63 protein-coding genes and 1 pseudogene (2 of these 64 only partly in view) are annotated in these 54555 nt (G+C 65.1%); 18 read left to right on the plus strand and 46 right to left on the minus strand.

Annotated elements, in window-relative coordinates; translation table 11 throughout:
• The 22 genes and pseudogenes from ACTTAI_RS17845 to ACTTAI_RS17950 form a co-directional block, all read right to left on the minus strand.
• A protein-coding gene (locus ACTTAI_RS17845) for a 4Fe4S-binding leucine-rich repeat protein (protein ID WP_444452842.1) crosses the window boundary here: on the minus strand, positions 1–563 show its 5' portion. Its footprint begins 175 nt before the window's first position; the window shows 563 of its 738 coding nt (coding positions 1–563); the start codon lies at positions 561–563; its stop codon lies beyond the left edge, outside the window.
• Positions 564–570: 7 nt separating this feature from the next.
• Complete coding sequence (gene nifB / locus ACTTAI_RS17850; protein WP_444452843.1) at positions 571–2064, minus strand: nitrogenase cofactor biosynthesis protein NifB; 1494 nt, start codon at positions 2062–2064, stop codon at positions 571–573.
• Between the two features lie 182 nt (positions 2065–2246).
• Entirely contained in the window at positions 2247–4007 is a 1761-nt protein-coding gene (nifA, locus tag ACTTAI_RS17855; protein ID WP_444452844.1) for a nif-specific transcriptional activator NifA, read from the minus strand.
• 243 nt (positions 4008–4250) lie between these two features.
• Positions 4251–4589: a nitrogenase stabilizing/protective protein NifW gene (nifW, locus tag ACTTAI_RS17860; RefSeq protein ID WP_444452845.1), complete on the minus strand. Its 339-nt coding sequence runs from the start codon at positions 4587–4589 to the stop codon at positions 4251–4253.
• Between the two features lie 16 nt (positions 4590–4605).
• A complete protein-coding gene (gene nifV, locus ACTTAI_RS17865) occupies positions 4606–5763 on the minus strand; it encodes a homocitrate synthase (RefSeq protein WP_444452846.1) in 1158 nt (385 codons plus the stop codon).
• Positions 5764–5775: 12 nt separating this feature from the next.
• Entirely contained in the window at positions 5776–6948 is a 1173-nt protein-coding gene (locus ACTTAI_RS17870; protein WP_444452847.1) for an aminotransferase class V-fold PLP-dependent enzyme, read from the minus strand.
• Positions 6949–6950: 2 nt separating this feature from the next.
• The gene (locus tag ACTTAI_RS17875) at positions 6951–7349 is read right to left on the minus strand and encodes a NifU family protein (RefSeq protein WP_444452848.1); all 399 of its coding nucleotides are present in this window, start codon (positions 7347–7349) and stop codon (positions 6951–6953) included.
• Between the two features lie 10 nt (positions 7350–7359).
• Complete coding sequence (locus tag ACTTAI_RS17880) at positions 7360–7680, minus strand: iron-sulfur cluster assembly accessory protein (protein WP_444452849.1); 321 nt, start codon at positions 7678–7680, stop codon at positions 7360–7362.
• A 153-nt stretch (positions 7681–7833) separates the two neighbouring features.
• Entirely contained in the window at positions 7834–8289 is a 456-nt protein-coding gene (locus tag ACTTAI_RS17885; protein WP_444452850.1) for a hypothetical protein, read from the minus strand.
• A complete protein-coding gene (locus ACTTAI_RS17890; RefSeq protein WP_444452851.1) occupies positions 8276–8827 on the minus strand; it encodes a nitrogen fixation protein NifQ in 552 nt (183 codons plus the stop codon). Before ACTTAI_RS17890 ends, ACTTAI_RS17885 begins: the two co-directional genes overlap by 14 nt.
• Positions 8811–9116: a ferredoxin III, nif-specific gene (fdxB, locus tag ACTTAI_RS17895; RefSeq protein ID WP_110806763.1), complete on the minus strand. Its 306-nt coding sequence runs from the start codon at positions 9114–9116 to the stop codon at positions 8811–8813. Before fdxB ends, ACTTAI_RS17890 begins: the two co-directional genes overlap by 17 nt.
• A gap of 13 nt (positions 9117–9129) precedes the next feature.
• Positions 9130–9327 (minus strand): CCE_0567 family metalloprotein, encoded by a 198-nt coding sequence (locus ACTTAI_RS17900; protein WP_110806764.1) that lies wholly within the window; start codon positions 9325–9327, stop codon positions 9130–9132.
• 1 nt (position 9328) lies between these two features.
• Positions 9329–9799 carry a NifX-associated nitrogen fixation protein gene (locus ACTTAI_RS17905; protein WP_444452852.1) on the minus strand — a complete coding sequence of 157 codons (471 nt, stop codon included), beginning with the start codon at positions 9797–9799 and terminating at the stop codon, positions 9329–9331.
• Positions 9799–10278: a nitrogen fixation protein NifX gene (nifX, locus tag ACTTAI_RS17910; protein WP_444452853.1), complete on the minus strand. Its 480-nt coding sequence runs from the start codon at positions 10276–10278 to the stop codon at positions 9799–9801. Before nifX ends, ACTTAI_RS17905 begins: the two co-directional genes overlap by 1 nt.
• Positions 10253–11639 (minus strand): annotated as a pseudogene (nifN, locus tag ACTTAI_RS17915) (nitrogenase iron-molybdenum cofactor biosynthesis protein NifN). The gene nifX and the pseudogene nifN overlap by 26 nt, the downstream one beginning before the upstream one ends.
• Position 11640: 1 nt before the next feature.
• Entirely contained in the window at positions 11641–13209 is a 1569-nt protein-coding gene (gene nifE, locus ACTTAI_RS17920) for a nitrogenase iron-molybdenum cofactor biosynthesis protein NifE (RefSeq protein ID WP_444452854.1), read from the minus strand.
• 174 nt (positions 13210–13383) lie between these two features.
• Positions 13384–13923: a peroxiredoxin gene (locus tag ACTTAI_RS17925; protein WP_444452855.1), complete on the minus strand. Its 540-nt coding sequence runs from the start codon at positions 13921–13923 to the stop codon at positions 13384–13386.
• Between the two features lie 153 nt (positions 13924–14076).
• Positions 14077–15180: an FAD:protein FMN transferase gene (locus tag ACTTAI_RS17930; protein WP_444452856.1), complete on the minus strand. Its 1104-nt coding sequence runs from the start codon at positions 15178–15180 to the stop codon at positions 14077–14079.
• Positions 15177–15656, minus strand: a complete 480-nt coding sequence (locus tag ACTTAI_RS17935) for a SoxR reducing system RseC family protein (RefSeq protein ID WP_444452857.1) — start codon at positions 15654–15656, stop codon at positions 15177–15179. The genes ACTTAI_RS17930 and ACTTAI_RS17935 overlap by 4 nt, the downstream gene beginning before the upstream one ends.
• Before the next feature lies 1 nt (position 15657).
• A complete protein-coding gene (fdxN, locus tag ACTTAI_RS17940; RefSeq protein ID WP_444455801.1) occupies positions 15658–15879 on the minus strand; it encodes a ferredoxin FdxN in 222 nt (73 codons plus the stop codon).
• Between the two features lie 21 nt (positions 15880–15900).
• The gene (fdxC, locus tag ACTTAI_RS17945; RefSeq protein WP_110806773.1) at positions 15901–16188 is read right to left on the minus strand and encodes a ferredoxin FdxC; all 288 of its coding nucleotides are present in this window, start codon (positions 16186–16188) and stop codon (positions 15901–15903) included.
• Positions 16189–16208: 20 nt separating this feature from the next.
• A complete protein-coding gene (locus ACTTAI_RS17950) occupies positions 16209–17516 on the minus strand; it encodes an FprA family A-type flavoprotein (RefSeq protein ID WP_444452858.1) in 1308 nt (435 codons plus the stop codon).
• A 421-nt stretch (positions 17517–17937) separates the two neighbouring features.
• Between ACTTAI_RS17950 and rsxA the strand changes: the two genes are divergently transcribed.
• From rsxA to ACTTAI_RS17995, 9 genes are all read left to right on the plus strand, one after another.
• Positions 17938–18519 carry an electron transport complex subunit RsxA gene (gene rsxA / locus ACTTAI_RS17955; RefSeq protein ID WP_444452859.1) on the plus strand — a complete coding sequence of 194 codons (582 nt, stop codon included), beginning with the start codon at positions 17938–17940 and terminating at the stop codon, positions 18517–18519.
• Between the two features lie 20 nt (positions 18520–18539).
• Positions 18540–19103: an RnfABCDGE type electron transport complex subunit B gene (locus ACTTAI_RS17960; RefSeq protein WP_444452860.1), complete on the plus strand. Its 564-nt coding sequence runs from the start codon at positions 18540–18542 to the stop codon at positions 19101–19103.
• Positions 19100–20662 (plus strand): electron transport complex subunit RsxC, encoded by a 1563-nt coding sequence (rsxC, locus tag ACTTAI_RS17965; protein ID WP_444452861.1) that lies wholly within the window; start codon positions 19100–19102, stop codon positions 20660–20662. The genes ACTTAI_RS17960 and rsxC overlap by 4 nt, the downstream gene beginning before the upstream one ends.
• A 2-nt stretch (positions 20663–20664) precedes the next feature.
• Positions 20665–21744 (plus strand): RnfABCDGE type electron transport complex subunit D, encoded by a 1080-nt coding sequence (locus ACTTAI_RS17970; RefSeq protein ID WP_444455802.1) that lies wholly within the window; start codon positions 20665–20667, stop codon positions 21742–21744.
• The gene (gene rsxG / locus ACTTAI_RS17975; RefSeq protein ID WP_444452862.1) at positions 21741–22394 is read left to right on the plus strand and encodes an electron transport complex subunit RsxG; all 654 of its coding nucleotides are present in this window, start codon (positions 21741–21743) and stop codon (positions 22392–22394) included. Before ACTTAI_RS17970 ends, rsxG begins: the two co-directional genes overlap by 4 nt.
• A 10-nt stretch (positions 22395–22404) precedes the next feature.
• A complete protein-coding gene (locus tag ACTTAI_RS17980) occupies positions 22405–23136 on the plus strand; it encodes an electron transport complex subunit E (protein ID WP_444452863.1) in 732 nt (243 codons plus the stop codon).
• A complete protein-coding gene (locus tag ACTTAI_RS17985; RefSeq protein WP_444452864.1) occupies positions 23133–23390 on the plus strand; it encodes an RnfH family protein in 258 nt (85 codons plus the stop codon). Before ACTTAI_RS17980 ends, ACTTAI_RS17985 begins: the two co-directional genes overlap by 4 nt.
• Before the next feature lie 34 nt (positions 23391–23424).
• Positions 23425–24450 carry an FAD-dependent oxidoreductase gene (locus tag ACTTAI_RS17990; RefSeq protein ID WP_444452865.1) on the plus strand — a complete coding sequence of 342 codons (1026 nt, stop codon included), beginning with the start codon at positions 23425–23427 and terminating at the stop codon, positions 24448–24450.
• A 72-nt stretch (positions 24451–24522) separates the two neighbouring features.
• Positions 24523–24801 carry a hypothetical protein gene (locus tag ACTTAI_RS17995; RefSeq protein WP_444452866.1) on the plus strand — a complete coding sequence of 93 codons (279 nt, stop codon included), beginning with the start codon at positions 24523–24525 and terminating at the stop codon, positions 24799–24801.
• Between the two features lie 29 nt (positions 24802–24830).
• Here ACTTAI_RS17995 and betC read toward each other — a convergent pair whose 3' ends face one another.
• Together betC and ACTTAI_RS18005 are read right to left on the minus strand one after the other, a co-directional pair.
• Positions 24831–26345 carry a choline-sulfatase gene (betC, locus tag ACTTAI_RS18000; protein ID WP_444452867.1) on the minus strand — a complete coding sequence of 505 codons (1515 nt, stop codon included), beginning with the start codon at positions 26343–26345 and terminating at the stop codon, positions 24831–24833.
• A 14-nt stretch (positions 26346–26359) separates the two neighbouring features.
• Entirely contained in the window at positions 26360–27304 is a 945-nt protein-coding gene (locus tag ACTTAI_RS18005; protein ID WP_444452868.1) for a choline ABC transporter substrate-binding protein, read from the minus strand.
• Between the two features lie 103 nt (positions 27305–27407).
• Between ACTTAI_RS18005 and ACTTAI_RS18010 the strand changes: the two genes are divergently transcribed.
• On the plus strand, positions 27408–28292 hold the full coding sequence (locus ACTTAI_RS18010; protein WP_444452869.1) for a choline sulfate utilization transcriptional regulator: 885 nt from the start codon (positions 27408–27410) through the stop codon (positions 28290–28292).
• Here ACTTAI_RS18010 and ACTTAI_RS18015 read toward each other — a convergent pair.
• The 5 genes from ACTTAI_RS18015 to dapE all read right to left on the minus strand — a co-directional run bounded on the left by ACTTAI_RS18015 (position 28284) and on the right by dapE (position 36205).
• Positions 28284–28874: a hypothetical protein gene (locus ACTTAI_RS18015; protein ID WP_444452870.1), complete on the minus strand. Its 591-nt coding sequence runs from the start codon at positions 28872–28874 to the stop codon at positions 28284–28286. The two genes, ACTTAI_RS18010 and ACTTAI_RS18015, sit on opposite strands and share 9 nt — an antisense overlap.
• Before the next feature lie 95 nt (positions 28875–28969).
• Positions 28970–30199: an anaerobic sulfatase maturase gene (locus tag ACTTAI_RS18020; protein ID WP_444452871.1), complete on the minus strand. Its 1230-nt coding sequence runs from the start codon at positions 30197–30199 to the stop codon at positions 28970–28972.
• A 42-nt stretch (positions 30200–30241) separates the two neighbouring features.
• The gene (locus ACTTAI_RS18025; RefSeq protein WP_444452872.1) at positions 30242–34537 is read right to left on the minus strand and encodes a PAS domain-containing protein; all 4296 of its coding nucleotides are present in this window, start codon (positions 34535–34537) and stop codon (positions 30242–30244) included.
• A gap of 112 nt (positions 34538–34649) precedes the next feature.
• Positions 34650–35069, minus strand: coding sequence for a GNAT family N-acetyltransferase (locus ACTTAI_RS18030; protein ID WP_444452873.1), 420 nt, complete (start codon positions 35067–35069; stop codon positions 34650–34652).
• Complete coding sequence (gene dapE, locus ACTTAI_RS18035) at positions 35066–36205, minus strand: succinyl-diaminopimelate desuccinylase (protein ID WP_444452874.1); 1140 nt, start codon at positions 36203–36205, stop codon at positions 35066–35068. The genes ACTTAI_RS18030 and dapE overlap by 4 nt, the downstream gene beginning before the upstream one ends.
• Before the next feature lie 297 nt (positions 36206–36502).
• Between dapE and ACTTAI_RS18040 the strand changes: the two genes are divergently transcribed.
• From ACTTAI_RS18040 to ACTTAI_RS18055, 4 genes are all read left to right on the plus strand, one after another.
• Complete coding sequence (locus ACTTAI_RS18040) at positions 36503–37159, plus strand: Hint domain-containing protein (protein ID WP_444452875.1); 657 nt, start codon at positions 36503–36505, stop codon at positions 37157–37159.
• 10 nt (positions 37160–37169) lie between these two features.
• On the plus strand, positions 37170–38267 hold the full coding sequence (locus tag ACTTAI_RS18045; RefSeq protein WP_444452876.1) for a Hint domain-containing protein: 1098 nt from the start codon (positions 37170–37172) through the stop codon (positions 38265–38267).
• 135 nt (positions 38268–38402) lie between these two features.
• The gene (locus tag ACTTAI_RS18050) at positions 38403–40046 is read left to right on the plus strand and encodes an acyl-CoA dehydrogenase family protein (RefSeq protein ID WP_444452877.1); all 1644 of its coding nucleotides are present in this window, start codon (positions 38403–38405) and stop codon (positions 40044–40046) included.
• 58 nt (positions 40047–40104) lie between these two features.
• The gene (locus ACTTAI_RS18055; RefSeq protein ID WP_110806795.1) at positions 40105–40608 is read left to right on the plus strand and encodes a GNAT family N-acetyltransferase; all 504 of its coding nucleotides are present in this window, start codon (positions 40105–40107) and stop codon (positions 40606–40608) included.
• Here the strand turns inward: ACTTAI_RS18055 and recO are convergent.
• The 12 genes from recO to folK all read right to left on the minus strand — a co-directional run bounded on the left by recO (position 40599) and on the right by folK (position 49691).
• On the minus strand, positions 40599–41321 hold the full coding sequence (recO, locus tag ACTTAI_RS18060; RefSeq protein WP_444452878.1) for a DNA repair protein RecO: 723 nt from the start codon (positions 41319–41321) through the stop codon (positions 40599–40601). The two genes, ACTTAI_RS18055 and recO, sit on opposite strands and share 10 nt — an antisense overlap.
• An 85-nt stretch (positions 41322–41406) precedes the next feature.
• Positions 41407–41742, minus strand: coding sequence for a DUF1491 family protein (locus ACTTAI_RS18065; protein ID WP_444452879.1), 336 nt, complete (start codon positions 41740–41742; stop codon positions 41407–41409).
• 2 nt (positions 41743–41744) lie between these two features.
• Complete coding sequence (gene era, locus ACTTAI_RS18070) at positions 41745–42656, minus strand: GTPase Era (protein WP_110806798.1); 912 nt, start codon at positions 42654–42656, stop codon at positions 41745–41747.
• On the minus strand, positions 42653–43339 hold the full coding sequence (gene rnc / locus ACTTAI_RS18075) for a ribonuclease III (protein ID WP_444452880.1): 687 nt from the start codon (positions 43337–43339) through the stop codon (positions 42653–42655). The genes era and rnc overlap by 4 nt, the downstream gene beginning before the upstream one ends.
• Positions 43336–44133 carry a signal peptidase I gene (gene lepB / locus ACTTAI_RS18080; RefSeq protein WP_444452881.1) on the minus strand — a complete coding sequence of 266 codons (798 nt, stop codon included), beginning with the start codon at positions 44131–44133 and terminating at the stop codon, positions 43336–43338. The genes rnc and lepB overlap by 4 nt, the downstream gene beginning before the upstream one ends.
• 52 nt (positions 44134–44185) lie before the next feature.
• Positions 44186–44599 carry a holo-ACP synthase gene (gene acpS / locus ACTTAI_RS18085; RefSeq protein ID WP_444452882.1) on the minus strand — a complete coding sequence of 138 codons (414 nt, stop codon included), beginning with the start codon at positions 44597–44599 and terminating at the stop codon, positions 44186–44188.
• Entirely contained in the window at positions 44596–45042 is a 447-nt protein-coding gene (locus ACTTAI_RS18090) for an ABZJ_00895 family protein (protein WP_444452883.1), read from the minus strand. Before ACTTAI_RS18090 ends, acpS begins: the two co-directional genes overlap by 4 nt.
• A gap of 16 nt (positions 45043–45058) precedes the next feature.
• Complete coding sequence (locus tag ACTTAI_RS18095) at positions 45059–45802, minus strand: pyridoxine 5'-phosphate synthase (protein ID WP_444452884.1); 744 nt, start codon at positions 45800–45802, stop codon at positions 45059–45061.
• A 61-nt stretch (positions 45803–45863) separates the two neighbouring features.
• Complete coding sequence (locus tag ACTTAI_RS18100; protein WP_444452885.1) at positions 45864–46529, minus strand: DUF2062 domain-containing protein; 666 nt, start codon at positions 46527–46529, stop codon at positions 45864–45866.
• 18 nt (positions 46530–46547) lie between these two features.
• Positions 46548–48665, minus strand: coding sequence for a RelA/SpoT family protein (locus ACTTAI_RS18105; RefSeq protein ID WP_444452886.1), 2118 nt, complete (start codon positions 48663–48665; stop codon positions 46548–46550).
• A gap of 19 nt (positions 48666–48684) precedes the next feature.
• On the minus strand, positions 48685–49038 hold the full coding sequence (rpoZ, locus tag ACTTAI_RS18110) for a DNA-directed RNA polymerase subunit omega (RefSeq protein WP_055209224.1): 354 nt from the start codon (positions 49036–49038) through the stop codon (positions 48685–48687).
• A gap of 59 nt (positions 49039–49097) precedes the next feature.
• Entirely contained in the window at positions 49098–49691 is a 594-nt protein-coding gene (folK, locus tag ACTTAI_RS18115; protein ID WP_444452887.1) for a 2-amino-4-hydroxy-6-hydroxymethyldihydropteridine diphosphokinase, read from the minus strand.
• A gap of 137 nt (positions 49692–49828) precedes the next feature.
• Between folK and ACTTAI_RS18120 the strand changes: the two genes are divergently transcribed.
• A complete protein-coding gene (locus tag ACTTAI_RS18120) occupies positions 49829–50404 on the plus strand; it encodes a LabA-like NYN domain-containing protein (RefSeq protein ID WP_444452888.1) in 576 nt (191 codons plus the stop codon).
• Positions 50405–50466: 62 nt separating this feature from the next.
• Here the strand turns inward: ACTTAI_RS18120 and ACTTAI_RS18125 are convergent, their stop codons facing one another.
• Positions 50467–51120 (minus strand): pseudouridine synthase, encoded by a 654-nt coding sequence (locus tag ACTTAI_RS18125; RefSeq protein WP_444452889.1) that lies wholly within the window; start codon positions 51118–51120, stop codon positions 50467–50469.
• A 38-nt stretch (positions 51121–51158) separates the two neighbouring features.
• On the minus strand, positions 51159–51614 hold the full coding sequence (locus ACTTAI_RS18130; RefSeq protein ID WP_444452890.1) for a GAF domain-containing protein: 456 nt from the start codon (positions 51612–51614) through the stop codon (positions 51159–51161).
• Positions 51615–51702: 88 nt separating this feature from the next.
• On the opposite strand from ACTTAI_RS18130, the gene ACTTAI_RS18135 reads away from it, so the two are divergent.
• Entirely contained in the window at positions 51703–52050 is a 348-nt protein-coding gene (locus tag ACTTAI_RS18135; RefSeq protein WP_444452891.1) for an STAS domain-containing protein, read from the plus strand.
• Positions 52040–52531 carry an ATP-binding protein gene (locus ACTTAI_RS18140; RefSeq protein ID WP_444452892.1) on the plus strand — a complete coding sequence of 164 codons (492 nt, stop codon included), beginning with the start codon at positions 52040–52042 and terminating at the stop codon, positions 52529–52531. The genes ACTTAI_RS18135 and ACTTAI_RS18140 overlap by 11 nt, the downstream gene beginning before the upstream one ends.
• Here the strand turns inward: ACTTAI_RS18140 and hspQ are convergent.
• On the minus strand, positions 52524–52850 hold the full coding sequence (gene hspQ, locus ACTTAI_RS18145) for a heat shock protein HspQ (RefSeq protein WP_444452893.1): 327 nt from the start codon (positions 52848–52850) through the stop codon (positions 52524–52526). The two genes, ACTTAI_RS18140 and hspQ, sit on opposite strands and share 8 nt — an antisense overlap.
• A 188-nt stretch (positions 52851–53038) precedes the next feature.
• On the opposite strand from hspQ, the gene ACTTAI_RS18150 reads away from it, so the two are divergent.
• On the plus strand, positions 53039–53614 hold the full coding sequence (locus ACTTAI_RS18150; protein WP_444452894.1) for a transglycosylase SLT domain-containing protein: 576 nt from the start codon (positions 53039–53041) through the stop codon (positions 53612–53614).
• Positions 53615–53621: 7 nt separating this feature from the next.
• Here the strand turns inward: ACTTAI_RS18150 and ACTTAI_RS18155 are convergent, their stop codons facing one another.
• Both ACTTAI_RS18155 and ACTTAI_RS18160 read right to left on the minus strand, forming a co-directional pair.
• A complete protein-coding gene (locus tag ACTTAI_RS18155) occupies positions 53622–54221 on the minus strand; it encodes a LolA family protein (RefSeq protein WP_444452895.1) in 600 nt (199 codons plus the stop codon).
• A gap of 83 nt (positions 54222–54304) precedes the next feature.
• On the minus strand, positions 54305–54555 hold the final stretch of the coding sequence (locus ACTTAI_RS18160; protein WP_444452896.1) for a DNA translocase FtsK. The gene runs 2860 nt beyond the window's last position; the window shows 251 of its 3111 coding nt (coding positions 2861–3111); the start codon falls outside the window, past its right edge; the stop codon is at positions 54305–54307.

A 54555-nucleotide genomic window follows, 5' to 3' on the forward strand; every position in this document is an offset into this window, starting at 1 on the left:
ACCAGCGGCTCGGGATCAGTGCGAAAGCGGTCGAGAAAGGCGGGCGCGATGCGGCGGGCGACCTCGGCGCGCACTTCGGGATCGGGGTCGGCACTCAGCATCGGCAACATCCCCGGCTCGGCGCGGCGGGCAACGATCAGACGAACGTAACCGTCCTTGTCCTGCGCCATCGGCATCAGCTTTCCGGGCGGCAGCCGATGCGCGACCGCGATCCGCACCGCGCGCTCGGGGTCCTTGATCAGCCGCTCGGCATGCGAGGCGGGCAGGCGCAGCACTGCCATGCCGCGCACCGCCGGGTCTTCGTCGTTCATCAGCCGCGGCAGCCGGAAGACCGAGGCCGTCCGCGCCGCATTCACCCGGGTTTCGAAATAGGGATGGCTCAGATTCTCGTCGGCCAGTTCCGGGTTGAGCAGAAAGAACCGCTCGATCCGCTTGGCGTAGCGGTCATTCAGGCAGGACCAGCCGAGCCCGCATTGCCCGCTCTCCAGCCGGTCATGGAACCGGCAGGCGCTACAATCGAGCGCCTCGCCAGTCCAATCAAGGGGTTCGGGGCCTTCGGGCATCGGATCCTCAGGCGCTCTGTGCTTGTTTCTGGGCCATTTTTTCGCGGTAAAGCGCAAGGACGGCGGGCTCGATGTAGTCGTGCGCCCAATCGTCTCTGGCGGTGATGCCTGCCGCGGCGAGGCCCTCGCGCGGGCAGTCGCCGATCTTTGCCACCAGCACCGTGTCGATGCCGTCGAGCGTCGCGATCACGCGCTCAAGCCGGTCCTCCTCGCCGCCGCCATCGACGCAGTAGTTGTCGCAGCGGCGATGGAAGGCGAAGCGCACCCCCGTCGCGTCGACCTCGAAGACCTGGAATTCGGTCGCATGGCCGAAGTGCTGGTTGATCCGCCCGCCGCCCTGCGTCGTCACCGCGACGAGGAGTTTCGGCGAGCTCGCCGCCACCGCGGCTTCGGTCGCGGCTTGCGCCGCCTCGGCCGCGGCGCGGCGGTCTTCGCGTTCGGCGACGACCCAGTCGCGATAGGTTTCGCGCGCGGCACCGTCATAGACCGGGGCCTCGGGCACCAGATCGAGGGTGAATTCCTGACCGCGGTCCTCGCCAAGCAAGCCCACCGCATCGGCGCGGCATTGGCGGCAATGCTTCATCAGATTGGCCCCGCCCGCGCAGGCCTCCTGCACCGCCAGAAGCTCGGCCGCGGTGGGCCCGCGCTGCCCGGTCAGGCCGAAATGCGTGCCATGTTCGGGCGCCGAAATCAGCGGCATGATGTTGTGCAAAAACGCCCCGCGGCGTTTGACTTCCTTGTTCACCTCCAAGAGATGCGCGTCGTTGATCCCCGGGATCAGCACCGAGTTCACCTTGACGAGGATGCCGCGCGCAACGAGGCCATCCAGCGCCTCCATCTGCCGTTCATGCAGGATCCGGCTCGCCTCGACGCCATAGATCCGTTTGCGGTTATAGAAGATCCAGGGGTAGATCTGCGCCCCCACCTCGGGGTCGATCATGTTGATGGTGATCGTGACGTGATCGACATTCATCTCGACCAGTTCATCCAGATGATCGGGCAGCGCGAGACCGTTCGACGACAGACACAGCTTGATGTCGGGGATCTGCTCGGTCACCAGCCGGAAGGTCTCTTTCGTCTTCAGCCAATCATAGGCGCTGTCGCCCGGCCCGGCGATGCCCAGAACCGAAAGCTGCGGCACCTCGTTCGCCACCGCAATCACCTTGCGCGCGGCCTCGACCGGCGTCAGGCGCTCCGACACGACGCCGGGGCGGCTTTCGTTCGAGCAGTCGTATTTGCGGTTGCAGTAATTGCACTGGATGTTGCAGGCGGGCGCCACCGACACATGCATGCGCGCGAAATAGTGGTGCGCCTCTTCGGAATAGCAGGGGTGATCCTTCACCTTGGCCCAGGTCGCCGGGTCCATGTCTTCGGGTTTTTCCTTGGAGCCACAACCGGTTGCCGATGTGGTCGAGGAACAGCCGCCCGAGGCCAGCGCGGCCGAGAGGCTCTCCTTCGAGCCGATCGAAAGGGTGCCAAGGGCCACGACATTGTCCGACATGCTGCTCTCCATGCTCTGCCCGTTCGGGGGTCATGGGGGATGCAGCAAGAACCGTGCCAGCCCGGCGGCGGGGCGATTGGCACAAACCCTGCGCTTTTGTCGGGAATGCGACACGGGTCGACAGGGGGGCCAAAACAAAGACCCCGGCCGAGGCCGGGGCCAGTCTCCGCGTCCAACCGCCGTCAGATCTTGCGCACCTCGATCTCGAATTTCTGCAAGGCATAGGCGATCTGGCGCGGCGTCATGCCCAAAAGCCGCGCCGCTTTCGCCTGCACCCAGCCTGCACTTTCCATCACCCGCACCAGTTCCTCGCGGCTCAGCTGCGCGGTCTTGGTGCGCAGCTGCACCTCGTCCTTGGCAACCGGCTCGGGCTCCGGCATCGGCTCGGGCGCCACCGCCGCGGGCGGCTCGACCGGCGGCGCAGAAACGCGCACGGTGGGGGTGATCATCCGCCCGACGGCCAGGCCACCGATCGGCGAGGCCCCGTCCTGCAGCCGGAAAAGCTCGGCCGAAAGGCACGCGCCCTGCCGACAGGCGAGTTCCTCGCCCAGCACCACCTCGCCATCCGAGAGCGCGGCGGCCCGGTTCACGCAATTCTCCAGCTCGCGCACATTGCCCGGAAACTGGCAGCGGCAGATCTGGTCAAAAGCATCGCCGGCGAATTTGACATTGGTGCCGTTCTGCTTGTTGAACCGGTCAAGGAAAAGCTGCGCCAGAGGCTTGATGTCGCTTTTGCGGTTGCGCAAGGGCGGCAGGACGATCGGCACGACGCAGATGCGGAAATAAAGATCGGCGCGGAACTGCCCCCGCGCGACGGCATCCTCCAGATCGCGGTTCGTCGCGGCGACGATGCGGGTATCGACCTTGATCGTCTTCGCGCCGCCGACGCGTTCGAACTCGCCCTCCTGCAGCACGCGCAGCAGTTTCGATTGAAACGCCGGGCTGATCTCGCCGATTTCGTCGAGGAAGAGCGTGCCGCCATCGGCCAGCTCGAACCGGCCCTTCTTCAGCGCATTGGCGCCGGTGAAGGCGCCTTTCTCATGGCCGAAAAGTTCCGATTCCAGAAGGGTTTCCGAGAGCGCCGCGCAGTTGACGCGGATGAACGGGCCCTTGGCGCGGGGCGACTGGGCGTGGACCGCACGGGCGAACAATTCCTTGCCGGTGCCGCTTTCGCCGCGCAGCAAAACCGGCATCCGCGTGCTGGCGACGCGCTTGATCTGGGCGATCACCTCGGCGATGGCGGGGCTGGAGCCGACGATGCCATCCAGGCTGACCGGGATCGCCGGGCCGCGGCTTTCCGCGACGGTTTGCAGCATGCGCCGTGTGTCTTCGAGCGCGCGTTCGCGGTCGCGCGCGATGCGGCGGCGGAAGCGCAGCGCCTGTTCGAGGAGCGAGGCGACCATGGTCAGCACCCGCACATCGGCATCGGAAAAGCCGGAGCGGTTGTGGTCGTGGCTGCGATAGGCGGCCAGAACGCCGAGCACGAAATGGCTGCGCTCGGGGTCGCGCAGCGGCACGGCGATGAGGGTCTGGCCCGCATCGCGCAACCTTTTCGGCACGGCGGTCTCGCCGAATTCGGCGGCAAGATCGAAGCTGACAAAGGGCACACCGGAGCGAAACACGATCCGCGCCACGGCATCGGGGATGACCTCCGACGCGGGCGCCTCGGGCGAGCGCTGAAAGGCGGTGGCGGCGATGACGTAGGGATTGACGCCGACCCCCTCGCCCGGTTCGGCGAGCAGGGCAAGCACGCCATGGCGCAGGTCGAGAAACGACGACAGCACGTTGAAAATCTGCGGAACCTCCGCCACAGGATCGGGCGCCGACGCAAACGTCTTCGCAATCTCGTAAAGCGCGTCCAAAGCCAGACGGTCGGCAATCGACTGGGTCGAGCGGCGGCGGGGATGGTCGGGCGAGCCGGGGCGGGATTGTTGATCGGTCATGCAGTCACCCCCTCACAGGAAGGAATATCCTGCAGCGGACGACCCGAATCCTCGGAACGCACGCGCCAGCCGCCGCAGTCGGGACTTCTGCGGGTCATACTAGGACGCGGACGACAAAAGGCACATCCCAAGGACATGCCCGGCAGGCAATTTCGGTTCATTTTTGCGTAGGCACCGGGTCGATTGCGCAATTATGCGGCATTGCCGACCCGGGGGCCGGAAAATCTGGCAGGTTGCAGGCAGTCAGGATTTGATCACTTTCAGGGTTTCAAGACCGACGAAGCGGGCCTTCTGTTTCGCGGCCTGAGTCTCGAAGACCTTGAAGACCTTTTCCTTGAGCGGGCTTGAGGTGACGAAATCCCCCTGCGCGCGGATCAGCGCATCGCGGGCATGGGTCAGGATCGCCTCTTCCTCAAGGCCGGTCATGTCGGTTTCGCGCAGATAGGCGCCGAAGCGTTTCATGATGTGCAGCCGCGAAGAGTTCAGCACCTCACGGATCGGCTCGATGCCGAGGAAGGCGAAGATATCCTCGGCCGAGGAGAGTTTGGCGAGGGCGGCAAGGGTTGGGCTTTCGGTGGTCATCGGTGTCTCCCGGGGGTCAGGCTTGGGGCGGCAGGCGGTCGAGCCGCGCCACCATGCGGCGCAGGTCATCGGTACTGGCGGGGCGTTTGACCCGCACGGCATGGGCGCGCAGAAGCGGTTTCAACCGGTCCAGCACGGTGTCGGTCGCAGGCAGGCCCGCTTCAAGCAGCGCGGCGCGCAGACCGGCGGCCCCCGAATGCTTGCCGATCACGATCTGGCGTTCGCGGCCGAAGCGGGCGGGGGCGCAGCGGGGGTCTTCATAGGTATCGGCGCGCTTCAGGATCGCATCGACATGGATGCCGGATTCATGCGCAAAGACCATCTCGCCGGTGATCGGCTTTTGCGGCGGCAGCGCCCGGCCCGAGGCCTTGGCGACGACGGCAGAGAGTTCTGGCAAGGCGCAGAGATCAAGGCTGGTGTCGATCCCCCCGGCCTCAAGTGCGGCGCCGACTTCTTCGAGCGCGGCATTGCCCGCGCGCTCGCCGAGCCCGTTCACCGTGACGGACAGATGCGTCGCCCCGGCATGAGCGGCCATGATCGTGTTCGCCGTCGCCATGCCGAAATCGTTATGGGCATGCATCTCGATCGGCAGGGAAATCCGCGCCGAAAGCTGCGCGACCAGCCGGAAGGCACCAAGCGGATCGAGCAGGCCGAGCGTATCGGCGATGCGGAACCGGATGGCGCCCGCGGCGGCGGCGACCTCGGCCAGACGGATCAGGAAGTCGGGCTCGGTGCGGCTGGCATCCTCGGCCCCGACCGAGACCTGCAAGCCGCGATCGGTGGCACAGAAGACCAGCGCCGCGGTCTCGCGCAGGATCCAGTCGCGATCGACGCGCAGCTTGCCCTCTAGCTGCACGGTCGAGGTCGGCACGGCGAAATGTACCCGCTTCACCCCGGTCTTTTGCGCCATGTCGAGGTCATGCATCCGCAACCGGCACCAGACGACGGGCGTCGCGTGGTGGATTTCGGCGACGACGGCGCGGATCTCGGCCACTTCGGCCCAGCCCATCGCGGCGATGCCGACTTCGATTTCCGCCACCCCGGCGCGGTCGAGCGCGCGGGCGATGGCCTTTTTCTCGGCAAGCGAAAAGGCCACGCCAGCGGTCTGTTCACCGTCGCGCAGGGTGGTGTCGCAAAGCGCAAGGCTGCGGGTGGTTTCGGGAAAGCGGAGCATGATCTTTTCCCTTCAGGCAGTTACGGGGTCAGCGACGGGGACGGGGCGCAGCTCGGCCAGGATCTCGGGCAGGACGGCCAGAACACGGGAAATTTCCGCCGCCGTCGTTTCGGAGGAAAGCGAGAACCGCACCACCCCATGCGCCGAGGTGAAGGGCACAGCCATCGCCCTTGTGACATGACTCGGTTCGATCGCACCCGAGGTACAGGCCGAGCCGGTCGAGACTGCGATGCCCAGACGGGCGAGTTTCGTCAGCACCGCCTCGCCGTCGATGCGGTCGAAGGCAACGGTGCAGGTGTTGGCAAGCCGATGCGCGGGATCGCCCAGCACCATGACGCCCCCGAGTTTCAGCAGGCCCGCCTCCAGCCAGTCGCGCAGCGTCGCGATGCGGGAGAGATCGGCCTCCATCCGCGCCGCGGTGATCTCGGCCGCGACGCCCATGCCGACCAGCGAGGGCACGTTTTCGGTGCCCGCCCGACGGCTGCGTTCCTGCTTGCCGCCTCGGAACAGCGGGCAGAAGGGCACGCCCTTGCGCAGGTAAAGCGCCCCTACCCCCTTCGGCCCGTGAAATTTGTGACCGGAGAGCGAGAGCATGTCGATCACGGTGTCCTGCACCGAGATCGGCAGCTTACCCACCACCTGCACGGCATCGGTGTGAAACAGCGCGCCGACCGCATGGGCCTCGGCCGCCAATTGCGCCACCGGAAAGATCGTGCCGGTCTCGTTGTTCGCCCAAAGGATCGAGACGACGGCAACCCGGTGCGACAGCGCTGCCGCATAGGCATCGCGATCGAGCCGCCCGAGGGAGTCGACCGGGATGCGATGCACGGTGATGCCTTCGGTCTTTTCCAGATCGGCCGCGAGCATCAGCACTGCCGGATGTTCGACCGCGGAAATGATGATCTCGCGCCGGCCGTCCTGCACCGCCAGGGCCGAGCGAATGGCCGTCATGTTCGCCTCGGTCCCGCCGGAGGTGAAGATGATTTCCTGCTCCGAGGCGGCATCGATCAACCCCGCCACCGCGATCCGGGCCTTGCGCAGCCCCACCCCCGCCTGCGCCCCGAAGCCATGGCCCGAGGACGCATTGCCGTAATGTTCGGTGAAATAGGGCAGCATCGCCGCCACCGCCTCGGGGTAGACCCGGGTGGTGGCATTGTTGTCGAGGTAGATCGCGGGTTGGGTCATGATCAATGCCGGATGTCGGGGATGACGCGGAAGGGGCGGCCAAGGACGTCGGTGATGCGTTTTTGCACGCCAAACAGGGTCTGGCCCGCCAGCATGCAGCCCGCGCAGGCGCCGGACAGATGCACGATGACCTTGGCGCCCTCGACCCGCACCAATTCGATGTCGCCACCGTCGCGGCGGAAGGTCGGGCGCATCTCGTCGATCAGGGCGCGGATGCGGGTCACCTCGTCGGCGGCGGGGTCGGCGGCCGCTTCGGGGGTTTCGACCTGCGCGACCTTGGTGAAGCGCTCGCGCAGCGCGGTGGCATCGGGGGCGGCCTGTCCGGCGGCCCGACGCGCGGCGGCCGCGGCAGCAGGCGGCGGTGCGGGAGACTTGGTGTCGTCGTCTTGCATGTCGCGCATCGCTTTCCCCTCAGCAGAAGGATTTGCCACAGCCGCAGGCGTTCTTGGCGTTCGGGTTTTCGAAGGTGAACCCCGCGCCTTCGAGATTGCTGACGAAGTCGATCTTCGTGCCCTCGATATGCTCGCGCGTCAGCGGGTCGATCAGCACGGTGACCTCGCCGAAGGTCAGGCTGGCATCGTCGGGCTGGGCTTCCAGCTCCAGCGCCATGCCATATTTCAGCCCGGCGCAGCCGCCCGACTGCACCATCAGGCGCAGCCCGGCAACGGGTTGACCGGCGCCGTCGATGGCGGCCTTGATCGCTTCCTGGGCGGGTTGGGTGATCTCGATCATGACGCTCTCCCGTGTGATGAGTTCATCAGGGATGCAGCAAGAAGCGTGCCAACCGGCCGGGGCGAAATCAGCAAGCTTCGGGCCGGGATCGGTGACGCGGATGCAAGTTTCGGGCCGACATTGAGGGATTCCCGACAGAGATTGTCGCATCCCCTAGTCGGCCTCCTCCTCGCCCGCCTCGACGCGGGCCAGAAGCCAGGCGCCGCCGAAGCGGTCGGTCGGGTCAAGCTCGGCGGCCTTGGCCAGCACCTGCCGGGCCAGATCGCGCTGGCCCGAGCGCGCGGCCGAATAGCCCAGCCCGATCAGCGCCTGCAGATAGAGCCCCGGCGCGAAGTCATGTGCGGTGAAATCAGCGTCGTCCCGGCGCACCAGCGCCGGATCGGGCGGCAGGTTCAATCGCAATGCCGCCAGCCGCAGCACCGCCTCGGCCTGCGGTACGGCGGCGGCGTAATCGTGGGTGAAGAAGTAGAAGCGATAGGCCGCCAACCGCACCTCAAGATCCTCGGGCGCGGTGTCGAGTGCGCGCAAGATCACCTCGGCGCTGGCGGCGGTGTCGGACCGGGCGCCCTCGGCCCCGGCCAGAAGCCGCGCCGGATCAATCGGGGGCAAAGCAGGCGGCCCGTTCGTCGCACGCGTCGCAAGAGGGCGAGAGGCACAGCGAAAACGCCGCATCGGAACAGATCTGCCGGTAGAAGAATTTCTTCCAGCGCATGTTCTGCGCATTGGCGGCGGCAAGGCCGGGCAGGAAATGCCGGATCATCGCACTCAGCGCCGGGCGCGAGGGCAGACCGAGGTCTTCCCACAGATGCCGGTTTTCCATCGACCGCCGCGCCAGGATCGCGGCAAGCCACTGCGCCTCGGGCGTGGCAACCCCGGCCCGCCACAGGATCAGCGTCTCGATCGCCTGCTGATCCGGCCCGGCTTCGGGTCGGGGCAGGTCAAGATCGGGCAGTTCCATCCCGGGCGCGTAATGATCGCGCAGCCGCGCCAGATCGGCCCCCGAGAGGCCGAGCCGCTCGGGAAGTGACCCGAACCCGGCCCGACACTCGCGCAGCGCATGGGCGAGGAGAAACCCGAATTCCTCGCCCGGAAGCATTGGCGCGGGATCAACCGTCCCGGCGGTGAAGCTGTCAGGAAAGTGCAGCATGGGTCTGACATTCAGACGGGCAGACCCGGGCACAGGCGCCGCAGCCGATGCAATTGTCGGCCCCGGTCAGCGCCATGACTTTCTTGACGATTTCGTCCTCGACCTCATCCCACTCGTCGGTGCCGGGGGCGACGACCTGACCATCTTCGGTCAGCCCGTGCAGGCTCATCACGTCGCGGCCGCAGACCTTGAAGCAGCGGCCGCAGCCGATGCATTTCTGCTCGTCGATCTTCATCAGGTAAACGGGCGTATATTCCGCGCCTCCGCGGGTATAGGCAACAGTGGGCATCGCTTTGTCCTTGTTATGCTTGCTTGGCGGCTTTGAGCGCCTTGCGGGCTTCGTCCAGGTCCTTGAAAATCTGATAGGTCGCCTCGGCCACTTCGGGGATCTTCTGCCAGTCGGTCGGCAGTTCCTCGGACAGGTCGTGCAGGTTCATCTTGGCGTCGGTCGCACGCAGCGACAGTTTCTTGACCTTGGCTTCCAGTTCTTCGAGCGTCATCTCAGGCCCTCGCGGCTTCGGGGAATTCTTCGATTGTCGCGACAGCGCTTTCGACCAGCTTCTCGCCCGCCTCGGCAAGTTTCGCCCAGGTCTCGAAGCCGAAACGGTGCACGTCGCGCAGGTGTTTCGACACGACGACGAGTTTGCCCGCGATCAGCACGACGCGGCCGAAGCCCTCGTGGTGCATCTTTTGCATCTGGCTGGCCATGCAGCCGGTGCGCTTTTCGACCAGCAGGCCAATGGCGTCGTAGAATTTCGTCATCCGCCAGATCAGTTCCGGGTCGGGATCGCCGATGATCGGCATCGACCGACGTTCCTCGGCGGTGACGATGAACTCGCTCAGGATTTCCGAATTCGTCTTGTCGTCCCACAACCCGTGGCTGTCCTCGGCGCGGATCACCGCGACGAGTTGCGCCAGAAACGGGCTGTCCACCATCTCGCCGCCACGGGCAGCATCAAGCGTCATCGTCATCAGACCTCTTCCTCTTCGAAATCGGCGGTGAAATCCGGCTTTTCATAGGTGCCCAGCACCTTGCGCAGGAAGGGCGGCGGATTGCCGTTCAGCATCACCTGCACCTGCTCGATCACGGCCGAAATCGGCTCGGGTTCCTTGCGCTTGATCGGATGCATGCCCGCCCGCACCATCCGCGCGGCGGACGGGCCACCGACGGCCAGCGCAAAGACCAGCGTGCAGCCCGAAAGCGCCTCGAGCTTCGGCCCGATCCGGTCCTCCAGATCGTCATGGCGGCCCTTCTGGTCGGTCGAATTGGAGAACTGATGCACCTCGACGAAGCGGGCGCCGGTCTTCCAGACCTCATAGACGGCGATCTGCCGCGCCGAGCCGAAATGGGCGTCGAGCCTTTCAAGATCATTCGAGGCGATGGCCACGCGCAGCGGCTTTTCGCCCGGCGCGGGGCCTGCCGGTTCAACAAGGCGCAGGGTGCGGGACATGGTCAAACTCCTCTGGGATGGGGGCAGCCCCGAAATCCTCGGGGCGGGGGCTGTGATGGATCGCCTGCATCGCATTGGCGATTTCGAAGAAGAAGGCACGGGTGCCGCGATAGCCGACGCGGCAGGTATCCTGCGCGCCGATGCGGTCGAAGATCGGGAAGCCAGCGCGGATCAGCGGCAGATGCAGCGCCTCGGCGGCGTGGCGGCCGTGGCTGTGGGTGATCAGGATCTGCGCCTCGGCCTGTTTTGCGGCGCGTTCGAAATCACCCAGATCGCCCAGGATCACCTCGGCGCAGGGCATCTTCTCGATCAGCGCCGAATGCTGGGTCGTCGTCACCGCAGTGACGATCTCCGCCCCCATCGAGACAAGCGCGGTGGAGAGCGAAAACATCAGATCGGGATCGGCGGCGATGGCGACGCGAAGCCCGCCGGTGAAGAAATGCGCGTCGAGCGCCGCATCCATCATCCGCGACCGGTCGCGCTTGATCGAGGGCGGCGGGTCCTGCATGCCCGAGAGTTCCATCAGCACGCGGACAAAGGCATCGACCGCCTTCAGCCCCGTCAGGCTGGGGAAGACGTGATAGGGCACCAGCGCCCGATCCTCGATGATCTGCGCGGCGCCGCGCATCTGCTCGCCCAGCGCGAGCGTGCAGGCGGAGCGGGGAATGCGGGCGATATCGGCCAGCGACGTTCCGCCAAGCGAATGCCCCGACCAGTCGTTCGACAGATGCCCGTCGAGCGAGGTGGAGAGATCGGGCAGCACGATCGGATCGAGGCCAAAGGAGCGGATCATCCGCACCGCCTCGTCAATCTCCGAGGTGGTGAAGGAACTCGGCACCAGCACGGTCACAAGCCGCAGGTCGGGGTCGCGCTCGGTCGTGGCGGGGACAAGCGCCGAGACGATCGCCTCGACTGCTTTCGCCCAGCCATCCTGCTGACCGCCGTCGAAATCCGGGGTGGCGGCATAGACGACCTCGGTGCCGGCCCAATCCGGGCGGCGGGCCTTCATCGCGCGGAGTTCCCCCGGCGATATCCTCGCCCCGGGTTTCGGTCAGCGCGGTCGAGGCGATGCCGATGAAGCGCGGCTTTGCCCGCTTGCGGATGTTGTCGATCGCTTCCTCGATCTGCTCGCCGCCGCCAAGGATCGTCGAGACCTCGTTCATCGCGGTGGTTTGCAGCGGCACGGCTTCCTTGAAATGGCGGACAAGGTGGACCATGCCGAAGGCGGTGCAGCCCTGTGCACCGTGGAAAAGCGGCACGGCGCCTTCGATGCCCAGATAGGCCATTGCCGCGCCCAGAGGGGCCGAGGTCTTCAGCGGATTGGTCGAGAGCGCGCGGCGGGGGTGGATCAGCACGGCCATCTCAGCAATCCTCGAAATCGGTGTTGGAATTGGTCATCGCCGCCAGATCCGGGCTTGGCGCAGGCGTCGCAGCGGTGGGGGCGACCTGTTGCGGCACCAGCACCGGCGCCCGGCCCATCGGCGCGGCAATCCCCGTCACCGGGCAGGCGCCCGAGGGCGCGGGCAGCACCGATCCGGTCAGCGGCGTGTCCCAAGGCGCCGGGGCGCGCAGATCCGCCCACATCGGGTTGTTCACCGAGCGATCGATGGCGCGGACCAGATCGACCATGCCCATGTAACCGGCATATGGTTCGTGCTTTTCCTGGTTCACATCGACCCAGGGCACGAGCGCCTTCAGCGCGACGAATTGCGACCGGCCCCCGGACAGAAGCACATCGGCCTTCGCGTCCTTCAGCATCTGATACATCTCGCGCGGGGCCATGTTTTCATACATGTGCTTGTCGTCGCCCATGATCTCGACCACCCGGTCGCGGTCATTGTCGGTGGCCTTGCGCATCGAGGTGCCGACGACCTCCATCCCCAGTTCCTGCAGCGCCGAGACGACCGACCACGACTTGTGCCCGCCGGTGTAAAGCAGCACCCGCCGCCCCGCGACCTTGGGACGGAAGGGTTTCAGCGCCGCCCAGGCTTTCGCCTCTTCCTTGGCGATCAGCACCTCGCAGCGGTTCAGCAGCTCTTTCGGCGCGCCCTGCTCCACCAGCATCCGGCACATCGTGCGCAGCGATTGCGAGGTGTCGGAAATGCCGTAGAACGAGCCCTCGAAATAGGGGATGCCGTAGCGGTCCTGCATCTTGCGCGCGACATTGATCAGCGCCTGCGAGCAGACAAGCATCGTCACCTTGGCCCGATGCGCCATCGCGACCTGCTTGTAGCGCGCATCCCCGGCGATCGAGCCCAGAATGCGGATGCCGAGCTTGTCGAGGAGCGGCTTCACCTGCCACAGCTCGCCCGACAGGTTGTAATCGCCGATGATGTTGACGTCATAGGGCGTCGTCGTTTCCGGCTCCATCGTGCCGATGACATGGTCGAGCAGCGCCTCGCCGCCCAGCTTGTTACCAAGGTTCTTCGAGCCCGCGAAACCCGGCACGTTCACCGGAATGCAGGGCGTGCCCCATTTCGCCGTCGCCGCCTTGCAGACGGCATCGAGATCGTCACCGATCAGCGCCGTCACGCAGGTCGCATAGACGAAGACCGCGGCGGGGGTCTGCGCCTCGATCACCTCGCGGATGGCGCGGTAGAGCTTTTTCTCGCCGTGGCCCATGACGATGTCGAGTTCGGTCAGATCGGTGGTGAAGCCCTTGCGGAACAGTTCCGATCCCGAGGAGGCCGAGGAGCGGTTGTCCCAGCCGTTCGACCAGCAGGCGGCGGGCGCATGGACGACATGGGCGACGTCGACGATCGGTTGCAGCGCGATCATCGCCCCGTCAAAGGCGCAACCACCGGCCGCCGCCCCCGGGGTCAGCTGCTTGGTGCAGCCCTTCTTGCGCAGAACATCGGTCTTGGTCGAGTTGGTGGCGCAGCCCGGCTCGTTCAGGACATCGGCGATTTTCGACTTCAAGGCTTCGGACATGGTGCATCCCCCTGTTACGAGGGATGAAGCAAGCAACGTGCCAAGCGAAACGGCCCGGTTCTTGCACCCGTGCGGGACCGGTTTGGAGCATATCCGACAAATTGTCGGAGCCTGACCGCGCAAAACAAAAGCCCCGCCGGAGGGGCCGGGCTTTCGGGAAATCTGTCGGACGGCTCAGGCGGCTTTCGCGGTCTTCAGCCAGGCCAGAACGTTTTCCGGGCTCGAGACGCCATAGGGATCCTCGGGGCAGTTGTCCATCAGGCCGGGCTCTTCGAACCACGCCTCGATGACGCCATTATCGACGATCGCCGCATAGCGCCACGAGCGCAGGCCGAAGCCGAGGTTGTCCTTGCGCACGAGCATGCCCATGCGGCGGGTAAACTCGCCCGAGCCATCCGGGATGACCTTGACGTTGCTCAGGCCCTGCGCCTTGGCCCATTGGTTCATCACGAAGCTGTCGTTGACCGAGAGGCAATAGATCTCGTCGATGCCATTCGCGGCGAATTCCGGGAAGCCCTTCTCGAAGCCCGGCAGCTGGTAGGTCGAGCAGGTGGGGGTGAAGGCGCCCGGCAGCGAGAACAGGATCACCCGCTTGCCCGCGAAGTAATCGGCGGTGGTGACATCCTGCCAGCGGTAGGGGTTCGGGCCGCCCACGCTTTCGTCGCGCACGCGGGTGTGGAAGGTGACTTCGGGCAGTTTGCTGTTGGTCTTCATCTCTCACTCCTGTCTTCGGTCAAGCGGGGACGTGACCCCGCAGAAATCTCGGTCCGAGGGGGTAGCGTGATCGTCGCTGCACTGCAATATGGAATCGTTCCAAGTCCAGATTGGAACCGCGGCGCGAATGGCAAAGCCCGTGCCAAAGGGCGTTCAGCCCTCGGGACAGGAGGGGATTGCCACATCCTTGGGCAGATCGACGACGGTGATCGGGGCGGGGAAACCGCCTTCCACGGGTTCGAGTCGCTTCATCATCTCGGGCGTCGCCAGCATTCGACCGTCGTCGGTGATGATCAAAACCGACGTCAACCCCAGTTGCGCTGCCACCCGCGGCCAGTCCTTTTCGCCCGCAACGCAGAGCGCCGTCGCCGCCCCGTCCGAAGGCACGCCATTGCCCCCCAGAACCGAGGCCGAGACGATGCCGCGCATCGGGCTGCCGGTGCGCGGATCGATGATATGGGAAAACCGCACACCGCCCTTGTCGAAATAGCGCTCGTAATTGCCCGAAGTGTGCAGCGCCTCGCCCGGGCGCAGCGAAATCGCGCCGACGACGCCCCATTCGAACGGATCGCGGATCGCCACGCGCCACGGACGCGCCCCATGACGACCGATCACCTGCACGCCACCGCCGGCATTCAGAACCGCATCCTCGACCCCCTCGGCCTTCAGATCTTCCTTGACGATGTCGAGCGCTGCGCCCTTGGCATAGGCGCCCAGATCCAGCTGCACGGCGGGATTGATCGAGGTGACCGTGGTGCCATCGATCCGCAGATCGGTCATTTTCGGATGCGCCGCCATCAGGCGCGCCAGAACCGCCGGATCAGGCGGGGCAGACCCATCGGGCGGGACGTCGGCATGAAAGCCCCAGGCCTCGATCAACCCACCGATGGCCGGATCGAACAGCCCGCCAGAGCGGCAGGACAGATCGCGCCCCTTGCGCAAAAGCTGCGCCAGAACGGGATCGACCTCAAAGGGCTTCCCGGCGGCGATGGCGGCATTCAAGCTTTCCAGCTCGCCCGGGTTCCAGGCGTGCCAGTCGCGGTGCATCTGCCGCAGATGCGCCCCAACGCGCGCCATGGCCTTGCGTGCCTGCGGTTCCGGCACGCCATGGGTCTCGACCTCAAGCAGCGTGCCGAAGACATAAAAAGTCTCGTGGAGATCAGGGGCTGGCGTGTTCATCACCCGCACACCCCCGGCAAGGACAAGCCCGGCCACCAGCGCCAGACCAGCCCGAAAAACGGTTTTGCGGCGCGTCATCGGCACCCGCCCGGGATCACGTCCAGCACCTGCAAAGCCCGTGTCAGCCGCGCCTGGCGCTCGACGAAGATCACCGGCAGGAACGACAGCACCAGCACGATCAGCGCCACCAGTGCCGAAGCGCCATCCGAGAGCCCTGCCCCGGTCGCGCCGGAAAGGGCGACGACAAAGGCGACCGCGGGCAGCAGATAGGCCAGCCCGACCCCGGCCAGCAGGCTGTTGCCGGAGATCGCCACCTCGACCTCGTCCCCCGCCACAACGGAGAGCCCCGGCGGGCGGTCGATGGTCATCAGATCGGTCCGGCTCATCGAGACCAGAACCTTGGTGCCGCAGCCCTTCGCCTCGGCACAGGCGGCACAGGCCGAGGCACGATCTGCCGCGACGACGAGGCTTTCGCCCTTGACCGCGATCACCCGCAGCCTTTCGCGCAGATCGCGCGGACCGGTCGCAAGACCGTCGTCGCAGCAGCCCGTCATCTTACGCCACCGGGTTGATGCAGTTGTCGGTCATGCAGGCGTTGACGCATTGCGGCAGGTCATGCTCGCCTTCGCATTCGGTGCAGGTGTCGGCGTTGATCACATAGACGCCTTTCTTCGGCGAAATCGCATTGGTCGGGCAGACCGGTTCGCAGTCGCCGCAGGAGGTGCAGAGTTCGGGATCGATCTTCATGGCCATGGCTGGTTTCCTTTCCTGGCTGATGGCTTTCGTTTCGTTGGTTTCTCAGGCGGGGCGGACCTTGACGGCACCGCCAAGCACGCGGCACTGGCAGGCCAGACGGTCGTCCTTGCCGCCAAGGTTTTCTTCCAGCACCCGGATTTCGAAGGCGGTCGGCTCCGACAGGTTTTCGGCGCCTTCGAGGATATGCGTCATGCAGGTGCCGCATTCGCCTTCGCGGCAGCCGTAGGTGATGCCCGAGCCGACCTTTTCCGACATCTCGATGATGCGGGTTCCGGTGGGCACGTTGACCGTGATCGAGACATCGGTGAACGTCAGTGTAGCCTTGTCCATGTCCTGTCCTTTGTTGTTGTTCAGCGCGCCGCGATTTCGGCAAAGTCGACCTCGCGGGGCGCGGCCCGGCCAGTCAGGTGATCTGCAAGCCGCCGCCCGAAGGCGCGGCCCTCTTCCAGTTCTGCCGCCGAGGGGTGCAGCTTCACCCGCAACCCCGGTTCGGGCAGACGCATCTTCAGCCCCTGCAGGCGGTTTTCGACAAGCCGCACCGCCTCGCCCGACCAGCCGTAAGAGCCAAAGGCCGCCCCCAGCTTGCCGCGGGTTTCAATGTCGACGAGCGCCGCAAGCATTTCCCAGATCGTGCGCACCGCATCGCCATTGATCGTCGGCGTGCCCAGCGCGATGCCGTCGGCCTCCTCGATCAGATCAAGGAAGGGAGCGATCTCGCCGCCCTCCAGATCAAACAAAGAGACCCGCACATCAGGACTTTCGGCGGCGCCGTCATGGATCGCCTGCGCCAGCTGCGCGGTGGCGCCGTAGGCCGAAACGTAGAAGATCAGCAGGGTCTTTTCGCTGCCGGTTTCCGAGGCAAGGCGAGAGGAAATCAGCCGCCGGGTATGGGTCAGGTAATCGCGCGGATGGCTGCGCAGGATCGGCCCGTGCGCAGGCGCGATGATGCCGAAATCCAGGGGCTCGATCAGGTCGATCGCTTGCGCCACAAAGCTGCGGAAGGGGCGCATGATCCGGTCGAAGTAATATTCGAACGAAAACCGGAAATCGCCCACAAGGTCATTGAACAGCCGCCCGTCGCAATAATGGCTGCCGAACAGGTCACAGGTGAACAGCACCCGCTCCTTGGCAAGCCAGGTGCATTGCGTATCAGGCCAATGCACGAAGGGCGTGGTGAAGAATTGCAAGGTGCGATCACCAAGGCTGACCGACTGCCCGGTGGTGACGCCCTTGATGTCGTAAAGCTCGAACTCGTCCTTCAGCAGCGCGCGCAACATCGGCAGGCCGCGCGGGCTGAGCCGCACTTGCGCCTGCGGCGCGCGGCGCAACAGCTCGGGCACGGCGCCGGTGTGGTCGGGCTCGAGATGGTTCAGAACGATCAGCCGGATCTCGTCATAGCGGGCGACGGCTTCGAGCCGGGCAAAGAACTCGTCGGCAAATTCCGCCTTCACCGTGTCGATCACCGCCACGCCATCCGCACCGCGCACGGCATAGGAATTGTAGGTCGTGCCGTTCGCCGTCTTCAGGATCACGTCGAAGCTGCGCAGCCCCGGATCGAGCGCCCCCACCCAATGCACGCCGGGCGCAACCACGACCGGCCCCGAAGGCCCCTCAAGGCGGGGCGCAGCCGGGCGAATGGTGAAGGGCGGAACGGACAAGGCATACTCCTGTGGTTGCGGGCGGCCCGCACAAGAGATGCAGCAAGAGACGTGCCAAGCCGCAAATCCCAGTGAAACAGGAACGCGGGGCAGCAAGACGACAGAGATCGCGGGGCGGCCCCGACAAATTGTCGGGAAACCGACATTGCGGCGAAACAGGCGGAAATACTGGGAAAACGCCCTCTCGAAGCCGTGATCGCACCGATTTCCCGTGCAAATCGGCGCTCTTCGCAGCTGCGGCGGGGGCGCTCACATTATTATCGCGGGCGCAGGGGCGGATGCGCGCGCGGACGCACACGCGGGCGGGCACACGGGGGCGCGAAGGCGCCCGCCCCGCCCACTTGGCACGCCCCTTGCTTGATCCCCGATGAAGCCCTTCGCCCGATCACCGGCGCGACGGCACAGCCAACCGGGGAGACCGATGCAAGACTTCCTTCTCGTCCTCTTGAGCACCGCGCTCGTGAACAACGTCGTGCTGGTCAAGTTCCTCGGGCTGTGCCCGTTCATGGGCGTTTCGCGCAAGACCGACGCGGCGATCGGCATGGGGCTGGCCACCACCTTCGTGATCACCGTCGCCTCGGCCGCCTGCTGGCTGGTCGAGGCGCTGATTCTCGAGCCGCTCGACCTGAAGTTCCTGCGCATCCTGAGCATGATCCTTGTGATCGCCGCGATCGTGCAGTTCATCGAAACGGTGATGCGCAAAGTCACCCCCGACCTGCACAAGGCATTGGGGATCTATCTGCCGCTGATCACCACCAACTGCGCCGTCCTTGGCCTGCCGCTGATGTACATCCAGGGCCATCTGAGCCTTGCGATGAGCACGCTGAGCGGCTTTGGCGCCTCGGTCGGCTTCACTCTCGTTCTGGTGATCTTTGCCGGCATGCGGGAACGGCTGGCGCAGCTTTCGGTGCCCGCCACCTTCGCCGGGACCCCCATCGCCTTCATCTCCGGCGGGCTTCTGGGCCTCGCCTTCATGGGCTTTGCCGGGCTCGTGCACGTCTGATCGTCGAAAGGAGACCTGCCATGATCACAGCCGCCGCGTCCATGTCGGCCCTCGGGCTCGGGCTGGGGTACCTGCTCGGCGCCGCCGCCCGCAAGTTCCACGTCGAGACCCCGCCGATCGTCGAGGAGATCGCGAAGATCCTGCCCGGCACCAATTGCGGCGCCTGCGGCTTTCCCGGCTGCAACGGTCTGGCCGAGGCGATGGCCGAGGGCAACGCGCCGGTGACCGCCTGCACCCCGGGCGGACGCGATGTGGCGCTGGCTCTTGCCGAGATCGTCACCGTCGAGGATGGCGCGCAGGCCTGCCCGATCGCCGAGATAGAGCCGATGGTCGCCTTTGTCTTCGAGGATCACTGCACCGGCTGTCAGAAGTGCTTCAAACGCTGCCCGACCGATGCGATCGTCGGCGGCGCCAAGCAGATCCACACCGTGGTGATGGACGCCTGCATCGGCTGCGACGCCTGCATCGAGGTCTGCCCGACCGAGGCGATCGTCAGCCGGGTGAAGCCGAAAACGCTGAAGACCTGGTATTGGGACAAGCCGCAACCGGGTCTGGTCGCGGCAAGCGCGGAGACCGCAGCATGAGACTTCCGTCGATCGCCACCCTGCTTCACCCGCTGCAATCCTTTTCGATCCGCGGCGGGATTCACCCGGAAACCCACAAGCATCTGACCTCGGAATCCGAGATCGAGGCCATGCCGATCCCGACGCTGATCCGGCTGCCGTTGCAACAGCACATCGGCGCCGAGGCGGAGCCGATCGTGAAACGCGACGATCTGGTGCTGAAGGGCCAGTTGATCGCCAAGGCGCGTGGGCCGCTTTCGGCCAATATCCATGCGCCGACCTCGGGGCGGGTGATCGCGGTGGGGCATTTCGTGGCCCCGCATGCCTCGGGTCTGCCGGTGCCGACGATCACCATCCGCCCTGACGGCGAAGACAAATGGGGCCCGCACCTGCCGCGCATCCGCCCCGAGAACGCTTCGCCCGAAGAGATCGCAGCGCAGGTGGCAGCGGCGGGGATCGTCGGCATGGGGGGCGCCACCTTCCCCTCGGCCGTGAAGCTGAACCTGCGGGCGAAATACACGCTTGATACGCTGATCATCAACGGCGCCGAATGCGAACCCTATCTGACCTGCGACGACCGGCTGATGCGCGAGCGCGCCGAGGAAATTGCCGACGGCATCGGCATCATGGCCAAGGCTCTTGGCGTCACGCAGGTGATGGTAGCGATCGAGTCGAACAAACCGCAAGCGATCGAGTCGATGACCCGCTACAACCGCGCGCTCAACTACACCTTCAAGGTCAAGGTGGTGCCAACGCAATATCCGATGGGGTCGGAAAAGCATCTGGTGAAGATGCTGACCGGCAAGGAAACCCCGGCCCGGGCGCTGACCGCCGATCTGGGCGTCGTCGTGCACAACATCGCCACCGCCCATGCGGTCCACCTGGCCGTGCGCTATGGCGAACCCTTGATCGCGCGGACGCTGACGGTCTCGGGCCACGGCATCCGTCGCCCGGCCAACCTGCGGGTGATGATCGGTACGCCTGTGTCGGAAATCATCGCCCATTGCGGCGGCTTCATCGAGGAGCCAGACCGGCTGCTCTTGGGAGGGCCGATGATGGGGATGCCGATCCAGAATCGGCGGGTGCCGGTGATCAAGGGCACGAACGGGATTCTGGCACTTACGGCTGCGGAAACGCCCGAGGCGAAAACCATGCCCTGCATCCGCTGCGGCCGATGCGTTCAGGGCTGCCCGGTGGGTCTGACGCCGTTCGAGCTCAATGCCCGCATCCGCGCCGATGATCTGGACGGCGCGGCCAAGATCGGCCTGATGGACTGCCTTTCCTGCGGTTGCTGCTCTTACACCTGCCCCGCCAACCTGCCGCTGGTGCAGGCGTTCCAGTTCGCCAAGGGCAAGCTGGCCGAGCGGCAAAGCCGCAAGCACCAGCAGGAAGAAACCCAGCGTCTCGCCGCCGCCCGAAAGGCCCGCGAGGAAGCCATCGCCGAAGCGAAAAAACAGATGATGCTGAAGCGCAAGGCCGAGATGGCCGCGAAGAAAAAAGCCGAGGAAGCCGCCGCCGCCGTGGCAGAGATGCCGCCGCCCAGCGCTGGACCCGCGATTCAGGGGGAGGCCACGCCGTGACCATGCCGATGCCCATTTCCGGGCCGCACACTCATACGCTATTCACCGTCTCACGCACCATGCTGATGGTGGTCGCGGCGCTAACCCCGGCCACGGCCTTCGGGCTTTGGGAATTCGGCTGGCCTGCCATCTTCCTTTTCGTGACGACGGTCGTCTCGGCCTGGACCTTCGAGGTTGCCTGCCTGAAGATCGCGGGCAAGCCGATCTGGCCCTTTGCGACGGACGGTTCGGCGATCCTGTCGGGCTGGCTCGTCGCAATGACGCTGCCGCCCTATGCGCCCTGGTGGGTCGGCGTGATCGGCGCCTTTGTCGCCATCGTCATCGCCAAGCATCTTTACGGCGGGCTTGGCCAGAACCTGTTCAACCCGGCGATGGTCGCCCGGGCCCTCCTCGTCGTCGCCTTGCCCGTGCACATGACGACCTGGGTCGATCCGGTCGGGTTGATGAATGGACCGTCGTTTCTGCACGGGCTCTCGATCACCTTCCTTGGATCGCAGGAGTTCGACGCGGTGTCCTCGGCTTCGACGCTGAGCCATATCAAGAGCCAGATCGGCGCCGGGGCGACGATGAGCCAGATCATGCCGCAACTGGCCGACCTGAAGGCCCGGATGATCGGTCTTGTGCCGGGCAGCCTTGGCGAAACCTCGACCGGGCTCCTGCTGCTCGGCGGGCTGATGCTAGTGCTGACGCGGATCATCACCCCGACGATTCCGATCGCCTTCCTTGGAACGCTGGCCTGCCTTGCCGCAATATGCTCCTTCCTTGCGCCGGACCGCTTCGCCCCGCCGATCCTGCATCTGACCTCGGGCTCGACGATGCTCTGCGCCTTCTTCATCGCCACCGATTACGTCACCTCGCCCGTCACCGCCGCGGGCAAATGGGTCTACGGCATCGGGATCGGCACGCTCGTCTTCGTGATCCGCACCTTTGGCGCCTTCCCCGAGGGCGTGGCCTTTGCGGTGCTGCTGATGAACTCGGTCACCCCGCTCATCGAAACCTACATCCGGCCGCGGATCTTCGGGCGCTCGCGCACCGGCAAACCGCTTGGCGCAGGCAAGCCCGCGAAGGGAGCGCAGAAATGACCGACACCCCGCCCCCCGAAAAGCCGCAACTGCCCTGGTTCAAGGCCTCGCCGCTCGCACATGGCATCATGCTCGCGCTTTTCTCGCTGGCGACCGCCGTCCTGCTTGCGATTGCCAATGACAGCACTTCGGCCCCGATCGCGACCCGTGCCGCAGAGGATCTGGCGGCGTCGCTCGAACAGGTGATCCCGCACGATCTGCACGACAACGATCTGGCAGCCTCGATGCGCCCGATCACCGATGCCGAGGAAGGTGCGGTTTCGGTCTATGTCGCCGCCAAATCCGGCACGGTGACCGGCCTCGCCTTCGAGATGTCCGGCCCGGGCTACAGCGGTCTGATCCATGTGCTTCTGGGCATCGCCCCCGATGGCACGCTGCTCGGTGTCCGCGTGCTCTCGCATACCGAGACGCCCGGTCTCGGCGACAAGATCGAGGCCGCCAAGAGCGACTGGATCTTGGGTTTTGCCGGCAAGTCGCTCCAAGACCCGAGCCGCGAGAACTGGAAGGTAAAACGTGACGGTGGTGTGTTTGACCAGTTCTCGGGAGCCACGATTACCCCTCGCGCCGTGGTCAAGACGATCTACCGCGGCCTGAATTTCTTCGACCGCAACAAGGCGGCGCTGACCGCGCCCCTGCCCGCGAAATCCTGAGGAGGCGCCCATGTCGGACAATTACGCCAAGATCGCCCGCGACGGATTGTGGGACAAGAACATCGTGACGGGCCAGATGCTAGCCCTGTGCCCGACGCTCGCCATCACCGGCACGGCGACGAACGGGCTCGGCATGGGGCTGGCGACGACCGTGGTGCTGATCCTGTCGAACGTGGTGATTTCCGCGCTGCGCAAGACCATCGCCCCGGAAATCCGCATCCCCGCCTTCATCCTGATCATCGCCGCCATCGTGACCGTCGTCGATCTGGCGCTGAACGCCTTCCTGCATGATCTGCACAAGGTGCTCGGCCTTTTCATCGCGCTGATCGTGACGAACTGCGCCATCCTTGGCCGGGCCGAGGCCTTTGCCTCGCGCTTTGGCGTGCTCGCCTCGGCGCTGGACGGGCTGATGATGGGGATCGGCTTCACGCTGGCGCTGGTGGTGGTTGGGGCGATCCGCGAAATCCTCGGATCGGGCACGCTCTTCTCGCAGGCCTCGCTGCTGCTTGGCCCGCATTTCGCCTTCATGGAAATGAAGATTTTCCCCGACTACCCGGGCTTTCTGATCATGATCCTGCCGCCGGGCGGCTTTCTGGTGGTGGGCGGGCTTTTTGCGCTCAAGCGCCTGATCGACGCCCGCAAGCCGACGATCGAACAGGAAATCAAGCAGATGCGCAAAGAACGCGTGTTCACTGCGGCGGGCGTGCTGAAACCGCAACCGGAAATGGGAGAAGAGGCATGATCGTGGGCGTCGCCTATGCCAAGCCGACCGTGCAGGTCTGGAAGAATGTCGATGTGCCCGAAACCGCCACAGCGCGCGACGCGATCGAGAAATCGGGCCTGCTCGATCAGTTCCCCGAAATCGATCTGAGCACGCAAAAGATCGGCATCTTCGGCCAGATCTGCCCGCTGGAAAAGGTGCTGAAGGAAGGGGACCGGGTCGAGATTTACCGCCCGATCTATCCCGAAGCCGAATTGCTGGAAAAGAGAAGCTGACCCCCCGGTCCCCCCTTCCGTCAGGAGACTTCCGATGACCCGTCTGACCCGTCGCCAACTCACCCTCGGTCTCTTCGCCACCTCCGCCGTTGCCGCGGTGGGCGGGGTCGGCCTTGCCCTCTCGCCCGCCGATCGCGCCGTGATCATCGGCGCCGGTCCCGCCGGTGCACAGGCGGCGCTCGCGCTGCGTGCCGCCCATCCGACGCTGCGGGTGGCGCTGCTGGAACGCGATCCGACCCGTCTGGCCCGCGAAACGGGCGATGCGGCCGCCGCCGCCTTTGCCGCGCCGCAGACCGAGGCGACGCTGGCCCAGCTGAAGGCGCAGGGCATCGAGGTGATGCTCGATGATGTGGTCGATGTGGACTGGACGGCGGGGCGGCTCTCGCTTTTCTCGGGTCGCGATGCCGCCTTTGACCGGCTCTATCTCGCCCCGGGCACGACGGCCAAGGCCGAGGCGATCGAAGGGCTGGATGCCGAGGCCCGCTACAGCATGCCCGCCGCCTGGGGCAACCCGCGCGAGGCGCGGCGGCTGGCGGCGCAACTCGCCGCCCTGCCCGAGGCCGGTCATGTCGTGCTGCGCCTGCCCGCGGATCTGAGCCATCCGCAGGTGGCGCTGAACCGGGCGCTGGTGCTGAGCCGCCAGCTTGCCGCCAGCCGCCCGGCGGCGCGGCTGACGGTTCTCGATGCGACGCCGACCCCGGCGCTGGCGCAATCCTTCGCGATGGCGAAACGGCTGCAGGGGCTGGATGCACAGGTCAACTGGGTCAACGCGGCACAAGGCGCCACCGTCCGCGCCGTCGATGCCCATGCGGGCCGGATCGAGACCGATGCCGGGCGCCTGACGGCCGATGTGATCAACTTCGTGCCGCCGCATGTCGCGGGCGCAATCGCCCGCACCGCGGGTCTGGTCGATGCCTCGGGCTGGTGCCCCTGCGATACCCGGGGCCGCTCGATGCTGCGCAGCGAAGCCATCGTTCTTGGTGATGCCCGCAAGGGCGCCGCGCGCACGCTCGATGGTGCCCGGCTCTCGGTGGCTGCGGCAACGGATGCGCAAGCCTGATCCGGGAAAATCCTTGGCGAAAGCGGCAGCGGCACCTAATGTCGCGCGGTCTGGCTCACAGGGAGGAGAGCATTGGGACTAATCGACATTTTCATCACCCAGATCGGTGATCCGCTGCGCATCCTGCTTCTGGCCGCGGTGATCGGCTTGCAACCGCGGCTGGAAGACCGACTGGGCAAGATCCCGACACTGGCCGCCGGTCTTGTGCTGGTGGCGCTGCTGATCCCGCTGCTTTTGCCGAATGGCAATGTCTGGTTCATCGTCGCCGCGCTGATCGGCCTCGTGACGAATGCGATCCAGATGGGGGTTCTGTTGGGGATCTGGACGCTGGTGCGTCGCTTCAAACACTGAAGGGCTGCCCGTGCGGGCAGCCCCCTTTTTCATTCGCCGCGCGGATAGCGCTGGTTTTCTTCCAGCACGTTCAGGTCCATGTGGTTGCGCATGTAGCGCTCGGACGCCTTTTGCAGCGGCTGGTAATCCCACGGGAAATAGGCCCCGTTGCGCAAGGCGTCATAAACCGCCCAGCGCCGCGCCTGACTTTCGCGCACCGCCGCATCGAAGGCGCCCAGATCCCAACGCGCCATCGCCTGTTCGGTCAGCCGCTTCAGCACCTCGGCATGCTCTGGCGCGGTGGCAAGGTTCACCAATTCCTGCGGATCGGTCTCGAGGTCGTAAAGCATCGGCGGATCGGCGTCGCAAAGCATCAGCTTGTAGCGCCCCTCGCGCAGACAGACCATCGGCGCGATCGTCGACTCGGCCGCATATTCCATCGGCACCGCAGCCCGGCCCGCGCCTTTGGCCACCGGAGCCAGATCGACCCCATCGGTCCAGCGTGACAGTGTGGAAATGTCGATCCCGGCCAAGGCCGCCAAAGTCGGGGTGATGTCGAGCGTGGAAACCGGCGTATCGATCCGCCCGGGCTTCCATCCGGGCGCCGCGATCATCATCGGCACCCGCGCCGAGCCCTCGAAGAAGTTCATCTTGAACCACAGCCCGCGCTCGCCCAGCATGTCGCCATGATCCGAGACGAAGACGATGATCGTGTTGTCCGCCATCCGTCCGCGCTCCAGCACATCAAGGATTTCCCCTATCTTTTCATCGATATAACTCACCGATGCAAAATACCCCTGGCGGGCGCGACGGATCATTTCGGGAGTGATTTCGAAATTTCTGAAATCACAGGATTCCAAAATACGCTTCGATTGCGGGTCCTGATCCTCAAACGGAAGCTCTGGAACGCTGGGGTCCAGCGCCGGGCTTTCCTCGTATAGATCCCAGAACCGCTTGCGCGCCACATAGGGGTCGTGCGGATGGGTGAAGGACACCGTCAGGCACCACGGCCGATCATCCTGCCGCCGCGACAGGTCGTAAAGTTTGCGCATCGCGTGATACGCAACCTCGTCGTCATATTCCATCTGGTTGCTGATCTCGGCCACGCCCGCGCCAGTGACCGAGCCAAGGTTGTGATACCACCAGTCGATCCGCTCGCCCGGCTTGGTGTAATCCGGCGTCCAGCCGAAATCGGCGGGGTAAATGTCGGTCGTCAGCCGCTCCTCGAAGCCGTGCAGCTGATCGGGGCCAACGAAATGCATCTTGCCCGACAGGGTCGTCGCATAGCCCGCCCGGCGCAGATGATGCGCGAAGGTCGGGATGTCCGAGGCGAATTCGGCCGCATTGTCATAGACCCGGGTGCGACTGGGCAATTGCCCCGACATGAAGGACGCCCGCGCGGGCGCACACAAGGGGCTGGCCGTATAGGTGTTGGCAAAGCGGACGGACCGCTTTGCCAGACGCTTCAGGTTCGGCGTGTGCAGGAACGGGGCCGGACCGTCGGGAAACAGCGTCCCGTTGGCCTGATCCACCATGATGACAAGGATATTCGGGCGGGTGTCCATGGTCCGGCGCGTCCTTAAAGTCCCAGCGCGGCCTTGACCGCCGCATCGCCCGGCTTGCCGTCGAGCGTCGTCACACCGTCAAGCCACGGGCCAAGCACCTCGGGATGCGCCTTGATCCAGTCGGTCGCTGCAACCTTGGCATCGGTGCCGCCCAGGATCGAGCCCATCAGCTCGTTCTCCATGCCGACCTCGAACACAAGGTTCGAGAACAGCTTGCCCGCATTCGGGCACGATCCGGTCCAGCCCTTGCGGGCCAGCGTGTGCACGGTCGCGCCACCGAAATCCGGCCCGAAATAGGCGTCGCCGCCCGAGAGATAGGTCAGGTCGAAATTCGCGTTCATCGGATGCGGCGCCCAGGCGAGGAAGACGATCCCCTTGCCCTCTTTCACCGCGCGATCGACCTGCGCGAGCATCGCCTGTTCCCCCGATTCGACCAGTTCCCAGTCCTTCAGGCCGAAATCATTCGTGTCGATCATCTTCTGGATATTGGCATTGGCGGGCGCGCCCGGCTCGATGCCATAGATCTTGTGGTCGAAATCATCGCCATGCGCGGCCAGATCGGCAAAGTCATGCACGCCCTTGCCCGCTTCGGCCGTCGGCACGGCCAGCGTGAACTTCGCCCCGGTCAGGTTCTGCGTGATGTGCTCGACTGCATCGGCCTTGGTCAGATCGTCGATGAAATGTTGCTGCGCCGGCATCCAGTTGCCCAGAAACACGTCGATTTCGCCGTTCTTCATCGATTCGTAGCCGATCGGCACCGAGAGCGTCTTCACCTCGGGCGCATAGCCAAGGCCGGTCAGCACCACCGAGGCGACGACATTCGTCGCGGTGATGTCGGTCCAACCCGGGTCCGACAGCCGGATCGCCGCGCAGGAGGCGTCATCGGCCAGTGCCATCGCGGCGCTGGACAACAGGAGTGCAACGGAAAGCCCCGTGCGGCAGGCGATGGAGAGGATCATGCTGGCTCCCTGTCAGCTATTTTATTCGCTTATGAAAGGTGAGACAGTTTGCCCTGTATAGGGGCAATTTCTGAATGCCTGCGATAAAGAAGGTTTATGTCTGATGCGGCGGGTCGATCTCGGTTGGATGCGGGTTTTCGTCGAGGTCGGGCGGGCGGGCAGCCTGTCCGAGGCGGCCGCGCGGCTGAACATCACCCAGCCTGCCGTCAGCTATCAGATCCGCCGCGCCGAGGGGGAATTCGGCGTGGCCCTGCTGACCCGCAAGGCCCGCGGCGTCGATCTGACCGCCGAGGGGCGGGCGCTTCATGACATCCTGTCCCGCGCGGTCGCTCAGGTCGATGCGCTGGCCGAAGAGCTGCGCCCGCAGCCCCGGCGCAAGGCACTGCGGCTGTTCACCGATTACGCCTTTTCCTCGCTTTGGCTGATGCCGCGACTGCATCTGTTTCGCGCCGCTCACCCCGAACTTGAATTGCAGATCGTCGCGCTGCAGCACGCCGGGGTCCGGGCCGAGGGCGAGATGGCGGTGGTCTTTGCCACCCGCGCCGAGCTTGGCCCGGACGCGGTGCAGATCATGCCCGAAGCGGTGGTGCCGGTCTGCGCGCCTGCGCTGCGGGCCGGTCTGCCTGCGGGGGTCTTGCCCGATGCGCCGCTCATTCATCTCGATGCCGAGCCGGGGGCGGTCTGGTTCGACTGGCCCTCCTACCTGCGCGCGCTGACGCTCGTCCGCGATCCGCATGCCGAACGGGGGGATCTGCGCTTCAACACCTATGCGCTGGTGATCGAGGCGGCGCTGGCCGGTCAAGGGGTGGCGCTTGGCTGGCGCGGGCTGGTCGACCGGCTTCTGGCCCGTGATCAGCTGGTCGAGGCCGGGCCGGAACTTGCGAGCCCTGAGCGGGGCTATTTTCTGGTCGCGACCGGCCCGCGGGATGCCGCCGCCGAGGCGCTCTGGTCCTGGCTGCGGGCCGAAGCGGGGCTGAGCTCAGGTTGAGGTGGTGCTGGCGGCTGCGGTAGCAGAGGGGAGAGACGATATTCCCAACACCTTGCGGCTGGCCGCCCAAGCACTTGCCGCAGCCTGCGATCCCGGCGCGGCCTCGGGAACCTGCACCCGGTTGGCCAGCAATTGCTTGATCCGGTCGAAACTCTCCTCGATCTCCTGCGCCGCCTTGCGCGCAGCCTTTTTGCGATCGGCGTCGCTCATTTCCTTTTTCTCCGACGCGGCATCGCCCGCGGCGCTTGTTCCGGATGGGGCAGTGTCATCGGGCGTGGCGGGATCGGCACTTGCGCCCTCCGCAGGAGGGCTCTCGGCGCTGGCCTCTGACGAAGCTTCCCCCTCCTGCCCGACGGTTGTCGCTGGCTCGGTTTCGCTCGCTTCCGCGGCGCGCGCCTGCAGAAGGGCTTCCTGCATCTTGCTCGATTGTGCCGGATCGGCCCGATCCTGAGGCTGGTCCGCCGCGGGTTCAGGCTGCGCCGCCTCCTCCGAAAGGGTAAAGGCCGAGGTGCTGGCTGTCGTGGTTTGGGCGGTGTGTGCCTGCGCGGACAGCTGCGCGGCGGAAATGGCGGAAATCATCACACTGGTCCTTCTGGATCGGTCCCCGGCACAGGATCGCGCGCGGAGATGAAGGAAGCCTTGCGATCGCAGGGAAATACCCCGGGCATTTGAGCGGTTCAGCGGGGCTCAGCCATGATCGCCGCGGCGGGGCGACCCGAGGTGATCAGCGCGCCCATGCGGCGCAGGCTGGGCGCAGCATGGGTCAGAAACATCCGATAACCGTCGCAGAAATGGTTGATCCGGCCCGGCCCACCCGGCTCGGGCGCCGTGCGATGCTTCGGGCAGCCGCCGTTGCAGGCAAAGCGCCAGTCGCAGGCGCGGCAGGTGGCGCAGAGCCCCGCCTGCTTGTCCTTGCCGAAGCTCCGCGCCTTTGGCAGCGCGGCCAGTTCCCCCACCGGGCGGGCCTTGATGTTGCCCAGCCGAAACTCGGGGTAGACATAGTGATCGCAGGCGAAAAGCCCGCCGTCCTGTTCCAGCGCCAGCGCCGTGCCGCAGGTCTCGGCAAAGACGCACAGCCCCGCGGGTTCGCCCAGCATCAGCCCCAGCATCTCGTCGAAATGCTGCACGAAGATACGGCCGACATCGCGGGCGATCCAGTCGTCGAAAACGGCGCAGAGAAAGCGGCCATACTCCGCCCCGGTGACGCAGAAAGGCGCCAGCACCGCCCCCTTGTCGCCGCGCCCGGGGGCGCCTGCGCGGCGGCCGTCGGGCAGGAGGCGTTCATGCGCCGGGATGAATTGCAGGAATTCCGGGCCAAGCCCCGCCAGATAGCGATAGACCGCCACCGGATCGGCGACAGTGGCCTGCGAGACCACGGTCAGCAGATTGACCCGGACCCCGGCCCGCTGCAGCCGCTCGAGCCCACGCAACACCGCCGCCGACGACGGCCGCCCGCGCCGGTCGGGCCGCGCGGCATCGTGCATGTCGGGCGGACCATCGAGGCTGAGACCAACCAGAAAATCCTGCTCGGCGAAGAAGTTGGCCCAGGCCTCGGAAATCAGCGTGCCATTCGTCTGGATCAGGTTCGAAACCTGATGCCCGGGTGGACAGAGCCGGGCTTGCAGCGCCACCAGCTTGCGAAACCATTCCAGCCCCATCAGCATCGGCTCGCCGCCCTGCCAGGCAAAGGAAATCTCGCGAATACCTGCCGCAGCCTGGCTGGCGATATAGTCGGCGACAAACCGGTGCAGCACGGCATCATCCATCCGAAAGCGATGACCCGCCGGAAACATCGCTTCCTTCTCAAGGTAATAGCAGTAGTCGCAGGCCAGATTGCAGCGCGGCCCGATAGGCTTTGCCATGACATGGAACGGATGGGCGGGCTGGGGGCGACGCAGGTTCGACATCGGGGAACTATGGAGCCACCCGATGCCCGCGGCAAGGGTGGCTCAGGCCCGCAGCGCCTGCTGCGTGCAGAAGCGCGCGAAATCCTCGGCCGAAAGCGGCATCGAGAACAGATAGCCCTGCAGCACGTCACAGCCCAGATCGCGCAGGATATCAGCCTGCGCCCGGGTCTCGACCCCTTCGGCGACAGTCGCAATGCCCAGGGTCTCGGCAATCTCGACAATGGCGCGCACGAGGTTCTTTGAGCGTGGATCCCGCGCGACCGGAGCCACGATGCGCTGGTCGATCTTCAGCGCGGAGGGGGCAATCTGCATCAGACCGATGATCGAGGCATGACCGGAGCCGAAATCGTCGATCTCGATATCGATGCCGCAATCGCGGATCGCATCAAGATGGAAGCGAAACACCTCGCTTTCCTCTTCGACCAGGATCGACTCAAGCAGTTCGAAAGTCACCTTGGTCTCGCCCTCGGCAATGGCGCGGGCCGCGCGCACCACATCGGGATCATGCATCCGCCCCGCGGACACGTTGAAGCTGATCTTCGGCACATGCAGCCCCTGCGCGCGCCAGAAGGCCAGCGCCTCGCCCGATTTCTCCATCATCACCCGGTCGATCTCTGGCACCAGGCGCAGCTGCTGCGCCACATGCATGAAGGCATCGGGCGCCAGCAAACCGCGTTCGGGGTGGCGCCAGCGCAACAGGGTTTCCACCCCCATCAGGTCGCCGAGAACCGATCCCACCTGCGACTGGAAGAAGGGAACGAATTCGCCGCGTTCGAGCCCCTCCTGAATTTCGCCTGCCAGTTTGCGGTCGAACAGGATGTTCTGGTGCAGCTCGGGGGTAAAGAATTCCATCCGGTTCCGCCCGCCCTCTTTCGCGCGATAGAGCGCGGCATCGGCGAAAAGCTGGATCTCGGTGCCCATGGCGGCGATATCCTCGGTCTCGGCAACGCCGAAGGAGGCGCCGAACCGGCATTGCCGCCCCTCGAACATCAGCGGCTCGGACAGGCGAGCCTGCATCCGTTCGACCACCTCCCGGGCATGATTGCCAGACTGACCCGGCGACAGGATGATCGAGAACTCATCGCCGCCAATCCGCGCCGCGAAATCGCCGCCGCGCAGCTCCGTGCGCAGCACATCGGCGACGCGTTGCAGCACCATGTCCCCGGCCTCATGGCCGAGCGTGTCGTTGACATGCTTGAAGTGATCCAGATCGACGCGGATGAGCACGCATTCCTTCGGCCCGCCCGCCGCCGCACCGGCAATGCGCCTTGCCAGCACACCATCATAGCTGCGCCGGTTCGGCAGCCCGGTCAGACCATCATGCAGCGCCTGCCGTTCGTTCTCGGCACGCATGCTTTCGGCCAACTGATGCGCCTCGCGCAATTCCGCCTCGCGCGCGACATCGGCAGTCACGTCATGCAACGCCCCGGTCCAGACGACGGACCCGTCGGGCTGGGCCTTGGGCGTGGCAGAATTTGCCAGCCAGATATCACCCCGGGTCGGATGGCGAACCCGGAAGCGCTGGTTCCACAGCTCAAGATTGGTCGCCTTTTCCCCTTTCGGGGTCATGAATTCCGGCAGATCTTCGGGATGAACATTGATGAAAAGATCATCGACCGCCGCCGCCCGGGCAAAGACACCGAAACCGACGCCCAGAAGATCCTCCAGATATGGGCTCGCATAGGGGAAGCTGGCCGTTCCATCCGCGGCACGGCGGAATTCGTAAAGCCCGACCGGCGCGATCGAGGCGATCGAGGCAAGACGTTCATGCACCTGATGCATTGCCTCGGCGACCTGTTCCTCGCGGCGTTTGGCTTCGATCCGCTCGGTCACGTCCATCGCATTGCCATACCAGATGATGGTGCCGTCTTCCTGCGGGAAGGGGCTGGCCGAGACATGCAACCAGCGCAGGCCACGATCCTGATGGTTGATCCGGTGCAGGATCTCGAATCGGGTCAGGGTTTCGACCGAATGCATCACCGCCGCCTGAACCTGCTGGATGTCCTCGGCGGGGATATGAGTGAAGACGCTCGCCCCATCGGCCTCAAGATCCTCGCGCGAGACGCCAAGAAGCTCCGGCAGGGCCGCGGACACGAAGTTGAACTTGAAATGGCCGTCGGGCTGGCGCTGCCATTCGAAGATCGCACCGGGCGAATTCTCGGCCATCGTCACCATGCGGTCATGCGCCCGGCGGACCTCTTCGGCAGAGCGTTCGGCCTCCCGTGTCATGCGCATCTGCTCGGTGATGTCGAAGACGTTGCCAAACCACAGCGTCGCCCCGTCCGGCTGGTTGAAGGGCAGCGCCGAAACGGCAAGCCAGCAGCGACCGCGTTCCGGGTGATCGACCGGCAACCGATGTTCGAAGGGGGTGCCGTTTTGGCGCGAGTCTTCGATCCAGGAAAAGATCTGCGGCATCACGGACTGCGGCATGTGGGTGAAGACATTCACGCCATTCGCCACGATTTCGTCCGGCTCGACGCCCAGCATCTTCGGCAATTTGGCGCTGAAATAAGGCATGTCGATCGAACCGTCGACGTTCCGGCGATATTCAAAAAGCGCCCCCGGCGCGTTGTCGGCGAGGGTATCCAGACGGGCGCGCGCCTTGTTGGCCTTTTCGGCGGCTTCCGCAAGACGCTGTTCGGTTTCCTTCGACGGATCAATGCAGATGATCGCGCCGGCCAGCAAATAGGGCAACCCCTGGGCCGAACGATCGACACGCCGCGCAATCGCGCGATACCAGTGATAGCTGCCATCGGCATATCGGCACCGATGCTCATGGGCATAGATGTCGATCAGACCCGCCTTGAGCTTTTCCATCTCGACCACCGCTTCGGGCAGATCGTCCGGATGGATCAGCCCGCGCCACCCCGCATCGGTCGAGGGGAAAGCCCCGGGCGCATAGCCGAACAGCCGATAGGTCTCGTCCGGGGTCCAGCCCTCGCCCAGATCTGGGCAGACGCTGAAATGCCCGACCCCCGCGCACAGGCCCGAGGTGCGCAGCAATTCCCCCCGCTCCTCGGCCCGATCGCGCAGCTTCTGTGCCTCGGCCAGCGCCGCAGACAGCTGCCGCTCGATCGCCTTGGCATCGTCGATCCGGGTAAAGCCACCGCTGACAAGGAACGGCAACCCACGATCCGAGCGGTCGATCTTGCGCGCGGCGGTGCGATACCAGTGATAGCTGCCATCCTTGTGGCGCAGCCGATGCTCAGAGGTGAACACTGTCGCGCGGTCGAAAATCAGATCCTCCATCTTGGCGATGGCCGCAGGCAGGTCGTCAGGATGGAACAAGCTGCGCCAACCGGCGTCATCGGGAATGAAATCCCCCGGCTCGTAGCCCATCTGACGGTAGCATTCGTCGGGCATCCAGGCCTCGCCCTGCTCGCCGCAGATCGACCAGACCCCGGTCTCGCCGCAGATCAGCGCGGTGGTCAGCGTGTCAGCGGTAGCCTGCGCGGCACTGCGGGCGGCCTGCGCCTCGGCCAGAGCGTCGGCCAGCTGTGCCTCGTGGGCCTTGCGCTCGCTGATGTCGGTCAGGCTGCCACAGATCAGTGTGGGCAAGCCCTCTTCGGCCCGGTCGATCAGCCGCCCGCGCGAGGTGATCCAGGCCCAGCTGCCATCGGCGCGTTTGAGCCGAAAGTCATGGCAGAAAGCCTCGATCTCGCCCGCCATCAGCGCGTGATATTCCGCCGTTACCCGGGGCAGATCCTCGGGATGGATCAGGCTGTGCAGGATCGGCAAATCGATCTGAAAGTCGGCAGGATAGCCCAGCATCGTGGACAGATGCGGGCCGATCCGCCCCACCCCGCGCGCGGGAAACCGATACCACGGCACCAAATTGCTGTTCTCGGTCGAAATCCGCAGGATATCTGCGCGCTCAAGCGCACGGTCACGCACGACATCGAAATCCTTGCGCGCGACCGCGGCCGTGCAGCGCAATGCCCCGGGCATCACGCCACTGTCCTTGCCAAGCCGCGGCACCGCTTCCAGGATCTGCAGCACCCAGAGCGGCTCGGGCTCCGTGCCAGCGATGGGCCAGATCGTGACATCGGCACAGGGCGGGGTTTCGGCGTCGCTGTCCAGATCCACCCGGAATCGATGCGACATCCCGGTGCCCGCCGCGCGACAGGCTTCAACGATCCGGGTGAGGCGGGCGCCAAGCGCGCAAGGCAGCACATCGGCCAACGGGCGATAGGCCATTTCCGGCCCGAAATCGCCGTCGCCAAAGCAGCGATGCGCCTCGGAATTGGCCCAAAGCACCTGCGCAGCGGCAGACAGGACAAAAGCTGCGCCGGGAAACCCGTCAAGCATGATGCGCAGCTGCGCCAGATCCCCAGACATGGATGCCTCGTCGAAGTCTTTCCAGCCCGGATAATTCAACCGAATAGATTAAAGATAGACTTCGAAAACTTCGAATTCGAAGCTAAAGCGCATTTTTCGCAAAGCGTCTGGATCAGGGGAGAAGCGCTTTTTCCATCTCGCGGTGCGGGATGCCGGCGTCGTCATAGACCGGGCCGCAGACACAGAATCCAAGGCTTTCGTAAAAGGGCATCGCCTGCACCTGCGCCCCAAGCGTCACGCGGGCACAGCCGAGCGCCGCAAGCCGCGTGCAGCCCTCGCGGATCAGCGCCTTGCCAAGCCCGGTGCCGCGCGCCGCGCGATCCACGCAGACGCGGCCGATCTTGCCCGTCGCGCCCTCGACGAAAAGCCGCGCCGTGCCAAGGGGCGTCTCGCCTTCCAGCGCCAGCAGATGGATCGCCTGCGCGTCGAGATCGTCCCATTCCTCGGCCTCGGACACGCCCTGTTCCTCGATGAAAACCGCGCGGCGCAGCGCATGGACGGCGGTCAGATCGGTGGTCTCGAGGATCTTCATGCGAAATAATCGCGCAGGCAGCGGGCGTAGATCGCTTTCAGCCGGGTGATCTGTTCGACCTCGATCCGCTCGTCGACCTGATGCATGGTCTTGCCGACCAGACCGAATTCGAGCACCGGGCAATGGTTCTTGACGAAGCGCGCATCCGACGTGCCGCCCGAGGTGGAAAGCACCGGGACGAGGCCGGTTTCCGACACCACCGCGCGGCTCACCATCGCCACGAACTCGCCGGGCGGGGTCAGGAAGCTTTCGCCTGAAACCTCGGTGCAAAGCGTCACGCTTGTGCCGGTTTCGGCTTCGATTTCCGCAATCAGGCCGCGCGCCCAGGCTTCGATCTTGCCCGAGCTATGGGCATCGTTGAAGCGGATGTTCACCGTCGCCCGCGCCTTCGCCGGGATCACATTGTTCGCCGGGTTGCCACAATCGATCGTGGTGATCTGCAACGTCGAGGCCTCGAAATGCTCGGTGCCTCGGTCAAGCGGCTCCGCCGTCATCCGGCCCAGCAGATCAACCAGCGCATGCAGCGGGTTTTTCGCCCGGTGCGGATAGGCGGAATGGCCCTGCACCCCCTCGACCTCGATATAGAAGGTCATCGAGCCGCGACGGCCGATCTTCATCATGTCGCCCAGCCGCTCGGGGCAGGTCGGCTCGCCCACCAGACAGACCGACATCGCCTCGCCTTCGGCCTTCATCCAGTCGAGCAGCGCGACGGTGCCATCCTTGCCCGGGCCCTCCTCGTCGCCGGTGATGGTCAGGATAATGGCGCCCTCGGGCGGGGTCGTGGTGACGAAATCGACGGCGGCGGCGACAAAGGCCGCGACGCCGGATTTCATGTCGGTGGCGCCGCGCCCCCACAGAACCCCGTTGATCACCGCGCCGGAAAACGGGTCCTGCGTCCAGGCGGCCGCATCGCCCACCGGCACGACATCGGTATGGCCATTGAAGCCGAAGGTCTTCACCCCCTTCGCCCCCCAGCGCGCAAAGAGGTTCGGCGTGCCGTTGCGATCCACCCGCGTGCAGGCGAAGCCCGCCGCCGACAGCACCCGTTCCAGCAACACCAGCGCGCCGCCATCGACGGGCGTGACAGAGGGGCAGCGGATCAGATCGGCAGTCAGTTGAACGGGGTCGAGGGTCATCGGTGGCTCCTGTGCGATGCCTTGGATTAGCCCCGCTTTCCCCCCCGTGCAACCACGGGTGTTGCCCCTCGGTCACCTCCGTCTCGATCACCCGGCATCACGGAAATTTTCGTTTCCAAGCAGAGTAAAGCTGACTTACGGTTGAAGAAAATCAAGACGACCCGAGGCAGGGCACACGAGCAGGGCAGAATCGCCCACCCCCAATGCGGCCGGATGGCCGAGACGGACGGGAGTTTCCCGGCTCGATGATGTTTTGCCCGCAGGTGAATGGGGCAAGAGATGGCGTTTGGCAGAGTTATGGGACTGGATCCCTCGGTGACCGCGGTGCAGATCGCGCGGTCTATTTTCGGCGAGGGTCCGATGGTTTCGGCGCTGCGCGAGCGCATGGGGCCGGTGAAGGATCTGGAACCGCTGGTCGAGCGCCCGAAGCTGCACGAAGGTTTCGTCGCGGGCACGCGCATTTCGACGCTCGCCGGTCTGCGCCGGGTCGAGACGCTGAAAGCCGGTGACATGGTCGAAACGCAGGATGCCGGTGCGCAGCCGATCCTGCGCATCGAGCGGATGCGCCTGCCCGCGCTGCGGGCGCAGGCGCCGATCCGCTTTGCCGCCGGGGCGCATGGCGCCGAACGCGAAGTGCTGGTTGCCCCGAACCAGCGCGTTCTGGTGCGGGACCCGGTTCTGGAAGTGCTGTTTGGCGAGGCCGAAGTTCTGGTCGCCGCGCGCACCCTCGTCGATGGCGAGATGGTCTCGCGGGTGCCCGGCGGCGCGGTGGACTATGTCCGCATCGTCTTCGACGCCTCGCACATGATCTTTGCCGAAGGGATGGCGGTGGAATGCTTCCGCCCCGGTCCGCGCCCGGCCGCGGGCGAAACGCAACCCGTCACCGCCGAACCGGGGGCGCCGCGGATGCTGCGCACCCAGGAGTCGCAGATGATGCGAAAGCTGGTGATCTGAGGGGGCGATGATGCTGGAACATGGTTGGTTTGCGGCGCATCTGCCCGGTCGCGGGCCGGTGCGGCTTTCGGAACGCGCTTTGCCCGCGCTTCTGGGCCGGGGCAGCCTGATGCTCGAATTCGCGCTGATGCAGGGCGAGACCGGGCCGTTGCCGCTTCTGCATCTGGGCGATCAGACCGGCTGGACCTGGTTCCTGTCGATCTCGCTCGATGCGCAGGGGGTGCTGAACCTCGTGCAACGGCAAGGTGCGGCGGTGCAGGCGCTGACACTGGATATCTCGGACGATTGTCAGGCGGGCGGGCGGATGCGGCTGTGCTTCAGCTGGGACTGCAAGCTTGATGAAACCCGGCTGACGCTGGAAGCGATCGACGGCGGGCAGCTGCGCCAGCGTGTGGGTCAAGGCGCGATGGCGCTATCGCGTGCTGAACTGTCCGCGCTCGCCGAGGGCCGCAGCCCGGCGCAGATCGGGCCGCGGGTCGAATGGCTGGCCTTTGGCAGCCACATCCAGCCGGTCGGGCCGAGCGCCTGTTTCGCGCCCTCGACCCCGATCGCGACGCCCGACGGCGAACGCCCCGCGGCCAGCCTCAAGGCCGGGGATCTGGTGATGACCGTCGATGCCGGGCCGCAACCGCTGTTGTGGTCGGGCCGGATCGCCCTGCCCGCGCTTGGCAGCCTGCGCCCGGTGCGGCTCTGCGCGCCCTCTTTCGGGGAAACCCGCGATCTGTGGCTTTCGCCGCAACATCGGGTGGCGATGCGCGGCACGGCGGTCGAATACCTCTTCGGCGAAGACGAAGTTCTGGTGCCGGTGCATCATCTGGTGGACGGGGTCAGCGCCCAGCAACCCGACCGGCCCTGCGTGCTGACCTGGCACGGGCTGCTGCTGCAAGGCCATCATCTGCTGATCGCCGACGGTTGCCACATCGAAAGCCTGAGCATCGGGCGTCTCGCCCGCAATCCGGCGCTGGCGCGGACCACCTGTCTTGCCGCTCTCGTCGCGCGGATGGATCTGCCGGTGCATGCTTTCCCCGCCCGTCGCACGCTTGCCCCCTATGAGGCGCAAGCGCTGGCGGCCGAGCGACGGCAGCGGCGCAGCACCGTGGCGGCCTGAGGAACGCAATTTCGCCACGACACATTCGGTCTTGTCCTGCGCTATCCGCGAATTATTATTGCGCTGCAGTTGCAAAATGCCTAAGCAGGCTGCGACTGCAGAAAACCGCCGAATCCCGGCGTCGATGGGGCTGACATGACCGATACGATCCTTCTTGCCGACCTGCTTGCGCTGACCGAAGCGACGCTTCCCGAGATCGCCGCCCTGACCGCCGAGGCGACCGGGGCGCTGAAGGCGAAAGTGAGCCGCGGCGGCAAGGTCTCGAATGCCGCGCTGGAAGAGGACCAGTTCACCGCCCATGCGCTGGCTTGGCTTGCGACCTACAATCAGTCGCTGATCCAGCTGCGCGGCTGGGCCGGACGGGTGGCAGAAGCGGGTGCTTTCGGGCGGATGGAAAGCCTGATCCTGCAGATCGGCTTTGGCGAATATCTGAACCAGATCGCTGGCGGCATCCCGATGAGCCAGATCGAAACCGCGCGCCTGTCCGACCTTGGCGTGAGCTGGACGCCGTCCGAGGCCGCCCGCACGCTGATGAGCAAGGGCAACACCGATGCGGCGCGAATGGCGCTGGTGGCCTGCATGCAGGACAACCAAGGCCGTGCGCTGTTCGGGGTCTCGGGGCTCGATGAAGAGCTCGAGATGATCCGCGAGCAATTCCACCGCTATGCCGAGGAACGGGTGATCCCGAACGCCCACGAATGGCACCTCAAGGACGCGCTGATCCCGATGGAGATCATCGAGGAACTGGCGGAGCTCGGCGTGTTTGGCCTGACGATCCCCGAGGAATACGGCGGGCTTGGCCTCTCGAAAGCCTCGATGGTCGTGGTGACCGAGGAACTCTCGCGCGGCTATATCGGCGTCGGCTCGCTGGGCACGCGCTCGGAAATCGCGGCGGAGCTGATCCTCTGCGGTGGCACCGAGGAGCAGAAACAGAAATGGCTGCCCGGCCTTGCTTCGGGGCAGATCCTGTCGACCGCGGTTTTCACCGAACCGAACACCGGTTCGGACCTTGGCTCCTTGCGCACCCGCGCGGTGAAGGATGGCGACGACTGGGTGATCACCGGCAACAAGACCTGGATCACCCACGCCCAACGCACCCATGTGATGACGCTTCTGGCGCGGACCGAGCCCGACACGACCGACTGGCGCGGCCTGTCGATGTTCCTTGCCGAAAAGACCCCGGGCACCGACGAGAACCCCTTCCCCACCCCCGGCATGACCGGCGGCGAAATCGAGGTGCTGGGATATCGCGGCATGAAGGAATACGAGCTCGGCTTCGACGGCTTCCGGGTGAAGGGCGAGAACCTGCTCGGCGGCGAGACAGGCCGCGGCTTCAAGCAACTGATGGAGACCTTTGAATCGGCGCGCATCCAGACCGCCGCCCGCGCCGTCGGCGTGGCGCAGGCCGCCTGCGAAATCGGCATGCGCTATGCTATCGACCGCAAGCAATTCGGCAAGTCGCTGATCGAGTTCCCCCGCGTCGGCGGCAAGCTCGCCATGATGGCGGTCGAAATCATGATCGCGCGGCAGCTGACCTATTTCTCGGCCTGGGAAAAGGATCACGGACATCGCTGCGACGTCGAAGCCGGGATGGCGAAACTGCTCGGTGCCCGCGTCGCCTGGGCGGCCTCGGACAATGCGCTGCAGATCCACGGCGGCAACGGCTTCGCGCTGGAATACACGATCTCGCGCATCCTGTGCGACGCCCGCATCCTCAATATCTTCGAGGGCGCGGCGGAAATTCAGGCGCAGGTGATCGCCCGCCGGCTGCTGGGCTGAGCGCGTTTCGAAACGGTGACGCGGGGCCTTCGGGCCCCGTTTTCTTCAGGAGTGCCCGATGATCCGCGACGCCAGCCCCGACGATGCGCAAGCGATCGCCACGATCTACAATGACGCCGTGCGCACGACGACGGCGATCTGGAACGAGGTCGAGGTGAATGCGCTCAACCGCATCGAATGGATGGAGGCCCGGCAGAAGGCGGGCTTCCCGGTGCTGGTGCTGGAGGAAGGGGCAAAGGTCGTCGGTTATGCGAGCTACGGCCCGTTCCGCGCCTTTGACGGCTATCGCGGCACGGTCGAGCATTCGGTCTATGTCCGCGCCGATCTGCGCGGCGGCGGGCGCGGCGCGGCGCTGCTCAAAGCGCTGATCTACCGCGCCCAGGCGCAGGGGCTGCATGTGATGGTCGCGGCAATCGAGGCCGAAAACCGCGCCTCGATCGTGCTGCACCAACGGCTCGGCTTCACCGCCGTGGGGCTGATGCCGCAGGTCGGGCAGAAATTCGGCCGCTGGCTCGATCTGCTGTTCCTGCAACTGAAGCTGGACGAGCGGCCTCAGCCCTGACGGGCGATCGCCTCGATCAGACGGCGACGGGCCTCGGGCAGGGCCTTGCGGCTGTGCTCCTCGGCGAAGCGGGTCAGGAAATGGCCGGTAAGCCGCAATCCCTGCGCGATCTCCGTCCAGGTTGCGGGCCCCTGCCCCAAAAGGCACAAAGGCAAGGGCAGCAGTTTCGGCGCCCAGTCGCCCGCGCCCTGACGGCTGACGGCGCGGCCCGAGCGCGGCGAGACAAAGGCCAGATCGTCGCGCGAGCCGGTGACGGCGCAGCGGCTCAGATCGAGGCCGAAGCCGAGGTCTTCAAGCAGCGCCATTTCCCAGATCAGGTAATCGACCACCCAGCCCTCGGCCGCCTGTCCGATGACGGTGAAGAGCGGCTCGGTGGCGGCGTAAAGACGCGGATGCGGCGCGCGTTCGGCCAGCACGAAGGAGAGCAGCGCGCAGACGGAATTCAGCCCCATCAGCGCAAGCCGATCCGAAAGCGCGCCCGCGCGCGAGGCGAGCGGTTCGACGGTGAAGCTGCCCAGATGGTCCTCGAGCCGCGCCCGCCAGCTCAGCGCCACATGCGAGCCGGGCATCAGCACCGCCGCCATCTTGCGCGAGGCGCCACCGCGCACGACGCCCAGATGGCGGCCATGGGTGGCCGTGAACACCTCGACAATCGCCGAGCTTTCGCCCTGCGGGCGGGTCGAAAGGATGGTGCCGCTGTCTTGCCAGTCCATGGTGCCCGTGACGCAGGCCGGGGGGCTGTCTGCCCCCCGGAACCCCCCGAGGATATTTGAGGCAAGATGAAAGGGAAAGCCGGGGTCAGTCTTTCAGGCCGTCTTCGTCCAGAAGCGTGCGGCCGTGGCGGGCTTCGAGTTCGATCACCCAAAGGTCCGGGTCGAAGCTGCGCTGCTTGCGGATGCTTTGATCGACCTCGGCCTCGGGGCCTTCGGTGAGCACCGTCCAGATGTCGCAATCGGCCTCGTAATCAAAGGTGCGGGTGTAGAGCTTCGCCAGCCCGTCGAGCGTCGCGCATTTGATCATCACGGCGCCGGAGTCAGGCTGACCCCGCGCCGCGACATAGGCGGGAATGTTGTTCAGTTCCAGCCGCTTGAGATAGGCACGCACCCAAAGTTCGGCACGCAGACGCGGTTGCATCCTCAGTCGCCGTCCTTGAAGTCGAGCCCCATTTCCGTGTAGCGCTCGGCCTCTTCCTGCCAGTTCTCGCGCAGCTTCACCTGCAGGAAGAGATGGATCGGGCGGCCCATGAACTCGGCCATTTCGGCGCGCGCGGCGGTGGAGATCGCCTTGATCGTCTCGCCGCCCTTGCCCAGGACGATGCCCTTGTGACCGTCGCGGCTGACGTAGATGATCTGGTCGATCCGGGCCGATCCGTCGGGCTTTTCTTCCCAGCGTTCGGTCTCGACCGTCAGCTGATAGGGCAGTTCCTCGTGCAGGCGTAAGGTCAGTTTCTCGCGGGTGATTTCCGCCGCGATCATCCGCATCGGCAGATCGGCGATCTGATCCTCGGGGTAGAACCACGGACCCGCGGGCATTTGCGACGCAAGCCAGTCGCGCAGGTCATCGACGCCATAGCCCTTTTCGGCCGAGATCATGAAGGTCTTGGCAAAGGGGAAGGCGCCGTTCATTTCCTCGGCCAAGGCCAGCAGGCGCTCGGCCTTGACCCGGTCGATCTTGTTGATGGCGAGCGCCACCGGCTGCGAGCCCTCGCGCGCCTTCAAGGCCTCGATGATCGCTTTCGCGCCTTCGGTCAGACCGCGATGCGCCTCGATCAGAAGAACGACGATATCGGCATCGGCAGCCCCGCCCCAGGCGGCCGAAACCATCGCGCGGTCAAGCCTGCGGCGCGGGCGGAAGATGCCGGGGGTGTCGACGAAGACAAGCTGCGCCTGCCCCGCCATGCAGACACCGCGGATGCGGGCGCGGGTGGTCTGCACCTTGTGGGTGACGATCGAGACCTTGGCCCCCACCATGCGATTGAGCAGGGTCGATTTCCCGGCATTCGGCTCGCCGATCAGCGCCACGAATCCGGCGTGCGTTTCTTCGGTCATGCGCCTCTCTCCAACCGTTCCAGAAGGGCCTTCGCTGCGGCTTGTTCCGCGTTGCGTTTCGACCCGGCTTTTGCTTCTTCCGTCTCGCCCGAGGCGAGCACCACGGCGATGCGGAATTGCGGCGCGTGGTCGGGGCCGTCGCGCCCCAGTGTTTCGTAGCGCGGCGGCGGCAGGCCGCGGGCCTGCGCCCATTCCTGCAGCGCGGTCTTCGGATCGCGGGCATCGTGATCAACCGCGCTGATCCGCCCGGCCCAAAGTCGCAGCACCAGGGCCCGCGCCACCTCGAACCCGGCATCAAGATAGACGGCGGCAATCACCGCCTCCATCGCGTCGCCCAAGAGCGCTTCCTTGCGCCGCCCGCCCGACATCATTTCCGACCGGCCCAGCTTCAGCACCGCGCCAAGGTCGATGTCGCGGGCGACGGCGGCACAGGTTTCCTTGCGCACGAGCGCGTTGAACCGGGGCGCAAGCTGCCCTTCGGAGGCGCGATCATCGGCGTGAAACAGCGCCTCGGCCATCGAGAGCCCGAGCACGCGATCCCCCAGAAACTCCAGCCGCTGGTTGTCGGGCCGGGTGGGCGAGCCAAGCGAGGAATGCGTCAGCGCCCGAACGAGAAGCTCGGGCGTCGTGAAACGATGCCCGAGCCGGTCCATGAAGGCAGAGAGGTCTGCCGCGACTTTCATTCGATCGCCTTGAAGAAGCGGTCCGCCCGCCAGGTCCAGAAGAAGAACAGCGAATTGCCCGCCGAGGAGAACATCACCCGATCGGCGCGGCCAACAAGATTTTCCGCCGGAACGAAGCCGACGCCGCCGATGCTTTGCGGGAAGCGGCTGTCCTCGGAATTGTCGCGGTTGTCGCCCATCATGAAATACTGCCCTTCGGGCACGACGAAGACCGGGGTATTGTCGGCCCGCGCGCCGTCGAACGTGTTCAGGATCGAGTGACGCACGCCATTCGGCAGCGTTTCAAAGAAGCGCTGCGACTGGCAATCCCCGCCCTCACCCACCGGCTCGTTGCGGCACAGCGGATAGCGCTTTTCCGGGCCCTGCGGCTCGAACACTTCCGAGAAGGTGCCCGCGTCTTCCAGTTTGACCGGGGCGCCGTTGATCTGCAGCACGCCGTTGACGACCTGAATCCGGTCGCCCGGCAGGCCGATCAGGCGCTTGATGAAATCGACGTTCTTGATCGGATGGCGGAACACCACCACGTCACCGCGCTGCGGTTCGCCGCCCAGAATGCGGCCCTCGATCGGGCAAGGCGAGAAGTCGGCGCTGGAGAAGGGGCAGGAATAGCGCGAATAGCCATAGGCCATCTTGTTCACGAAGAGGAAGTCGCCGATCAGCAGCGTATCCTTCATCGAGCCCGACGGGATCCAGAACGGCTGAAAGAACAGCGTGCGGAAGACGCCCGCGATGATAAGTGCCCAGAACAGCGTCCGGGCCATTTCGCCGATGCCGCCTTCGGATTTGCTGGCCATGCTCTGCCTCTTGTTGAAACCAAGCCTTCCTTGGCCCGATGTCGGGTCCAAGTCAAGGAATCGTGGGGGAAATGGGGCGGGCTTCGATGACGACGAAGGCCTGCGCCCAGGGGTGATCGTCGGTGAGCGTCACATGCACGACGGCCTGATGGCCGGGCGGCGTCATTGCCGCCAGCCGCTCCGCCGCCCAGCCGGTCAGATGCATCACCGGCTGACCGGTCGGCAGGTTCGTCACCGACATGTCCTTCCAGGAGATGCCCATGGCGAGCCCGGTGCCGAGCGCTTTCGAACAGGCCTCTTTCGCGGCCCAGCGTTTGGCATAGGTGCCCGCCACATCGGCGCGGTGCTCGGCCTTGGCGATCTCGGCCTCGGTGAAGACGCGCTGGCGGAACCGGTCGCCGAACCGTGCGAGCGTGCCCGCGATGCGCTCGATATTGGCCAGATCCGAGCCGATGCCGAGGATCATTTCGCCTCGCCCTGCCGGGCCTTCTGCCGTTCCGCGGCGCGCAGCTGGCTGCGGGCGCCCTGCCCATAAAAGAGATACGAGGCCGGAAAGGTGATCAGGACGACCAGCCCGAGGATGACCGACCACAGCACCGCATCGAAGCCCCGCAGCAGCGCCAACAGCGCCGGATCGCCCAGCGAGACCAGCACCAGAGCCGGGCCAAGCAGCATCAGGTTGATCGCCGTCGCCATAGCCGCAAAGCGCAGTGTCTCGGCTCGCGCGGGCAGGCGGCCACTGCGCTTGCAAAAGAACTGCCCCTCGATCATCGCGGTCATGAAGACCGGCACGGCAGCGATGCCGACCGAGGCCAGCTGCACCCCGGCCCAGCGTTCGAGCACCAGCACAAGGCCCGAGACGACGAGCCCCGTCAGGATCAGAATCAGTCCATAGCGCAGGATCGGCATCCGGGGTTCCTTTTGCTCAGCGGCGGGCTTCGTCCATCAGGCGGCGCATTTCTGCGATCGAGGCTTCGAGCCCGATGAAGAGCGCCTCGGCCATCAGGAAATGGCCGATGTTCAGCTCCTTGATCTCGGGGATCGCCGCGACGGGCGCGACGGTTTCATAGGTCAGCCCGTGACCCGCGTGCACTTCAAGACCAAGGCTCGCAGCCAGCGCCGCGGCGTTTTCGAGCGCCTTCAACTCCGCATCGCGCTCGGCAAAGCGGCCCTCGTAATGCAGATCGCAGTAATGACCGGTGTGCAGTTCGACCACCGCCGCGCCGATCGCCGCCGAGGCTTCGATCTGCCGCGGGTCGGGGCCGACGAACATCGACACCCGCGCGCCAGCCTGTCGCAAGGGCGTGATATAGGCGGTCAGCCGGGCCTGATCGCCGGCGACATCAAGGCCGCCCTCGGTCGTGCGTTCCTGCCGCTTTTCGGGCACAAGGCAGACCGCATGCGGGCGGGTGGCGAGCGCGATGCGCTGCATCTCGGCCGTGGTTGCCATTTCGAAATTCAGCGGGATCGTCAGATTCGCCTTGAGCTCCGCCATGTCGCTGTCGCGGATGTGGCGGCGGTCTTCGCGCAGATGCGCGGTGATGCCGTCGGCCCCGGCCGCCTCGGCCATCAGCGCCGCGCGCAGCGGACTCGGATAGGCCGATCCGCGGGCGTTGCGGACGGTGGCGACGTGGTCGATGTTCACGCCAAGGCGCAGGGAACGGGTCATGGGAACCTCCGATCAGATGGCGTCACTATGACGAAGCACGGCGTCCGAGGGAAGATGCCGCTCAGCCGTTATCCGGGACGTGATCAGCCGCTTCGGCCGCCTGGGCCCGCTTGGCCCGCAGCTTGGCCGAGCGTTCTTTCATCCGCTGACGACGGCGGGTCTGATAGGCGGTCACCAGCGGCAGCGAGATGTAATAGCCCGCCAGCCCCGAGGCGAGGCCGGGCAGCAGCCCGCCCAGCAGATAGGGCCAGAAGATGCCGCGGAAGAAATCGGCCATGCCCACCCAATGCGTCGGCTCGGCGGTGAAGGCAGCGATCAAGTTGTGCCGGATGTCGGCCAGCGCCTCGGCAAAGATCTGGATCAGCCCGTCGGCCAGCATCGGATCGGCGGTCTGACCCAGCATCAGGTGGCCCAGCTTGATCGAGATGACCGCGATGACCGGAAAAGTCAGCGGATTGCCGACAAGCGAGGCGAAAAGCGAGGCCAGCACATTGCCGCGCAAAAGCCGGGCCAGCAGCGCCGCGCCGATCAGATGGATACCATAAAGAGGCGTGAAGGAGATGAAGATCCCGGCAAAGACGCCACGGGCGATCCGGTGCGGCTGATCGGGCAAACGGTTCAGCCGGTGCCGGATATAGCTGACCGAGCGCCCCCAGCCACCGCGCGGCCAAACCAGATCGCGCGTCGACTGGCCCCAGGTCCGCTTCTCCCGCCGTTTGAAAACCACGTTCTGCCTTCCGTTCCCTCAGGGTTTGCGCGAGAGATCGCGCCAGCGCTGCACCTGCGCCACATCGGTCTCGGCTTCAAGGGCCGTCAGGAGCCGGTGCAGATGTTCCGCATCACGCAACTCGACTTCTACGACAAGCGAGTAAAAGTCGGGTTTGCGGTCGATGAAATTGAGGTCGGAGATATTGGCTTTCTGGGCGCCGATCAACGTGCAGATATGCCCCAGCACCCCGGCGTCATTGGAGATGGTGATCTTCAGCGACACCGAATAAACGGGCGGATGGCTGCCTTCGTGCCAGTGCAGATCGACCCAACGGCTCGGCTGTTCCTCGAATTCCTCAAGTGCAGGGCAGTCGATCGCATGAATCACCACCCCTTGCCCGCGATAGGTGATGCCGACGATGCGCTCGCCCGGAAGGGGTTGGCAGCATTTGGCGCGGTGGAAGGTCTGATCCGCCGCAAGCCCGATCACCGCGCGGCCGGGATCGACCGTCTCGGGACCGCGGGCGGCCAGTTCCGGGTACAGCGCTTCGACCACTTCACGCGCCGTCAGTTCGGCCGAGCCGAGACGGGCCAGAACCTCGGTCTCGTCGGGCAGGCCTAGCGTCTTCGCCGCCGTGCGCAACGCCTTGTCCGAGACCTTGCGGCCGACATGCTCAAAGGCGACGCGAGCCAGTTCCGCCCCCAGCTTCACGAAGCGGGTCCGGTCTTCCTCGCGCAGGCTCTTGCGGATCGAGGCCTTGGCGCGGCCGGTGGCGACGATATCAAGCCAGGTCGCCTGCGGGCGTTGCCCGGCCGCGGTGATCACCTCGACCGACTGGCCATTCTTCAGCCGCGTCCAGAGCGGCACGCGAATGCCGTCGACCTTGGCGCCAACGCAGGAATTGCCGATCCGCGTATGGATCGCATAGGCGAAATCGATCGGCGTCGCGCCTTTCGGCAGCTTGATCACATCGCCCTTCGGCGAGAAGCAGAACACCTGATCGGAATACATCTCGAGTTTGACGTTCTCGAGGAATTCGTCGTGATCGCCCTCGGCGAAACGTTCGGTGAGCGAGGCCAGCCATTTCGCCGGATCGACGGCAAAGGGGTTCAGCGCCCGTTCGCCATCGCGGTAAGACCAATGCGCGGCCACCCCGGCTTCGGCGACCTCATGCATCTGCCGCGTGCGGATCTGCACCTCGACCCGCTTGCCGTCGCGCCCCGAAACGGTGGTGTGGATCGAGCGGTAGCCGTTCGATTTCGGCTGGCTGATGTAATCCTTGAACCGGCCGGGAACCGAGCGCCAGCGCTGGTGAATGAGCCCGAGCACGGCATAGCAATCGGGAACCGAACGGGTGATGACCCGAAAACCGTAGATGTCGGACAGCCGCGAGAAGGTGAGGCTTTTCTCCTCCATCTTCCGCCAGATCGAATAGGGGCGCTTGGCGCGGCCAAAGACATCGGCCTCGATCCCCGACTTTTCCAGCTCGTTGCGGATGTCGGCGGTGATCTGCGAGATCACGTCGCCCGATTCCTTTTGCAGGCTGACAAAGCGGCGGATGATCGAGGTCCGCGCCTCGGGGTTGAGCACCTTGAAGGCGAGGTCTTCGAGTTCCTCGCGCATCCACTGCATGCCCATGCGGCCTGCGAGCGGCGCAAAGATCTCCATCGTCTCGCGGGCCTTCTGCGCCTGCTTCTCCGGCCGCATGCTCTTGATCGTGCGCATGTTGTGCAGCCGGTCCGCCAGCTTCACCAGGATCACCCGCAGATCCTTCGACATCGCCATGAAGAGCTTGCGGAAGTTCTCGGCCTGCTTGCTGGCCGAAGAGCCAAGCTGCAGGTTGGTCAGCTTGGTGACGCCATCGACCAGTTCGGCCACTTCGGTGCCGAACAGCCCCTCGACCTCGGTAAAGGTCGAGCGCGTGTCTTCGATCGTGTCATGCAAAAGCGCGGTGACGATGGTGGCATCGTCCAGCCGCTGCTCGGTCAGGATCGCAGCAACGGCAACGGGATGGGTGAAATAGGGCTCACCCGAATGCCGGAACTGCCCGTCGTGCATCTTGAGCCCATAGGCATAGGCGCGACGGATCAGATCGGCATTGCAGCGGGGATTGTAGTTGCGAACGAGCGCGATCAGGTCTTCGACATCGATCATCCGCGCTCGTTACCCTCGTTCAGTCGCGACCCTGCGCATCCATCAGAGCGCGCAGCATCCGTTCTTCATCCATGTCATCGACGCGCGGACGGTCGATCTCGCCCGACATCAGAAGCGCCATCGCGTCTTCCTCGGGTTCGTCGACTTCGATCTGGGTCTGGTTGCTTTCGATCAGACGCTCGCGCAGATCGTCGGCCAGCTGGGTTTCCTCGGCGATTTCGCGCAGAGCGACCACCGGGTTCTTGTCATTGTCACGCTCGACGGTGATCGGCGCCCCGGCCGCAACCTCACGGGCGCGGTGGGCAGCAAGCATCACCAGCTCGAAGCGGTTCGGAACCTTGTCAACGCAATCTTCAACCGTCACGCGGGCCATAGGCAACTCCAGACGAAGGGGGAATTGTGAACCCCCCACTTAGCCCCTTCCCCGGGCCTTTACAAGCCGCCCTGCCCGTCGAATGGAACAGAAAACGGCACCATCGCCGCTTTTTCGGCCGCGCCGAGGGCCGCGAGCATTTCGGAAACCGCCTTTCCGGTCGCGGGGTGGCGCCACATTGGCGCGATCTCGGCAAGGGGAATCAGCACGAAAGCCCGGTCGGCAAGACGCGGATGCGGCAGGATCAGAGTCTGAGGCGCGCGCTGCATCTGCTCTTCCAGCGGCAGGTTGCGCCAGCTGGCCTCGGTGTCCGGATCGGGGCGGATCGCCCCCCCGCAGGCCAGCAGATCAAGGTCGATCCCCCGCGCCCCCCAGCGCTTTTCCCGACGCCGCCCCAGTCGCGCCTCGATTCGGTGCAGGGCCTCCAGCACCGCTTCGGCGGGTATTGGCGCGGAAACAACGGCACAGGCATTGACGTAATCCGGCCCTGCCCCGGCGGGAAAGGCTGGTGATCGCCAGAATCGGCTGAGCGCCCGCAGATTCAACCCTTCATCCGGCAACATTTTGACAGCCGCAACCAGGGATTGCGGCGGATTACCGGCATCAGTTGAAAGATTAGCCCCTAGCGCTATCAAAAATGTGCTATTATCCATAAAGACAGATATCTCGACCTCCCCGCGCTTGGTAGAAAGCGCTGCTGAACTGGTTCTGCGGCGTATTGGGTAAAATTATTTTTCCCCGTCAACCACTCCGGACACCACACCGCGGGGCCACGACGAAAGGACTTATTATGTTTTACAAGGACGAAAGGCTGGCCCTTTTCATCGACGGGTCCAACCTCTATGCCGCCGCGAAGGCGCTCGGCTTCGACATCGACTATAAACTGCTCCGTCAGGAATTCGAGCGTCGCGGCAAGCTGGTGCGGGCCTTCTACTATACTGCGCTGCTGGAGAACGAAGAATACTCGCCGATCCGGCCGCTCGTCGACTGGCTACACTACAACGGTTACGCCATGGTGACAAAGCCCGCCAAGGAATATACCGACTCGATGGGTCGGCGGAAGGTCAAGGGCAACATGGACATCGAACTGGCGGTGAACGCGATGGAACTCGCGCCGCGGCTCGACCATGCGGTGCTGTTCTCGGGTGATGGCGATTTTCGTCCGCTGGTCGAGGCGCTGCAGCGGATGGGCGTGCGGGTGTCGGTCGTTTCGACGATCCGCAGCCAGCCGCCGATGATCGCCGACGAGCTGCGCCGTCAGGCCGACAACTTCATCGAACTCGACGCGCTGCGCGAAGTGATCGGGCGCCCGCCGCGCGAGCCGCGCGAAGTCCCGGCCCCGGTCGTGGAAAGCTCCGAGACCTGACCACTCACGGCAGGAATCTGAAAGGCGGCGGTCCACTCCCGCCGCCTTTTTCATGTCCGGCGTCAGAACGGACAGGGGGCGGTGAAGGTCATGAACTGCCCGCCATCCGGGTGACGCAGCCGCAGACTTTCGGCATGCAGCATCAGCCGCGGAAAGTCGCGCGCGGGGCCGGTGGCGTAAAAGGGATCGCCAAGGATCGGATGCCCCAGTTCCAGCATGTGCACCCGCAGCTGATGGCTGCGCCCGGTCAGCGGATTGAGCCGCACCCGCGTCGTGCCATCGGGATCGTGGCGCAGCACCTTCCAGTCGGTCTGCGCGGGCTTGCCGATCTCATGGTTCACATGCTGCTTCGGCCGGTTCGGCCAATCGACGCAAAGCGGCAGATCGACCCGGCCCGCCTTCGGCTCCAGATGCCCCCAGAGCCGCGCCAGATAATGCTTCTTCGTCTGCCGGTTCTCGAACTGCAGCCCCAGATGGCGCTGCGCATGGGCGGTCAGCGCGAAGACCATCACCCCCGACGTGTCGCCATCAAGCCGGTGCACCAGCAGCACCTGCGGGAAGGCGCCTTTCAGCCGCTCGATCAGGCAATCGGCCTTGTGCTCACCCTTGCCCGGCACCGAAAGCAGACCGGATTGCTTGTCGACCACGAGAATCTCGTGATCGGCATGAAGGATGCGCGGCGGCTCCGCGGGCGGGGTATAGACGTGCTCGGTCATCGGCCCGGCATGGCGCGGGCCGGTCGCGGCGTCAAGTCTCAGAGCTTGCCAAAGACGTCGGCGAGGATCGCCTCAAGAGCCTTTGCATCTGCCTCGGTGAAGGCGTCGGGCTGATCGCTGTCGATGTCGAGCACGCCAATGAGCCGCCCGCCCGCGCCGAAGACCGGAATCACCAGTTCCGACCGGGTCGAAGAGGAACAGGCGATATGGCCCGCAAAGGCCTCGACATCGGGCACAAGCTGGGTGCGGCCCTCGCGCGCGCAGGCGCCGCAAACACCGCGGGAAAAGGGAATCACAAGGCAGCCGTGGCCACCCTGATAAGGGCCGATCTTCAGCACGCCGGGTTCGGTCACCCGATAAAAACCGGTCCAGTCGAAACGGTCGTCGGCATGGTGGATCTCGCAGGCGAGCGTGGCCATCAGCGCCACCTCGTCGGTCTCGCCCTCGGTCAGGGCGGCGATCGTGCGGGCCAGCGTTGCGGGATCAAAGGTCATTGGTCTTCCTTCATTCTTTCCGCCGGATACGGATTGGTAAGCTTTCGCCCGTAGTCTGAACCAAATCTTTCGGGGCCGGAGAGGCAAGATGAATCTTTATGCGGAATCACGCGGGGGCGCACTGGTCGTTTCGGTGAACGAGGAACGACTCGACGCCGCAATCGCGATCCGGTTCAAGGAACGGATGCGCGAAGTCAGCGCACAGCCGGGTGCCCGGGTGGTGCTGGACATGTCACAGGTAGAGTTTCTCGACAGTTCCGGTCTGGGCGCGGTGGTGGCGGTGATGAAATCGCTGGCGCCGGATCGGCGGCTTGAACTGGCGGCACTGACGCCGAATGTGGAACGGGTGTTCCGGCTGACGCGGATGGATTCCGTCTTTGCCGTGCATGAAAACGTCGAAGCGGCACTCCGGGCGGGGCTGCGCCATGTTGGCTGATCGTTCGCAATCCAATCGCGGCACGGCCGAAAGCCCAAGGCCGGAGCCGAAGATTTTCCATCATTCCTTCGAAGCGGATGCGCTGTCGGTTCGCTTTGCCCTGCGCACCGCCTTGGCCCGCTTCCTGCGGCAATTGTCGCAAGACGAGGCCGGAACGCTGGAACTTGTTCTGGCCGAAGTGCTCAACAACATCGTCGAGCATGGCTATGGCGACAGCGGGCATGGCACGATCACGCTCTCGCTGGTGCGCGACCATCGCGGGCTGAGCTGCTCGATCAGTGATGACGGGGTGGAACTGCCGCATTCCTGCCTCGACCACGGGATCGACGACTCGAAACGGCCCGAACCCGGCAGCCTGCCTGAGGGTGGGTTCGGCTGGTTTCTGATCCGCGATCTGGTGGAAGATCTGGGCTATCACCGCGAAAACGGCCGCAACCTGCTGGCATTCCGGCTACCGCTGAAGCCGGGCAGCATCAGTTGAGCTGGAACTGCAGCGGGTAACGACCGTCCTCGAAATCTCCGAACAGATCGCCCAGATCGGGGTGATCGATCGGCTCGCCCGAGTTGTCGGCAACAAGGTTTTGTTCCGACACATAGGCGACGTAATAAGTCTGATCGTTCTCGGCCAGCAGATGATAGAAGGGCTGATCCTTGGGGGGGCGGCTCTCTTCGGGAATCGCTTCATACCAGGCGTCCGTATTCGAGAACATCGCGTCCACATCGAAAACGACACCCCGGAAGGGGTGCTTGCGGTGCCGAACAATCTGGCCGATGTGATATTTGGCAAGCGTCGTTTGCATGGTAACCCCCGGTTACGAATTCTAAACCTTCAAATCCGCTCTGTCCATGTGCCCCCCCGCATCGGGCAAGAAACAATCTGTGGAATCACGCCCAACAGTTCTCACGGTTTCGCGACACGGTTTCGCTTTCGTTGCGGGGGGAAATTTCCTAGAATGTCGCAAAACAAAGCCGAGCGGGCAGAGCAGACATGAAAAAAATCCTGATGTTGGCCGTTCTCGTGGCCGTTGCCTCCTGTGGCGGCGGAGGCAAGGCTCCGCGCAATCTTGACAACGCCTGTCTTCTGGAACGCGAAAAGCCCGCCTATTTCAAGGCGATGCGTCGTGCCGAACGGCGTTGGGGCGTGCCCGTGCATGTGCAGATGGCGACGATCCATCAGGAATCCAAGTTCATCCCCAATGCCAAGACCCCGCACCGCTATGCGCTTGGCGTGATCCCGATCGGGCGGCAAAGCTCGGCTTATGGCTTCAGTCAGGCGCTCGATTCCACTTGGGAAGACTACAAGCGCGACACCAATTCCTGGGGCGCAAAACGCACGCGGATCTCGGATGCGACCGATTTCATGGGCTGGTATATGGACGGCTCGTCGGACAAGCTCGGCATTTCCAAATGGGATGCCCGGGCGCAATACCTCGCCTATCACGAGGGCCGCAGCGGCTATGCCAATGGCAGCTACAACGACAAGGGCTGGCTTCTGGCCGTCGCCGACAAGGTCGCGGCCCGCGCCGAGATGTATCGCGCTCAGCTGAATTCCTGCGGCGGCTAAGCCCGGCTCACTTCTTCCGGGCGTCCGTCTCTGCCGTGATCGAGAACATCAGCGGCCCCGGATCAACGCCAGGTTTGAACTGATCAAGGATGACCGCCGTCTTCTGCCCGGCATCATCTGTGATCACCCATTGCCGGAGCCGCAGCGGATTGGCCGAGAACAAAAGCCGGATCGCGCCATATTCCGGATGCTCCGGATCCTGCACCACGACCGCGGTATTCGAACCGTCTTCTTCATGGCCCACCACCATTTTCGCCTGACCAAGGTCGATCTTGTCGGCCAGGATCAGGTTCAGCGGCGTGCGCTTGAGCGGATATTGCTCGGCGATCTGGTTCGATTTCGGATCGAAGATCGCCACCTGCCCGCCCGAGGCCAAGACCAGCGTATCATCGTTCGCATATTCGAACCGCATCCGGCCGGGCCGCTTGAGGTAAAGCTTGCCCGTCGCTTTCGAGCCGTCGGAATTCACCTGGGTGAACTGCGCCTCGGCGGTCGTCAGGCCGTTCAGATAGGCCGAGATATCGGCCAGCGGGATCTTTTCCGCCCAGGCCGGAGCGGCAAGGGCAAACATCAGGACGGGCGCAAGGGCGTAACGCATCAGGGTCATGGGACAAACTTACCGCAGATCGGACAAAGAAAAAGCCCCGCGCGGGTCACATCGCGCGGGGCCGGCATCACTTTCCTGCGCCCTCAGTGTTCGGGCACAAGGATTTCACGCTTGCCCACATGGTTCGCGGCCGTCACCACGCCCTGCTCTTCCATCTGTTCCACAAGCCGCGCCGCCTTGTTGTAGCCGATGCCCAGCTTGCGCTGGATATAGGAGGTCGAGCATTTGCGGTCCTTGATCACGATCGCCACCGCCGTGTCGTAAAGCGCGTCTTCCGCATCGTTGGCTCCACCGCCAAGGCCCAGCACCGCGTCGATGTCGGACGCCGCTTCCT

Origin of the sequence: Rhodobacter capsulatus (assembly GCF_052363175.1) — a bacterium.
In the GTDB taxonomy this organism is placed as follows: domain Bacteria; phylum Pseudomonadota; class Alphaproteobacteria; order Rhodobacterales; family Rhodobacteraceae; genus Rhodobacter; species Rhodobacter capsulatus_D.

Coding starts and splice junctions, on each gene's coding strand:
- nifB (WP_444452843.1), bottom strand. CDS start 2,064: ATGTCGGACAATGTCGTGGCCCTTGGCACCCTTTCGATCGGCTCGAAG.
- nifA (WP_444452844.1), bottom strand. CDS start 4,007: ATGACCGATCAACAATCCCGCCCCGGCTCGCCCGACCATCCCCGCCGC.
- nifW (WP_444452845.1), bottom strand. CDS start 4,589: ATGACCACCGAAAGCCCAACCCTTGCCGCCCTCGCCAAACTCTCCTCG.
- nifV (WP_444452846.1), bottom strand. CDS start 5,763: ATGCTCCGCTTTCCCGAAACCACCCGCAGCCTTGCGCTTTGCGACACC.
- ACTTAI_RS17870 (WP_444452847.1), bottom strand. CDS start 6,948: ATGACCCAACCCGCGATCTACCTCGACAACAATGCCACCACCCGGGTC.
- ACTTAI_RS17875 (WP_444452848.1), bottom strand. CDS start 7,349: ATGCGCGACATGCAAGACGACGACACCAAGTCTCCCGCACCGCCGCCT.
- ACTTAI_RS17880 (WP_444452849.1), bottom strand. CDS start 7,680: ATGATCGAGATCACCCAACCCGCCCAGGAAGCGATCAAGGCCGCCATC.
- ACTTAI_RS17890 (WP_444452851.1), bottom strand. CDS start 8,827: ATGCTGCACTTTCCTGACAGCTTCACCGCCGGGACGGTTGATCCCGCG.
- fdxB (WP_110806763.1), bottom strand. CDS start 9,116: ATGCCCACTGTTGCCTATACCCGCGGAGGCGCGGAATATACGCCCGTT.
- ACTTAI_RS17900 (WP_110806764.1), bottom strand. CDS start 9,327: ATGACGCTCGAAGAACTGGAAGCCAAGGTCAAGAAACTGTCGCTGCGT.
- ACTTAI_RS17905 (WP_444452852.1), bottom strand. CDS start 9,799: ATGACGATGACGCTTGATGCTGCCCGTGGCGGCGAGATGGTGGACAGC.
- nifX (WP_444452853.1), bottom strand. CDS start 10,278: ATGTCCCGCACCCTGCGCCTTGTTGAACCGGCAGGCCCCGCGCCGGGC.
- nifE (WP_444452854.1), bottom strand. CDS start 13,209: ATGTCCGAAGCCTTGAAGTCGAAAATCGCCGATGTCCTGAACGAGCCG.
- ACTTAI_RS17925 (WP_444452855.1), bottom strand. CDS start 13,923: ATGAAGACCAACAGCAAACTGCCCGAAGTCACCTTCCACACCCGCGTG.
- ACTTAI_RS17930 (WP_444452856.1), bottom strand. CDS start 15,180: ATGACGCGCCGCAAAACCGTTTTTCGGGCTGGTCTGGCGCTGGTGGCC.
- ACTTAI_RS17935 (WP_444452857.1), bottom strand. CDS start 15,656: ATGACGGGCTGCTGCGACGACGGTCTTGCGACCGGTCCGCGCGATCTG.
- fdxC (WP_110806773.1), bottom strand. CDS start 16,188: ATGGACAAGGCTACACTGACGTTCACCGATGTCTCGATCACGGTCAAC.
- rsxA (WP_444452859.1), top strand. CDS start 17,938: ATGCAAGACTTCCTTCTCGTCCTCTTGAGCACCGCGCTCGTGAACAAC.
- ACTTAI_RS17960 (WP_444452860.1), top strand. CDS start 18,540: ATGATCACAGCCGCCGCGTCCATGTCGGCCCTCGGGCTCGGGCTGGGG.
- rsxC (WP_444452861.1), top strand. CDS start 19,100: ATGAGACTTCCGTCGATCGCCACCCTGCTTCACCCGCTGCAATCCTTT.
- ACTTAI_RS17970 (WP_444455802.1), top strand. CDS start 20,665: ATGCCGATGCCCATTTCCGGGCCGCACACTCATACGCTATTCACCGTC.
- rsxG (WP_444452862.1), top strand. CDS start 21,741: ATGACCGACACCCCGCCCCCCGAAAAGCCGCAACTGCCCTGGTTCAAG.
- ACTTAI_RS17980 (WP_444452863.1), top strand. CDS start 22,405: ATGTCGGACAATTACGCCAAGATCGCCCGCGACGGATTGTGGGACAAG.
- ACTTAI_RS17985 (WP_444452864.1), top strand. CDS start 23,133: ATGATCGTGGGCGTCGCCTATGCCAAGCCGACCGTGCAGGTCTGGAAG.
- ACTTAI_RS17990 (WP_444452865.1), top strand. CDS start 23,425: ATGACCCGTCTGACCCGTCGCCAACTCACCCTCGGTCTCTTCGCCACC.
- betC (WP_444452867.1), bottom strand. CDS start 26,345: ATGGACACCCGCCCGAATATCCTTGTCATCATGGTGGATCAGGCCAAC.
- ACTTAI_RS18005 (WP_444452868.1), bottom strand. CDS start 27,304: ATGATCCTCTCCATCGCCTGCCGCACGGGGCTTTCCGTTGCACTCCTG.
- ACTTAI_RS18010 (WP_444452869.1), top strand. CDS start 27,408: ATGCGGCGGGTCGATCTCGGTTGGATGCGGGTTTTCGTCGAGGTCGGG.
- ACTTAI_RS18020 (WP_444452871.1), bottom strand. CDS start 30,199: ATGTCGAACCTGCGTCGCCCCCAGCCCGCCCATCCGTTCCATGTCATG.
- ACTTAI_RS18025 (WP_444452872.1), bottom strand. CDS start 34,537: ATGTCTGGGGATCTGGCGCAGCTGCGCATCATGCTTGACGGGTTTCCC.
- ACTTAI_RS18030 (WP_444452873.1), bottom strand. CDS start 35,069: ATGAAGATCCTCGAGACCACCGATCTGACCGCCGTCCATGCGCTGCGC.
- dapE (WP_444452874.1), bottom strand. CDS start 36,205: ATGACCCTCGACCCCGTTCAACTGACTGCCGATCTGATCCGCTGCCCC.
- ACTTAI_RS18040 (WP_444452875.1), top strand. CDS start 36,503: ATGGGACTGGATCCCTCGGTGACCGCGGTGCAGATCGCGCGGTCTATT.
- ACTTAI_RS18045 (WP_444452876.1), top strand. CDS start 37,170: ATGCTGGAACATGGTTGGTTTGCGGCGCATCTGCCCGGTCGCGGGCCG.
- ACTTAI_RS18050 (WP_444452877.1), top strand. CDS start 38,403: ATGACCGATACGATCCTTCTTGCCGACCTGCTTGCGCTGACCGAAGCG.
- ACTTAI_RS18055 (WP_110806795.1), top strand. CDS start 40,105: ATGATCCGCGACGCCAGCCCCGACGATGCGCAAGCGATCGCCACGATC.
- recO (WP_444452878.1), bottom strand. CDS start 41,321: ATGGACTGGCAAGACAGCGGCACCATCCTTTCGACCCGCCCGCAGGGC.
- ACTTAI_RS18065 (WP_444452879.1), bottom strand. CDS start 41,742: ATGCAACCGCGTCTGCGTGCCGAACTTTGGGTGCGTGCCTATCTCAAG.
- era (WP_110806798.1), bottom strand. CDS start 42,656: ATGACCGAAGAAACGCACGCCGGATTCGTGGCGCTGATCGGCGAGCCG.
- rnc (WP_444452880.1), bottom strand. CDS start 43,339: ATGAAAGTCGCGGCAGACCTCTCTGCCTTCATGGACCGGCTCGGGCAT.
- lepB (WP_444452881.1), bottom strand. CDS start 44,133: ATGGCCAGCAAATCCGAAGGCGGCATCGGCGAAATGGCCCGGACGCTG.
- acpS (WP_444452882.1), bottom strand. CDS start 44,599: ATGATCCTCGGCATCGGCTCGGATCTGGCCAATATCGAGCGCATCGCG.
- ACTTAI_RS18090 (WP_444452883.1), bottom strand. CDS start 45,042: ATGCCGATCCTGCGCTATGGACTGATTCTGATCCTGACGGGGCTCGTC.
- ACTTAI_RS18095 (WP_444452884.1), bottom strand. CDS start 45,802: ATGACCCGTTCCCTGCGCCTTGGCGTGAACATCGACCACGTCGCCACC.
- ACTTAI_RS18105 (WP_444452886.1), bottom strand. CDS start 48,665: ATGATCGATGTCGAAGACCTGATCGCGCTCGTTCGCAACTACAATCCC.
- rpoZ (WP_055209224.1), bottom strand. CDS start 49,038: ATGGCCCGCGTGACGGTTGAAGATTGCGTTGACAAGGTTCCGAACCGC.
- folK (WP_444452887.1), bottom strand. CDS start 49,691: ATGGATAATAGCACATTTTTGATAGCGCTAGGGGCTAATCTTTCAACT.
- ACTTAI_RS18120 (WP_444452888.1), top strand. CDS start 49,829: ATGTTTTACAAGGACGAAAGGCTGGCCCTTTTCATCGACGGGTCCAAC.
- ACTTAI_RS18125 (WP_444452889.1), bottom strand. CDS start 51,120: ATGACCGAGCACGTCTATACCCCGCCCGCGGAGCCGCCGCGCATCCTT.
- ACTTAI_RS18130 (WP_444452890.1), bottom strand. CDS start 51,614: ATGACCTTTGATCCCGCAACGCTGGCCCGCACGATCGCCGCCCTGACC.
- ACTTAI_RS18135 (WP_444452891.1), top strand. CDS start 51,703: ATGAATCTTTATGCGGAATCACGCGGGGGCGCACTGGTCGTTTCGGTG.
- ACTTAI_RS18140 (WP_444452892.1), top strand. CDS start 52,040: ATGTTGGCTGATCGTTCGCAATCCAATCGCGGCACGGCCGAAAGCCCA.
- hspQ (WP_444452893.1), bottom strand. CDS start 52,850: ATGCAAACGACGCTTGCCAAATATCACATCGGCCAGATTGTTCGGCAC.
- ACTTAI_RS18150 (WP_444452894.1), top strand. CDS start 53,039: ATGAAAAAAATCCTGATGTTGGCCGTTCTCGTGGCCGTTGCCTCCTGT.
- ACTTAI_RS18155 (WP_444452895.1), bottom strand. CDS start 54,221: ATGACCCTGATGCGTTACGCCCTTGCGCCCGTCCTGATGTTTGCCCTT.